Annotated in this window: 52 protein-coding genes; 24 read left to right on the forward strand and 28 right to left on the reverse strand. The window is 74.1% G+C overall.

Annotation, left to right across the window (positions count from 1 at the left end; all coding sequences use genetic code 11):
* Positions 1–99: 99 nt before the first annotated feature.
* The 3 genes from AC0IVP_RS15975 to AC0IVP_RS15985 all read left to right on the forward strand — a co-directional run bounded on the left by AC0IVP_RS15975 (position 100) and on the right by AC0IVP_RS15985 (position 3,643).
* A complete protein-coding gene (locus AC0IVP_RS15975; protein WP_471757777.1) occupies positions 100–1,833 on the forward strand; it encodes a RecQ family ATP-dependent DNA helicase in 1,734 nt (577 codons plus the stop codon).
* Positions 1,834–1,913: 80 nt separating this feature from the next.
* On the forward strand, positions 1,914–2,381 hold the full coding sequence (locus tag AC0IVP_RS15980; RefSeq protein WP_471757779.1) for a DUF4383 domain-containing protein: 468 nt from the start codon (positions 1,914–1,916) through the stop codon (positions 2,379–2,381).
* A gap of 50 nt (positions 2,382–2,431) precedes the next feature.
* The gene (locus tag AC0IVP_RS15985; RefSeq protein ID WP_471757781.1) at positions 2,432–3,643 is read left to right on the forward strand and encodes an acyl-CoA dehydrogenase family protein; all 1,212 of its coding nucleotides are present in this window, start codon (positions 2,432–2,434) and stop codon (positions 3,641–3,643) included.
* Between the two features lie 123 nt (positions 3,644–3,766).
* Here the strand turns inward: AC0IVP_RS15985 and AC0IVP_RS15990 are convergent, their stop codons facing one another.
* The 4 genes from AC0IVP_RS15990 to AC0IVP_RS16005 all read right to left on the reverse strand — a co-directional run bounded on the left by AC0IVP_RS15990 (position 3,767) and on the right by AC0IVP_RS16005 (position 6,691).
* Positions 3,767–3,970, reverse strand: a complete 204-nt coding sequence (locus tag AC0IVP_RS15990) for a hypothetical protein (protein ID WP_056295725.1) — start codon at positions 3,968–3,970, stop codon at positions 3,767–3,769.
* A 91-nt stretch (positions 3,971–4,061) separates the two neighbouring features.
* Positions 4,062–4,262, reverse strand: a complete 201-nt coding sequence (locus AC0IVP_RS15995; protein WP_056295728.1) for a hypothetical protein — start codon at positions 4,260–4,262, stop codon at positions 4,062–4,064.
* A 102-nt stretch (positions 4,263–4,364) separates the two neighbouring features.
* The gene (gene xylA, locus AC0IVP_RS16000; protein ID WP_471757783.1) at positions 4,365–5,513 is read right to left on the reverse strand and encodes a xylose isomerase; all 1,149 of its coding nucleotides are present in this window, start codon (positions 5,511–5,513) and stop codon (positions 4,365–4,367) included.
* Complete coding sequence (locus AC0IVP_RS16005; protein WP_471757785.1) at positions 5,510–6,691, reverse strand: ROK family protein; 1,182 nt, start codon at positions 6,689–6,691, stop codon at positions 5,510–5,512. Before AC0IVP_RS16005 ends, xylA begins: the two co-directional genes overlap by 4 nt.
* Before the next feature lie 90 nt (positions 6,692–6,781).
* On the opposite strand from AC0IVP_RS16005, the gene xylB reads away from it, so the two are divergent.
* Positions 6,782–8,167, forward strand: coding sequence for a xylulokinase (gene xylB / locus AC0IVP_RS16010; protein ID WP_471757787.1), 1,386 nt, complete (start codon positions 6,782–6,784; stop codon positions 8,165–8,167).
* Positions 8,168–8,223: 56 nt separating this feature from the next.
* On the opposite strand, the gene AC0IVP_RS16015 is transcribed toward xylB, so the two are convergent.
* From AC0IVP_RS16015 to AC0IVP_RS16065, 11 genes are all read right to left on the reverse strand, one after another.
* A complete protein-coding gene (locus tag AC0IVP_RS16015) occupies positions 8,224–10,188 on the reverse strand; it encodes a BNR-4 repeat-containing protein (protein WP_471757789.1) in 1,965 nt (654 codons plus the stop codon).
* A gap of 134 nt (positions 10,189–10,322) precedes the next feature.
* Entirely contained in the window at positions 10,323–10,544 is a 222-nt protein-coding gene (locus AC0IVP_RS16020) for a LuxR C-terminal-related transcriptional regulator (protein ID WP_471757791.1), read from the reverse strand.
* A complete protein-coding gene (locus AC0IVP_RS16025; RefSeq protein ID WP_471757793.1) occupies positions 10,537–12,003 on the reverse strand; it encodes a rhamnulokinase in 1,467 nt (488 codons plus the stop codon). Before AC0IVP_RS16025 ends, AC0IVP_RS16020 begins: the two co-directional genes overlap by 8 nt.
* Positions 12,000–13,451 carry an L-fucose/L-arabinose isomerase family protein gene (locus AC0IVP_RS16030; protein ID WP_056295742.1) on the reverse strand — a complete coding sequence of 484 codons (1,452 nt, stop codon included), beginning with the start codon at positions 13,449–13,451 and terminating at the stop codon, positions 12,000–12,002. Before AC0IVP_RS16030 ends, AC0IVP_RS16025 begins: the two co-directional genes overlap by 4 nt.
* Before the next feature lie 29 nt (positions 13,452–13,480).
* Positions 13,481–15,517 (reverse strand): bifunctional aldolase/short-chain dehydrogenase, encoded by a 2,037-nt coding sequence (locus AC0IVP_RS16035; protein ID WP_471757795.1) that lies wholly within the window; start codon positions 15,515–15,517, stop codon positions 13,481–13,483.
* A gap of 49 nt (positions 15,518–15,566) precedes the next feature.
* Positions 15,567–16,736 carry an L-rhamnose isomerase gene (rhaI, locus tag AC0IVP_RS16040; protein WP_471757797.1) on the reverse strand — a complete coding sequence of 390 codons (1,170 nt, stop codon included), beginning with the start codon at positions 16,734–16,736 and terminating at the stop codon, positions 15,567–15,569.
* Positions 16,733–17,107: an L-rhamnose mutarotase gene (locus AC0IVP_RS16045; RefSeq protein WP_056295750.1), complete on the reverse strand. Its 375-nt coding sequence runs from the start codon at positions 17,105–17,107 to the stop codon at positions 16,733–16,735. The genes rhaI and AC0IVP_RS16045 overlap by 4 nt, the downstream gene beginning before the upstream one ends.
* 98 nt (positions 17,108–17,205) lie before the next feature.
* Entirely contained in the window at positions 17,206–18,291 is a 1,086-nt protein-coding gene (locus tag AC0IVP_RS16050; protein ID WP_471757799.1) for a substrate-binding domain-containing protein, read from the reverse strand.
* Between the two features lie 160 nt (positions 18,292–18,451).
* Positions 18,452–19,516 carry an ABC transporter permease gene (locus tag AC0IVP_RS16055; RefSeq protein ID WP_471757801.1) on the reverse strand — a complete coding sequence of 355 codons (1,065 nt, stop codon included), beginning with the start codon at positions 19,514–19,516 and terminating at the stop codon, positions 18,452–18,454.
* Positions 19,509–20,558 (reverse strand): ABC transporter permease, encoded by a 1,050-nt coding sequence (locus AC0IVP_RS16060; RefSeq protein ID WP_471757803.1) that lies wholly within the window; start codon positions 20,556–20,558, stop codon positions 19,509–19,511. Before AC0IVP_RS16060 ends, AC0IVP_RS16055 begins: the two co-directional genes overlap by 8 nt.
* Positions 20,555–22,075: a sugar ABC transporter ATP-binding protein gene (locus tag AC0IVP_RS16065; protein WP_471757805.1), complete on the reverse strand. Its 1,521-nt coding sequence runs from the start codon at positions 22,073–22,075 to the stop codon at positions 20,555–20,557. Before AC0IVP_RS16065 ends, AC0IVP_RS16060 begins: the two co-directional genes overlap by 4 nt.
* Positions 22,076–22,233: 158 nt before the next feature.
* On the opposite strand from AC0IVP_RS16065, the gene AC0IVP_RS16070 reads away from it, so the two are divergent.
* The 7 genes from AC0IVP_RS16070 to AC0IVP_RS16100 are packed head-to-tail and all read left to right on the forward strand — an operon-like array spanning position 22,234 to position 28,388.
* The gene (locus tag AC0IVP_RS16070) at positions 22,234–23,430 is read left to right on the forward strand and encodes a LacI family DNA-binding transcriptional regulator (RefSeq protein WP_471757807.1); all 1,197 of its coding nucleotides are present in this window, start codon (positions 22,234–22,236) and stop codon (positions 23,428–23,430) included.
* The gene (locus AC0IVP_RS16075; protein ID WP_471757809.1) at positions 23,427–24,200 is read left to right on the forward strand and encodes a (Fe-S)-binding protein; all 774 of its coding nucleotides are present in this window, start codon (positions 23,427–23,429) and stop codon (positions 24,198–24,200) included. Before AC0IVP_RS16070 ends, AC0IVP_RS16075 begins: the two co-directional genes overlap by 4 nt.
* Entirely contained in the window at positions 24,197–25,672 is a 1,476-nt protein-coding gene (locus AC0IVP_RS16080) for a LutB/LldF family L-lactate oxidation iron-sulfur protein (RefSeq protein WP_471757811.1), read from the forward strand. Before AC0IVP_RS16075 ends, AC0IVP_RS16080 begins: the two co-directional genes overlap by 4 nt.
* Positions 25,669–26,304 carry a LutC/YkgG family protein gene (locus tag AC0IVP_RS16085; protein ID WP_471757813.1) on the forward strand — a complete coding sequence of 212 codons (636 nt, stop codon included), beginning with the start codon at positions 25,669–25,671 and terminating at the stop codon, positions 26,302–26,304. The genes AC0IVP_RS16080 and AC0IVP_RS16085 overlap by 4 nt, the downstream gene beginning before the upstream one ends.
* A gap of 5 nt (positions 26,305–26,309) precedes the next feature.
* Positions 26,310–27,554 (forward strand): FAD-binding protein, encoded by a 1,245-nt coding sequence (locus tag AC0IVP_RS16090; protein ID WP_471757815.1) that lies wholly within the window; start codon positions 26,310–26,312, stop codon positions 27,552–27,554.
* Between the two features lie 51 nt (positions 27,555–27,605).
* A complete protein-coding gene (locus AC0IVP_RS16095; protein WP_056295771.1) occupies positions 27,606–27,911 on the forward strand; it encodes a PTS lactose transporter subunit IIB in 306 nt (101 codons plus the stop codon).
* Between the two features lie 3 nt (positions 27,912–27,914).
* A complete protein-coding gene (locus AC0IVP_RS16100) occupies positions 27,915–28,388 on the forward strand; it encodes an SRPBCC family protein (protein ID WP_056295774.1) in 474 nt (157 codons plus the stop codon).
* A gap of 7 nt (positions 28,389–28,395) precedes the next feature.
* On the opposite strand, the gene AC0IVP_RS16105 is transcribed toward AC0IVP_RS16100, so the two are convergent.
* Both AC0IVP_RS16105 and AC0IVP_RS16110 read right to left on the reverse strand, forming a co-directional pair.
* Positions 28,396–30,351, reverse strand: coding sequence for an LCP family protein (locus AC0IVP_RS16105; RefSeq protein ID WP_471757817.1), 1,956 nt, complete (start codon positions 30,349–30,351; stop codon positions 28,396–28,398).
* A gap of 112 nt (positions 30,352–30,463) precedes the next feature.
* Positions 30,464–31,063, reverse strand: a complete 600-nt coding sequence (locus tag AC0IVP_RS16110; protein WP_471757819.1) for a GNAT family N-acetyltransferase — start codon at positions 31,061–31,063, stop codon at positions 30,464–30,466.
* A gap of 107 nt (positions 31,064–31,170) precedes the next feature.
* Between AC0IVP_RS16110 and AC0IVP_RS16115 the strand changes: the two genes are divergently transcribed.
* From AC0IVP_RS16115 to AC0IVP_RS16125, 3 genes are all read left to right on the forward strand, one after another.
* Positions 31,171–32,133 carry an acyl-ACP desaturase gene (locus AC0IVP_RS16115; RefSeq protein ID WP_056295782.1) on the forward strand — a complete coding sequence of 321 codons (963 nt, stop codon included), beginning with the start codon at positions 31,171–31,173 and terminating at the stop codon, positions 32,131–32,133.
* 122 nt (positions 32,134–32,255) lie between these two features.
* Entirely contained in the window at positions 32,256–33,053 is a 798-nt protein-coding gene (locus AC0IVP_RS16120; protein ID WP_056295785.1) for an exodeoxyribonuclease III, read from the forward strand.
* Complete coding sequence (locus AC0IVP_RS16125) at positions 33,050–33,760, forward strand: hypothetical protein (protein WP_471757821.1); 711 nt, start codon at positions 33,050–33,052, stop codon at positions 33,758–33,760. The genes AC0IVP_RS16120 and AC0IVP_RS16125 overlap by 4 nt, the downstream gene beginning before the upstream one ends.
* A 5-nt stretch (positions 33,761–33,765) precedes the next feature.
* Here AC0IVP_RS16125 and AC0IVP_RS16130 read toward each other — a convergent pair whose 3' ends face one another.
* Positions 33,766–34,164 carry a hypothetical protein gene (locus AC0IVP_RS16130; protein WP_471757823.1) on the reverse strand — a complete coding sequence of 133 codons (399 nt, stop codon included), beginning with the start codon at positions 34,162–34,164 and terminating at the stop codon, positions 33,766–33,768.
* Positions 34,165–34,240: 76 nt separating this feature from the next.
* Between AC0IVP_RS16130 and AC0IVP_RS16135 the strand changes: the two genes are divergently transcribed.
* The 3 genes from AC0IVP_RS16135 (at position 34,241) to yaaA (ending at position 37,599) form a co-directional block, all read left to right on the forward strand.
* Positions 34,241–35,332, forward strand: coding sequence for a spore photoproduct lyase family protein (locus AC0IVP_RS16135; protein WP_471757825.1), 1,092 nt, complete (start codon positions 34,241–34,243; stop codon positions 35,330–35,332).
* 84 nt (positions 35,333–35,416) lie between these two features.
* Positions 35,417–36,820, forward strand: a complete 1,404-nt coding sequence (locus tag AC0IVP_RS16140; RefSeq protein WP_471757827.1) for an AAA family ATPase — start codon at positions 35,417–35,419, stop codon at positions 36,818–36,820.
* 35 nt (positions 36,821–36,855) lie between these two features.
* A complete protein-coding gene (gene yaaA / locus AC0IVP_RS16145) occupies positions 36,856–37,599 on the forward strand; it encodes a peroxide stress protein YaaA (protein ID WP_471757829.1) in 744 nt (247 codons plus the stop codon).
* A gap of 44 nt (positions 37,600–37,643) precedes the next feature.
* Here yaaA and AC0IVP_RS16150 read toward each other — a convergent pair whose 3' ends face one another.
* Both AC0IVP_RS16150 and AC0IVP_RS16155 read right to left on the reverse strand, forming a co-directional pair.
* Positions 37,644–38,684, reverse strand: coding sequence for an NAD(P)-dependent alcohol dehydrogenase (locus AC0IVP_RS16150; RefSeq protein ID WP_056295801.1), 1,041 nt, complete (start codon positions 38,682–38,684; stop codon positions 37,644–37,646).
* A 118-nt stretch (positions 38,685–38,802) separates the two neighbouring features.
* Positions 38,803–39,300 (reverse strand): GNAT family N-acetyltransferase, encoded by a 498-nt coding sequence (locus AC0IVP_RS16155; RefSeq protein WP_471757831.1) that lies wholly within the window; start codon positions 39,298–39,300, stop codon positions 38,803–38,805.
* A gap of 74 nt (positions 39,301–39,374) precedes the next feature.
* Between AC0IVP_RS16155 and AC0IVP_RS16160 the strand changes: the two genes are divergently transcribed.
* From AC0IVP_RS16160 to AC0IVP_RS16185, 6 genes are all read left to right on the forward strand, one after another.
* Positions 39,375–40,808: an amidase gene (locus AC0IVP_RS16160; RefSeq protein WP_056295808.1), complete on the forward strand. Its 1,434-nt coding sequence runs from the start codon at positions 39,375–39,377 to the stop codon at positions 40,806–40,808.
* A 240-nt stretch (positions 40,809–41,048) separates the two neighbouring features.
* Positions 41,049–42,767: a glycoside hydrolase family 13 protein gene (locus AC0IVP_RS16165; protein WP_471757833.1), complete on the forward strand. Its 1,719-nt coding sequence runs from the start codon at positions 41,049–41,051 to the stop codon at positions 42,765–42,767.
* A gap of 42 nt (positions 42,768–42,809) precedes the next feature.
* On the forward strand, positions 42,810–43,475 hold the full coding sequence (locus AC0IVP_RS16170; RefSeq protein WP_471757835.1) for a hypothetical protein: 666 nt from the start codon (positions 42,810–42,812) through the stop codon (positions 43,473–43,475).
* A gap of 166 nt (positions 43,476–43,641) precedes the next feature.
* Positions 43,642–44,031: a response regulator gene (locus AC0IVP_RS16175; RefSeq protein WP_056296644.1), complete on the forward strand. Its 390-nt coding sequence runs from the start codon at positions 43,642–43,644 to the stop codon at positions 44,029–44,031.
* Entirely contained in the window at positions 44,028–45,806 is a 1,779-nt protein-coding gene (locus tag AC0IVP_RS16180) for a sensor histidine kinase (protein WP_471757837.1), read from the forward strand. Before AC0IVP_RS16175 ends, AC0IVP_RS16180 begins: the two co-directional genes overlap by 4 nt.
* Positions 45,803–46,519 carry a response regulator gene (locus tag AC0IVP_RS16185; RefSeq protein ID WP_471757839.1) on the forward strand — a complete coding sequence of 239 codons (717 nt, stop codon included), beginning with the start codon at positions 45,803–45,805 and terminating at the stop codon, positions 46,517–46,519. The genes AC0IVP_RS16180 and AC0IVP_RS16185 overlap by 4 nt, the downstream gene beginning before the upstream one ends.
* Here AC0IVP_RS16185 and AC0IVP_RS16190 read toward each other — a convergent pair.
* The 5 genes from AC0IVP_RS16190 to AC0IVP_RS16210 form a co-directional block, all read right to left on the reverse strand.
* The gene (locus AC0IVP_RS16190; RefSeq protein WP_056295824.1) at positions 46,501–47,127 is read right to left on the reverse strand and encodes a response regulator; all 627 of its coding nucleotides are present in this window, start codon (positions 47,125–47,127) and stop codon (positions 46,501–46,503) included. The two genes, AC0IVP_RS16185 and AC0IVP_RS16190, sit on opposite strands and share 19 nt — an antisense overlap.
* A complete protein-coding gene (locus tag AC0IVP_RS16195; protein WP_471757841.1) occupies positions 47,121–47,552 on the reverse strand; it encodes a hypothetical protein in 432 nt (143 codons plus the stop codon). Before AC0IVP_RS16195 ends, AC0IVP_RS16190 begins: the two co-directional genes overlap by 7 nt.
* The gene (locus AC0IVP_RS16200; protein WP_471757843.1) at positions 47,549–48,181 is read right to left on the reverse strand and encodes a signal peptidase I; all 633 of its coding nucleotides are present in this window, start codon (positions 48,179–48,181) and stop codon (positions 47,549–47,551) included. The genes AC0IVP_RS16195 and AC0IVP_RS16200 overlap by 4 nt, the downstream gene beginning before the upstream one ends.
* A gap of 69 nt (positions 48,182–48,250) precedes the next feature.
* On the reverse strand, positions 48,251–48,892 hold the full coding sequence (locus AC0IVP_RS16205; protein WP_056295838.1) for a TasA family protein: 642 nt from the start codon (positions 48,890–48,892) through the stop codon (positions 48,251–48,253).
* Between the two features lie 124 nt (positions 48,893–49,016).
* Positions 49,017–50,486 (reverse strand): PucR family transcriptional regulator, encoded by a 1,470-nt coding sequence (locus AC0IVP_RS16210; RefSeq protein WP_471757845.1) that lies wholly within the window; start codon positions 50,484–50,486, stop codon positions 49,017–49,019.
* A gap of 14 nt (positions 50,487–50,500) precedes the next feature.
* Here AC0IVP_RS16210 and AC0IVP_RS16215 point away from each other — a divergent pair, with 14 nt between their 5' ends.
* Positions 50,501–51,496: an isopenicillin N synthase family dioxygenase gene (locus AC0IVP_RS16215; protein WP_056295843.1), complete on the forward strand. Its 996-nt coding sequence runs from the start codon at positions 50,501–50,503 to the stop codon at positions 51,494–51,496.
* 1 nt (position 51,497) lies between these two features.
* Here AC0IVP_RS16215 and AC0IVP_RS16220 read toward each other — a convergent pair whose 3' ends face one another.
* From AC0IVP_RS16220 to AC0IVP_RS16230, 3 genes are all read right to left on the reverse strand, one after another.
* Positions 51,498–51,893: a VOC family protein gene (locus AC0IVP_RS16220; protein WP_056295846.1), complete on the reverse strand. Its 396-nt coding sequence runs from the start codon at positions 51,891–51,893 to the stop codon at positions 51,498–51,500.
* On the reverse strand, positions 51,893–52,954 hold the full coding sequence (locus AC0IVP_RS16225) for a sugar ABC transporter substrate-binding protein (RefSeq protein ID WP_471757849.1): 1,062 nt from the start codon (positions 52,952–52,954) through the stop codon (positions 51,893–51,895). Before AC0IVP_RS16225 ends, AC0IVP_RS16220 begins: the two co-directional genes overlap by 1 nt.
* 82 nt (positions 52,955–53,036) lie before the next feature.
* The coding region (locus AC0IVP_RS16230; protein ID WP_471757847.1) for an ABC transporter permease at positions 53,037–54,146 on the reverse strand (1,110 nt) is incomplete at its 5' end.

Below are 54,146 nucleotides of genomic sequence, written 5' to 3' on the forward strand. Positions count from 1 at the left end.
GAACCGGACGGAGACGGCGGCGGGAGAGCGGGCGGGGCTGCGCGGGGCGCTCACCTGCGGGGGGTTTGACGATCAGCGGAACCGGGGCAGCAGCGCCCCGTGACCGACTCTGCCACCGCAGCCACCAGCGCCAGCGCCGTTTCCGCACGACCCACGGCCGGCGCCACGGCCGCAGTGCGCACCCGCCGCATCCGCCAGGCTGCGCGTGAGCTGCTGGGCACCGGCGGCTTCCGGCCGGGCCAGGAGGAGGCCCTGCAGGCGGTCTGCGCCGGGCGGGACACCCTCGCGGTGCTGCCCAGCGGCGCCGGCAAGTCGCTGGTCTACACGGTGGCCGGGGAGCTGCTGGAGGGCCCGGTGGTCGTCGTCTCCCCGTTGATCGCCCTGCAGCGCGACCAGGTCCAGCGCCTGCACGACCTGGGGCTGACCGCGGCGGTGCTGAACTCCACCGAGTCGGCGACCGACCAGCAGGCCGCCCTGGACGGCCTGGGTGACGGATCGGTCCGTTTCCTCTTCCTGGCCCCCGAGCAACTGGCGAAGGCGCAGGTCACCGCCGCGCTGCGGGCGACCGCCCCCGCCCTGCTCGTCGTCGACGAGGCGCACTGCGTCTCCTCCTGGGGGCACGACTTCCGCCCGGACTACCTGCGCCTGGGTGCCGTCGCCGAGCAGCTGGGCGGCCCGACGGTGCTCGCGCTGACGGCGACCGCCGCTCCCCCGGTCCGCGCCGAGATCGTGGAACGGCTGCGGATGGAGGACCCCGCCGTCGTCGTCGCCGGGTTCGACCGGCCGGAGATCCGGTTCGAGGTCGAGCACCACGCCGACGCCGACGCCAAGACCGTCGCCCTGCTGGACCGCGCCGTCGCCGAGTCCCGGCGCGGGAACGGCATCGTCTACAGCGCCACCCGGCGGGGCACCGAGGAGCTCGCCGACGCCCTCGCCGGCCGCGGACTGCGCACCGGGGCCTACCACGCGGGGCTGGCCAAGAAGGCCCGCACGGAGGTGCAGCGGGCGTTCATGGCCGGTGAGTTCGACGTCGTCGTCGCCACCAGCGCGTTCGGCATGGGCATCGACAAGCCCGACGTCCGCTTCGTCCTGCACGCCGAGCCCGCCGACTCCCTGGACAGCTGGTACCAGGAGATCGGCCGCGCCGGCCGGGACGGCGACCCCGCGGTCGCCGTCCTCTTCTTCCGGCAGGAGGACCTCGGCATCCGCCGCTTCTTCGCCGCCGGGGTGCCCGCCGAGGAGGACCTGCAGCACGTCGCCGGGCTGGTCCGGGCCGGGGACGCCGCGGGCGCGGAGGTCGACGTCCGGGCGCTGCGGGAGGAGACGCACCGCGGCGCCACCCCGCTGACCCGTGACCTCAACCTGCTCGAGCAGGTCGGCGCCGTCACCCTCGCCGACGACGGCACCGTGCTCCCCTCCCCCGACGCCCCCGCGCCCGGCGAGGCGGCCACCGCGGCCCGGCAGCTGGCCGAGCACCACCAGCGCGTCGACGAGAGCCGGGTGGAGATGATGCGGGCCTTCGCCGACACCACCGGGTGCCGCCGGCAGTTCCTGCTCGGCTACTTCGGCGAGGAACTGGACGGCCCGTGCGGCAACTGCGACACCTGCACGGCGGGCAGCGCCCAGCAGGCCGCCGAGCAGCGCGCGCACGACCCGGCCGCCGGCACCTTCCCGGTGGACACCCCGGTCGAGCACGCCGAGTGGGGACCGGGTGTGGTCATGCGGGACGAGGGCGACCGGATCGTCGTCCTGTTCGAGCGGGCCGGGTACCGGACGCTGGCCACCCGCGCCGTCACCGAGCACCACCTGCTGCGGCCCCGCTCGGCGGCCTGACCGTTTCCCGCTCCGGCCAGGACGGGTAGACCCCCGGGACGCCCAGCCCCCGGCGTCGGCACCACCCCCGGGAGAGCCCCGTGACCACACCCCGCAACACCGGCACCCGACCCACCAGCGGCTGGCCCCGCACCCTCGCGCTCGCCGTCGGCGTCGTCTACACCCTGGTCGGCATCGCCGGCTTCTTCGTCACCGGGTTCGACGACTTCTTCGGCATGAGCGGTGACACCCTGCTCGGCTTCATGGTCAACCCGTTCCACAACGTGGTGCACCTGGTCATCGGGCTGGCCGGCATCGCGTTGTCCCGCACCCTGAGCGGGGCCCGGGCCTACGGCTGGTTGCTCGGCCTGGGCTACGGCGCCGTCTTCGTGTACGGCCTCTTCGCCGTCGGCGAGAGCTGGGACCCGCTGAACCTGAACTGGGCCGACAACTGGCTGCACCTGGCCAGTGCCCTGATCGGCTTCGTGATCGCCCTGGGCCCGGTCCGCCGGGTCGACACGGTCGACCACGGCCGGACCGAGTCCCTCGGCCCGAACCGCCGCCGCTGAGCCCCTGACCCGGGGCGGGACACCCGCGACAGCGGGTTACCGTCCCGGGCATGGACTTCGCACTCTCCGCCGCAGCCGAGGACGTCAGTGGCCGGATGTGGGACTTCATGCGCGAGCGTGTGTTCCCCGCCGAGGCCGTCTACCACGCATGGCGGCGGGAGCGTGGCCGCGACGACCACTCCCTGCCGCCGGTCATCGAGGAGCTCAAGGCCGAGGCCCGCTCCCGGGGCCTGTGGAACCTGTTCCACCACGAGCTGGCCGGGCTCTCCAACCTCGAGTACGCCTCCATCGCCGAGATCACCGGCTGGTCGCCGGTCATCGCCCCCGAGGTGGTGAACTGCGGGGCGCCGGACACCGGCAACATGGAGACCCTGATGCTGTTCGGCACCCCCGAGCAGAAGCAGCAGTGGCTCGAGCCGCTGCTGGCAGGGGAGATCCGCTCCGGGTTCGCGATGACCGAGCCCGACGTCGCGTCCTCCGACGCCCGCAACATCCAGACCTCGATCGTCCGCGACGGCGACGAGTACGTCATCAACGGCCGCAAGTGGTGGATCACGGGCTCGGCCGACGAGCGCTGCGCCGTGTTCATCGTGATGGGCAAGACCGACCCCGACGGCCCCGCGCACCAGCAGCAGTCGATGGTGCTGGTCCCCCGCGACACCCCCGGCCTGGAGATCGTCCGACACCTGCCGGTCTTCGGCTACCAGGACCAGCACGGGCACTCCGAGCTGCGCTTCACCGACGTCCGGGTGCCGGTCAGCAACATCCTGGCCGGGGAGGGCGAGGGCTTCATGATCGCCCAGGCCCGCCTGGGCCCGGGCCGGATCCACCACTGCATGCGGGCCATCGGCATGGCCGAGCGCGCCCTGGGCCTGATGGTCGCCCGCGCCCAGGACCGGGTCGCCTTCGGCCGCCCGCTGGCCGAGCAGGGCACCGTCCGGGAGGACATCGCCCGCTCCCGCATCGAGATCGACCAGGCCCGGCTGCTGGTGCTCAAGACCGCCGACCTGATCGACAAGTACGGGGCCAAGGGCGCCCGCACCGAGATCGCCGCCATCAAGGTCGCCGCCCCGCGGGTGTGCCTGGACGTCATCGACCGGGCCATCCAGCTGCACGGCGGCGCCGGCGTCAGCGACGACACCCCGCTGGCCGAGTTCTACGCCCACGCCCGCACGCTGCGGATCGTGGACGGGCCGGACGCCGTCCACATCCGGTCGGTGGCCCGGGAGGAGCTGGCGCGCGAGCGCCCCTACGTCGGCTGACCCCGGCCCGCGCGCCGAGCGTGGATCAGGGGCGTTCACCAGAGTCCGTCCTCCCACACCACATCTCGTGGGGGAGGACGGACTCTGATCAGGGACCCTGATCCACGCTCAGGCGCGCGGGGGTCACATGGCCAGGTTGCCGCCGATGGCGCCGCCGGCGAGGTGGCCGAGCAGGGTCTGCTGGTCCAGGCCGACCGCGGTGAGGGCGTCGGCGTCGCGAGCTGTGTCGATCGTGTCCGGCAGGTCCGCGGCCTCGACCCGCTCGGCGGTGTCGTTGTCGCCCTGCCCGTGCAGCAGCTGGACCAGGTCCTTCTTGGCGAGCTCCACGCGTGTTCTCCCGTCGTCCCCGGGAGCGCCGTCGGCCCCCGCCCGTGCCGACGTGGTGCCCGTCACACCGCGGGGTAAACGGCGTTTCCGCTCAGGCGGTTGAGGACCGCTTCACCAGGAACCCGCCGACGCCGGCGAGCAGCAGCCCCACGACGACCTGCGCGATGCCCACCGTGCCGCGGTCGCTGGAGAACCAGGTGGGGCTGGACAGCAGCAGCACGACGGCGACGCCGAGCACGAACAGCCCGACCAGACGCTCGCGGCGGGCGTTGCGGGTGCGGGGCTCAGCCATGCCTCCCACCCTAGGGACGCCCTCCCCGCCTCGGCATGGGATCCCCCGCATACCGCCTGACGCGTTGGCAGTATGCGAGGGATCCCATGCCAGGGCGAGGGGTCAGCGGACGCCGAGGAGGTGGTCCATGGCGAGCTGGTCCAGGCGCTCGAAGGCCATGCCGCGCTCGGCCATCGCCTGGACGTCGAAGGACTGCTCCCGCACGGTCGCCAGGGTCTCGCCGGCGGCCAGGGTCGGGGTGCGCAGCTCGTCGACGCGGGAGGCGGCCAGCGCCTCCTGCACCTCGGGGTCGGCCCGGAACGCGGCGGCCTTGGCCTTCAGCGCCAGGTAGTTGGCCATGCAGCCGCGGGCGGACTCCCAGACACCGGCGGCGTCCTCGGTGCGCGGGGGCTTGAAGTCGAAGTGCAGGTAGCCGTCGTAGCCGCCCTGCTCCAAGGCGTCGACGGTCCAGAAGGCACCGCGCAGGTTGCCGGCGCCGAAGCGCAGGTCCTGGTCGTAGCGCGGGCCGTGCTGGCCGTTGAGGTCGACGTGGAAGAGCTTGCCGTGCCACATGGCCTGGCTGATGCCGGCGGCGAAGTTCAGCCCGGCCATCTCCTCGTGCCCGACCTCGGGGTTCAGGCCGACCATCTCGGAGTGCTCGAGCTCGTTGATCAGCGCCAGGGCGTGGCCGATCGTGGGGAGCAGGATGTCGCCACGGGGCTCGTTGGGCTTGGGCTCGATCGCGAAGCGCATGTCGTACCCCTGCTCGATCGCGTACGAGCAGAGGGTGTCCATGCCCTCCTTGTAGCGCTCCAGCGCCGCACCGATGTCCTTGGCGGCGCCGGACTCGGCGCCCTCGCGGCCACCCCAGAAGACGTAGGTGGTGGCGCCCAGCTCGGCGGCCAGGTCGATGTTGCGGGCGGCCTTGGCCAGGGCGTAGCGGCGGACGTCGCGGTCGTTGGAGGTGAACGCGCCGTCCTTGAAGACGGCGTGGCCGAAGAGGTTGGTGGTGGCCATCTCCACGCCCATGCCGGTCTCGGTCAGCGCGGTGCGGAAGCGCTCGAGGGTGGCGTCGCGGGTGGCGTCGTCGGGCACCAGGTCGTCGTCGTGGAACGTGACGGCGGCAGCACCGAGCTCGGCGAGCTGGTGGACGGCCTCGACCGGGTCCATCGGCGGGCGGACGGCGCCGCCGAACACGTCGACGCCCTGCCAGCCGACGGTCCAGAGGCCGAAGGAGAAGCGGTCGGCGGGGGTGGGCTTCGGGGTGGTCATGCGGAGGCCTCCAACGGCACGGTGGTGGGGTCGTGGAACACCGGCTGCAGCGCGACGTGCGCGCCGCCCCGGACGGCTGCGGTGAACCCAAGGGTGGACAGGACCACCCGGCGGGGGCCCTCGACCCGCGCGGCGAGCGCGCTGGTCAGGGGGTCGAGCAGGAACTCGCCGACCACGGCGAAGTACCCGCCGAGGACGACGACGGCGGGGTCCAGCAGCGACACCAGGACGGCGGCGCCGACGCCCAGGCCGGTGCCGATGTCGGTGAGCGCGGCCAGCGTGCGGGCGTCGCCGGCGCGGGCCCGGGCGACGACCTCGGCGAGCCGGTCCTCCAGGTCGCGGCCGGGGTCGCGGAGCGGGTCGCCGGGATCGGCGGCGGCGCGCAGCAGGGCGCCGAGGCCGACGACGGTCTCCCAGCAGCCCCGCCGTCCGCAGCCGCAGGGCGCGTCGCCGGGGGTGAGCGCCAGGTGGCCGACCTCGCCGCCGAGCCCGGTGCTGCCGCGCAGCAGCCGCCCGCCGCTCACGACGCCGCCGCCGACACCGACCTCGCCGGTCAGGTAGACCAGGTCGGGGGTGTGCGCGTGCGGGCCGGCCGACCACTCGGCCAGGGCGGAGAGGTCGGCGTCGTTGGCCACGGTGACCGGCAGTCCGGTGCCGGCGAGGCCGGCGGCGACGTCGAGGCCGGGCCAGCCGGGCAGGTTCGGGGCGGTGGCGACGACGGTGCCCTGCACGCTGCCGGGGACGGCGACGGTCAGGCCGACCGGGGTGGCGGCGACGTCGGCCAGCACCGCGCGGACCAGCGTCGTCACGGCGTCCAGCACCTGGCCCGCGGGGGAGCCGGCGACGTCGAGGGCCAGCCGGCGTTCGGCCCGGACCTCACCGCGCAGGTCCAGGACGAGCACGGCCAGGTAGTCGACGTTGACCTCGACGCCGACGCCGCAGACGCCCCGGCCGCCGAGCTCGACGAGGGTGCCCGGGCGGCCGACGGAGCCGGGCCGGTGCAGGGCGCCGTCGGCGACCAGCCCACGGTCGACGAGCTCGCCGACCAGGCTGGAGACGGTGGCCTTGGTGAGCCCGGTGTCCGCGGCCAGGCGGGCCCGGCTGCGCGGGCCGTCGTCCCGGAGGCGGGCCAGGACGGCGGCCAGGTTGGCGCTGCGCACCTGTCCCTGGGTCTGCACGCGCCACCTCCCAGCCGTCTCGTCCCGCCATTCGTTTGGTCGTTGCACTATTGTCTGCGTCACGCTCGCCCGTCAACCCAGGAGGTCCCCGTGCCGCTCGTCGCCGGTGTGGACAGCTCGACCCAGGCCTGCAAGGTCGTCGTCCGGGACGCCGAGAGCGGGGAGCTGGTCCGCGAGGGCCGGGCCCCGCACCCGGCGGGCACCGAGGTCGACCCGGCCGCCTGGGAGGCCGCGCTCACCGAGGCGCTGGCCGGCGCCGGGGGTCTGGACGACGTCGCAGCGCTCGGCGTGGGCGGGCAGCAGCACGGCATGGTCTGCCTGGACGAGGCCGGGGACGTCGTCCGCCCGGCGCTGCTGTGGAACGACGTCCGCTCCGCCGGTGCCGCGGCCGACCTGGTCGCCGAGCTCGGTGGCGGACAGGCCTGGGCGGAGGCCGTCGGCGTCGTCCCGGTGGCGTCCTTCACCGCCTCGAAGCTGCGCTGGCTGGCCGACGCCGAGCCGGCCGACGCCGACCGGACGGCGGCCGTGTGCCTGCCGCACGACTGGCTGACCTGGCGACTGTCGGGCGCAGCCGGACTGGACACCCTCGTGACGGACCGGTCCGACGCGAGCGGCACCGCCTACTGGTCGGCGGCCACGGGGGAGTACCGGACCGACCTGCTGACCCTGGCGCTGCGCGGGCGCACGCCGGTGCTGCCGCGGGTCGCCGGGCCGCACGAGCTGGTCGGCGCCCACGGCTCGGTACAGCTGTCCGCCGGCGCCGGGGACAACGCGGCCGCCGCGCTCGGGCTGGGCGCCCGGCCGGGGGACGTGGTGGTCTCGATCGGCACGTCCGGGGTGGTGTCGGCGGTGTCCGAGGTGGCCGCGGTCGACCCGACCGGCACCGTCGCCGGGTTCGCCGACGCCACCGGCCGGCACCTGCCGCTGGTCTGCACGCTCAACGCCGCCCGGGTGCTGGACTCGGCCGCGGCGATGCTGCGGGTGTCCCTGGACGAGCTGGCCGAGCTGGCGCTGCAGGTCCCGGCGGGGGCCGACGGCCTGGTGCTGGTGCCCTACCTGGAGGGCGAGCGGACCCCGGACCTGCCGCACGCCACCGGCTCGGTGCACGGGCTGACCCTGCGCACCTCGACGGCGGCGCACTGGGCCCGGGCCGCGGTGGAGGGCCTGCTGTGCGGGCTCGCCGACGGCATCGAGGCCCTGGTCGCCCAGGGCGCGGCGGTGGAGCGGGTGCTGCTGGTCGGTGGGGGAGCCCGCTCCCGGGCCGTCCAGGAGATCGCCCCGGCGGTCTTCGGCCGGCCGGTGCTGGTGCCCGAGCCCGGCGAGGCGGTCGCCGACGGTGCTGCCCGGCAGGCCGCCTGGGCGCTGACCGGGAGCCTCCCCGAGTGGGCCGCCGCCGGCACCCGGCTGGTGGAGGCCGACCCGACGCCGTCGGTGCGCGAGCGTTACGCCGAGGTCCGGGACCGCACCGACCGCTGACAGCAGGAGCCCGGTGGTCCTGGGGACCACCGGGCTCCTGTCGTGCTGCCGAGGGCCTAGACGGGGGCCCTGACCGAGACCTCCGCGACCTGCACGTTGCGGGCGGCCGCGGGAGCCCGGCCGTTGTCGTAGGCAGCCGTGACGACCAACCGGAGCTGCCGGGCCAGGACGTCGGGGGTGTCGAAGGTGGCTGCGGCGTTCGGCATCTCATAGGTGCCCAGCGTGGTCCAGGCCCCGTTGACCAGGGCCTCGATCCGCAGGCTCCGGGGGCCGTACCCGACCCGCGGGGTCACCGTCACCGAACCGATCGCCTGGGCGGTGCTGGCGCTCTGGCCGTACGTCACGGTGAGCGTCTCCGGGCGGGTCGGCTGGGGACCCTGACCCTCGGTGGTCCCGCTGCTCACCCAGAAGGTCGACGCCCTGCCGTCGACGGCCAGGGACGCCGGGTAGGCCGGCTGGCTGGTCGATGCGGTGGCAGTGGGGGCCGGGACCAGGCTTCCGGTGTAGTCCACCGGGGCCGGCTGTGGTGTCGTGTCGCGCTGAGCATCGGCACCCGTGGCGCCAGGACCGGTGCGCAGGTCAGTCACCCGGAAACCGCCTCGGATGCCATCGCCGACCTGCAGGTAGGCCATGCTCAGGACGCCGTCGCGCTGCAGCCGGGTCCGGTCGACGACCAGCTCGGCCAGCGGGTCCACGGCGGGGTCGCTGAAGGCCAGCTGCCAGTCCGACCAGGTGCTGGCGGCCGTCGCGGTGACGACCCGCCCGTCGGGCAGGACCACCCACGCCGTGTCCTGGGCGTCGAAGAGCAGCTTCGTCCGACCGGCGCTGTTGCTGTAGAAGGGCAGCTCCATCGACCGCCACGTTCCCTGGGCGTCCCGCCAGTGGTGGAAGGGCTTCGCGTACTGCGCCCGCTGGGAGTAGGTGGAGGTGTGACAGCCGCCGATGGCGGCCAGGTCGGCGTCGTTGAACTGGGAGGTCATCACGTGGACCCGACCCTGGCTGTCGAAGGTCTGCGCCTCCTGGTTGATCAGCCCGCGGTTGATCGAGATCGGGACGACGACGTGTGGGTCACGCACGGAGATCCGGTCGCTGGTCCCGGTCCGGCCGGTGACCCGACCGCTGTCGTCCGTCCAGGTGAGGCCGCCGTCCGAGCTGCGGGCGTACCCCAGGTCGTGGTTGCCCAGGCCGCCGCTGTTGCACCAACCGGCGCGCTCGCGCCACGAGAAGCTGATCTCGAGGTCCCCGGTCACCGGGTTGGTGCCGAAGCCGTGCAGGTAGCTGTACCGGGACGAGCTGCTCCCGTAGGGACCGGTCCACGTCCCGGTGGAGTCGGTGAAGCGCCCCAGGTAGGTCCAGGTCCCGGCCGCGTCGCCGTTGTAGCGGACCAGCGTCTGCTCGCCGGCGTGGGTGATGCCCTCGCGGTAGGTCAGCAACAGCTGCCCGCGGTTGACCTCGAACTGCGGGTAGGTCCACAGGCCGGTGTTGCCCGTCCCACCCGGGTTGGTGAACGGCAGGACCTGGACGACCGCCTCGAACGATCGGGACGTCCAGGCGGCCGTGGCGATGTCCGGCACGGACTTGACGTAGAGCTGGGCGCCCGTGTGGGTGCCCAGGGCGAGGTGGAGTCGCCCGTCGGACGGGGAGACGGCCATCGAGATCGTGTTGTGCGAGTCGTTGGCGGCGAGCCGGCCGTCGAGCTCGAGGCTCTGCCAGGTCCCCCCGGGCAGGGTCCGCCGGGACACCACGACGGTGCCGTCCTCGCGGTACCACGACGTGTACTGCTGGTTGCCGACGGTGAGCAGGACGTCCTGCTGGAAGCTCCCGATGTTGACCGAGCCCTCGTAGGTGACACGGGCGTGCGCCGCAGGGTCCAGCAGCTGGTCCGAGAGGCGCTGAGCTGGTGCCGCCTCGGCGGCGAGCGCGCGGGAGGACGGGGCGAGAGCTGTCTGACCACCGGCGAGCAGAGCCGCCAGGGTGACGAGGAGGACCACGGTGCGGGAGCGCCTCAGGGGGATCGTCATCGTTCCTCCGGTGTGTTGATACGTTTCAGTGCCAATGTGTCCCGGCACACAGCCACCTGACAAGGCGATGGCCGGAAGCGGTCAGTCCTCGCTGCCCGCTGCGCGGGGTGCAGTGCGTCGGGCTCGCACGGGCCTCAGACCAGGTCGTTCCGGACCGCCCAGACCACGGCCTCCACCGGGGTGCGCACCCCGAGGGCGCTGCACACGGACGCCGTCCGGCGCCGCACCGTCCGCGGCGAGGTCACCAGCTCCCGCGCGATCTGCTCCACCAGCAGACCCCGGGCGAGCAGGCTCAGCAGTACGACGTCCTCGCCCGAGATCGGCCCGGCCCGACCCGGTACGGCTGCCTCAGGCACGACCGGTACGGCGCTCGGCGGCGTCCCAGGGGCCAGGGTCGCCGACGGGCTCGTACCGGACGACGTCCTGGGTCACCCGCAGCAGCGCCCGCATCTCGGCGAGACCGCCGGACACCGCGCCGCCGGCTCTGGCCTGGACCAGGACGTTGCCCAGTGCGGCTGCCTCCACCGGACCGGCCACCACCGGCAACCCGCAGGCGTCCGCCGTCAGCTGCATCAGCAGCGCGTTGCGGGCACCACCGCCCACCACGTGGACGACGTCCACGTCGCGGCCGGACAGTTCCACCGCGGCCCGGACGGTGCGCCGGTAGGCCAGCGCCAGGCTGTCCAGGATGCAGCGGACCGTCTCGGCCTGGGACTGCGGCGGCGTCTGGCCGGTCTCCCGGCACAGGTCCGCGATCCGGGACGGCACGTCGCCCGGCGGCAGGAAGCGGGGGTCGTCGCAGTCGATGACCGCGGTGAAAGCCGGCACCCGGGCTGCGGCGTGCAGCAGTTCACCCAGGTCCGCCGGCAGCCCGGCCGCCGCCCACGTGCGCAGTGACTCCGACAGCAGCCACAGGCCCATGACGTTGCGCAGGTAGCGGACCGTGCCGTCCACGCCCAACTCGTTGGTGAACCCGGCGGACCGGCTGGGCTCGGTGAGCACCGGGTCGGGCAGCTCGAGGCCGACCAGCGACCACGTCCCGCAGGAGACGTAGGCGAAGCGCTCGGACTCGGCCGGCACCCCCACCACGGCCGAGGCGGTGTCGTGGGACCCGACGGCGGTCAGCGGCACGGGACCCACCAACCCGGTCTCACCGAGCACCTGGTCGGTGAGCAGGCCGAGCCGGTCGCCCGGCGTGGTCAGCGGCGGGAGGAGGGTCCGGGGCAGGCCGAGCGAGTCGACGACGGTCCAGGACCACTGGCGACTGCGGGCGTCGAGCAGCCCCGTGGTGGAGGCGTTGGTCACCTCCGCGCCCACGGCCCCGGTGAGCCAGTGGCCCAGCAGGTCGGGGACCAGCAACGCCGTGCGGGCGGCCTCCAGCTGAGCACTGCCGCGGAGCGCGGCGAGCTGGAAGACCGTCGTGAAGGGCAGGTGCTGCAGTCCGTTGACCCGGTACAGCTCCGCCACACCGAGCGCAGCGTGCACGGCGGGCACCGCCGTCTCGTGGCGGGCGTCGCGGTAGTGCACCGGGTTGCCCAGCAGCACGCCGTCGGCATCCAGCAGGCCCACGTCGACCGCCCAGCTGTCGATGCCCACACCGTCGACCGGTCCGGTGCGCCCGGCGGCCCGGAGGCCGTCGAGCACCCCGGCGTACAGCGCCAGCACGTCCCAGTACAAGCGCTCGCCGACCGGGACGGGCCGGTTGGCGAAGCGGTTGACCTCGGTGAGCTCGAGCCGCCCGTCCCCGACCAACCCGGTCATCACCCGCCCGCTGGAGGCCCCCAGGTCGACGGCGGCCAGTCTGAGGAGGCTCACCCCAGCCGCACGTGCAGGAAGTCCAGCTCGCACAGCTGGGCCACCCGCTCGAGCTCGGCTGCGCGGTGGCCGACCCCCAGCGCCCAGTGGTGCCCGACGCCCGAGGCACTCCACTCGTCGGTCCACTCGCCGGGGTCGACCCCGAAGTCGACGCGCGAGGTCGTGTTGCCGATGGCCAGCAACGGCCCGTCCACGACGGTCCCCTCGGCTGCGATCAGCCGGAACGAGCCGTCCCGCAGCTGCCCCAGCCCGCACAGCGTCACCGGTCCGTGCTGCACGTCGAACTCGACAGAGACGCCGTAGCCGCGCTTGCCGTGGAAGACGCCCAGGCCGCGCAGCAGCGGGCGGCGGGCGCTGATCGCCAGGTGCGCCGGCCCGTCGTGGCCCATCTCGACCACGCCGGCCCGGAAGTCCAGCGCCTGCAGCTCGGTGAACGACCCACCGCCGCCGAGACGGTCCATGACCAGCATCGCGATGGAGGTGCGCAGCTCGTACTCCCCGACGAGGGGGATGCCGCGGGCGGTGAGGAGGGAGGCGCCCAGGATCATCCCGGCGGCGACCCGCTCGTGGGCCTCACCGTCCAGGCCACGGTGGTAGTAGGCCATCGAGTCCAACGCGAAGTCCTCGACGAGTCGGTCCAGGGCCACCGACACCTGCGCACCCCACCGCAGCTCGGGTTCGGCGACGGACTCGTCCAGGGTGAACACGTCCCGGGCCAGCTGCACGCGGGCGTCGACCTCGGCCTCGGTGACCTTCTCCACCCGCACCCGCAGGTCGTCGATCTCGAGGACCTCGACGTGCCCGCCGAGCTGGGTGGAGATGCTGGTCAGGTCGGTGGAGACGTCCAGCATGCCCGGGTAGAGGTGTCCCATCAGCCCGTGCCTGCCGTGGCGCAGCATCCCGCGGACCCCGGCGGCCTTCACCCAGTGGGCGATACGCCCCCAGGCCCGCTCGTCTTCCACGTAGCCCGACACGGAGCGGAACGGGATGCCGGCGCGACGGAAGGAGTTGGCCATCTCCGGCAGCGGGCAGGCCCCGCAGTAGGCGAGCCACTCCCCGGTGCCGAAGGTCGCGTGGTCCATGACCTCGGTGGGCTGCAGGTTCAGCAGCAGCACCGGCGCGCCCGCCCGCTGGGCGACCGGGACCAGCATCGACGCCGTCATGTAGGTGGTCAAGAACCCCACGATCAGGTCGCAGCCGGCGGCCCGCAGCCGCTCCGCGGCCACGGCCGCCTCCTGGGCATCGGACACGAAGCCGACGTCGACCACCTCGCAGTCCAGGTCCTGCATGCGCTCGGACACCCGGCGCGCACTCGCCTGCAGCTGAGGGAGCAACTGCGGGAACTGCGGCCAGTAGGCGCCGAGCCCGCCGGCCACCAGGCCGACCTTGACGGGGCGGGTGCGCACCCGGGCGAGGCCGGCGTGCACCTGGTCGAGAGGGCTGCTCATCGTGGGGGCTCCAGGGGGGTTCGTGACGGTCAGCGGAGGAAGGCGGCGGCGACGCCGGAGTCGACCGGGACGTGCAGGCCGGTGGTCCGGGTCAGCTCGCCCCCGGTCAGGGCGAAGACGGCGTCGGCGACGTGCTCCGGGAGCACCTCGCGCTTGAGCAGGGTGCGCTGGGCGTAGTAGGCGCCCAGCTCCTCCTCGGGGACGCCGTAGACCGCAGCGCGCTTGGCACCCCAACCTCCGGCGAAGATGCCCGATCCGCGGACGACGCCGTCGGGGTTGATGCCGTTGACCCGGATGCCGTGCTCGCCGAGCTCGGCAGCCAGCAGCCGGACCTGGTGGGCCTGGTCGGCCTTGACCGCGGAGTAGGCGATGTTGTTCGGCCCGGCGAAGACGGAGTTCTTGGAGGAGATGTAGACGACGTCCCCACCCAGGCCCTGCTCGATCATGACCCGGGCGGCCTCGCGGGAGACCAGGAAGCTGCCCTTGGCCATCACGTCGTGCTGCAGGTCCCAGTCCCGCTCGGTGGTCTCCAGCAGCGGCTTGGAGATCGAGAGCCCGGCGTTGTTGACCACCAGGTCGACCCCGCCGAAAGCCAGGGCCGCGGCAGCGAACGCGGCGGCCACGGCCTCACCGTCGGACACGTCCGCGGCCACCCCGACGGCGACGTCGGTCGAGCCGATCCCGGCTGCGGCCTCCTGGGCCTTGGCCAGGTCGAGGTCGGCGACGACGACGCAGGCGCCCTCGGCGGCCAGCCGCTCCGCGATGGCCTTGCCGATGCCCGACGCGGCACCGGTGACCAGGGCGACCCGGGAGGCCAGGGGCTTGGGCTCGGGCATCCGGGCGAGCTTGGCCTCCTCGAGGGACCAGTACTCGATCCGGAACTTCTCGACCTCGTCGATGGGGGCGTAGGTCGAGACGGACTCGGCGCCCCGCATCACGTTGATCGCGTTGACGTAGAACTCCCCGGCCACGCGGGCGGTCTGCTTGTTCGCACCGAAGCTGAACATGCCGACCCCGGGCATCAGCACGACCGCCGGGTCGGCTCCGCGCATGGCCGGGCTGTCGGCCGAGGCGTTGCGCTCGTAGTAGGCGGCGTAGTCCGCGCGGTAGGCCTCGTGCAGCTCCCGCAGCCTGGTGGTGACCTGCTCCAACGGGGCGGTCGGCGGCAGGTCGAGCACCATCGGGGCGACCTTGGTGCGCAGGAAGTGGTCGGGGCAGCTCGTGCCCAGCGAGGCCAGCCGGGGGTGCTCGGCCGAGGCCAGGAAGTCCAGGACGACATCGCTGTCGGTCAGGTGGCCGACCTGCGGCTTGTCGGTGGAGGCCAGCCCGCGCAGCAGCGGGAACACAGCGGCGGCCCGGGCACGGCGCTCGGGCTCGGGCAGCGGCTCGAACTCCGGCAGCCGGGCTCCGAAGGGCTCGGGTCGGCCGTGCTCGGCGAGGAACTCCTCGGCGGTGCGGATGATCTCCAGGCTGTTGGCCTGGCACTGCGCGGAGGTGTCGGCCCAGGCGGTGATCCCGTGCCCACCCAGGACCGCGCCGATGGCCTGCGGGTTGGCCTCCGCCAGCGCGGCGATGTCCAGCCCCAGCTGGAAGCCCGGCCGGCGCCACGGCACCCAGACCACGCGATCGCCGAAGCACCGACGGGTCAGCTCCTCGCCGTCCGCGGCGGTGGCCAGCGCGATGCCGGAGTCGGGGTGCAGGTGGTCCACGTGCGCGGCCCGCACCAGCCCGTGCATGGCGGTGTCGATGGACGGCGCCGCCCCGCCCCGGCCGTGCAGGCAGTAGTCGAACGCGGCGACCATCTCGTCCTCGCGGTCGACACCGGGGTAGACGTCGACCAGTGCCCGGAGCCGGTCCAGCCGCAGGACGGCCAGTCCGGGCTCGGTCAGGGTGCCCAGGTCACCGCCGGAGCCCTTCACCCAGAGCAGCTCGACCGGCTGGCCGGTGACCGGGTCGGTCTCGCTGCCGGCTGCGGAGGTGTTGCCACCGGCGTAGTTGGTGTTGCGGGGGTCGGCCCCCAGCGCGTTGGAGCGCTGGAGCAGCTCGCTGACCACGGGGTTCGTCACGTCGTCGTCCTCAGGTCGGTGGGGTGTGCGGGGCGGTGCCGGACGGCGCTCACGCGCCCCAGGAGGCCTGGGTGCCGCCGACGCGGTCGGCGGCGAGACGGTCCTGGTGGCCAGAGGCTGCGTAGGCGGCGTTGGGGTCGGGGTGCAGGCCGGCGGACTCGCGCAGCTCGGCGAGCAGCGGACGTACGTCGGTGGCGAAGGCGTCGGTGAGCGCGGCGTGCGCCCCGAGGACGTCACCGGCCTGCTGGGCGGCGTGCAGCGCGACCCGGTCGACCAGCAGCGCCTTGGCGGTGGCCTCTTGCACGTTGGTCACCGAACGGATCTGGCCCGGGATCTTGGGCTCGATGTTGTGGCACTGGTCCAACATGAAGTTGACGCCGGACTCCGGGCGCAGCGCGTCGGCCTCGACGATCTCGTTCATGATCCGGAACAGCTGGAAGGGATCAGCCGCTCCGACGATCAGGTCGTCGTCGCCGTAGTTGCGGCTGTTGAAGTCGAAGGCGCCCAGCCGGCCCACCCGCAGCAGCTGCATGACGATGAACTCGATGTTCGTGCTGGGCGCGTGGTGGCCGGTGTCCAGCACGACCTGGGCCTGGTCCCCCAGGGCCAGGCAGTGCACCAGCGAGGTCCCCCAGTCGGGGATGTCCATCGCGTAGAAGTACGGCTCGTAGATCTTGTACTCCACGAGCAGCCGGTGCTCGGGGTCCAGCAGCGCGTAGATCTGCTGCAGGGAGTCGGCGAGGCGGTCCTGGCGCGCGCGCAGGTCGTCCTGACCGGCGTAGTTGGTGCCGTCGGGCAACCAGAGCTTGAGGTCGGTGGAGCCGGTGGCCCGCATGACCTCGACGCACTCGGCGTGGTGGGCGATCGCCCGGTCCCGGACCGTCTTGTCGGCATGGGTCAGCGAGCCCAGGCGGTACTCGTCGTCCTGGAAGAGGTTGGAGTTGATCGCGCCGATCGTGACGCCCTCATCGGCGGCGTGGGCACCCAGCTTCGCGTAGTCCTCGACCCGGTCCCACGGGATGTGCAGCGAGACGCGCGGCGCGGCGCCGGTCAACCGGTGGACGACGGCGGCGTCGGAGATCTTCTCCCACGGGTCGCGGGCGACCCCGGGGGCACCGAAGACCTTGAACCGGGTGCCGGAGTTGCCGAACGCCCACGACGGCAGCTCGATGGTCTGGGCGCGCAGCGCCTCGAGGGCTGCAGTGCGGAGGTCGCTCATCGGTGGTCCTGCTCTCGTACGTGGGATGGGGTGTCAGTGGGTGTGAGCTGGTCCTCCAGGTGGAAGACCTCGGTCAGCAGCAGCAGCCCCTCGTCGGGGCGCCGGCCGGCCAGACCGGTGAAGAAGGGGGCCATCTCCGCCTGCCACCGGGCGTTGACCTCGGTGGCCTCCATGGCGGCCTGCGCGGCATCGAGGTCGTGCGCCTCGACGTAACCGACCAGCAGGCCGTCGGGCCGGGCGAAGAGGGAGTAGTTGTGCCACCCGGACTCGGCGAGGGCGGTCGTCATCTCCGGCCAGACGCTGGCGTGCCGGCGGGTGTACTCCTCCAGCATCTCCGGACGGACCTGGAGGAGGAAGCAGTAGCGGGGCACCGGAGGTCTCCTCGGGCAGTCGGGGCGGGGAGCAGGTGCTGCCCGGGGGTGTACGGGTCGTCGTGGTGACGGCCCGCACACCCCCGGGGTCGCGCGACTCAGAAGTCGAAGTCGGCGATGTTGCTGGCGTCGAACACGGTCGGCGGGCCGAGCACGATCGAGGGCCCGGTCTCACCGGTGGGGGCCAGGACGGTGTACTCGCCCAGCCGGCCGGCCTCGAAGGTCGCGCCCTCGTCCAGGTTCGTGGTGCCCGAGGCGAGCGCAGCCGCGGCGTAGCCGGCCAGGTAGCCCAGGTCGTTCGGGTTCCACAGCTCGAAGCCCTGGACGGTGCCGTTGTCGACGTACTCGCGCATCTGGGAGGGCAGACCCAGCCCGGTCAGAGTGACCCGCGAGGCGACGTCGGGGTTGTTCGACAGGTACTGGGCGGCCGTCGAGATGCCCACGGTGGTCGGCGAGATGATGCCCTGCAGGTCCGGGTAGGCCGAGAGCAGGCCCTGCAGGACGGTGAGCGAGGTGGCCGGGTCGTCGTTGCCGTAGACGGTGTCGACCAGCTCCAGGCCGGGGTAGTTCTCGGCGATGTAGGGCTCCATGGCCGCGATCCACGAGTTCTGGTTCGTGGCCGAGGCGGCCGCCGACAGGATGGCGATCTGGCCGGTGTCGGTGCCCATGTAGTCCACCAGCAGGTCGACCTGGGAGGTGCCGATCTCGGTGGTCTCCGCCTGGTTGATGAACAGGTGGTCGAAGGCGTCGCAGGCGATGTCGGAGTCGAACGCGAGGACGGCGATCCCCGCAGCGTCAGCCTGCTGCAGGGTCGGGCAGAGCGCCTGCGGGTCGTTGGCTGCGATCACGATCGCGTCGGCCTGGGCCTGGATCGCGGCCTGGATCGAGGGGATCTGGGCCGCAGCGGTCGCCTCCGTGCCGCTGCTCACCGTCACCGTGCCACCGAGCTCCTCCAAGGCGGTCTCACCACCGTCGAGGGCCAGGAGGGTGTAGGGGTTCTGGGTGTCCTTCGGGATGAAGTAGACGCTCAGGCCCTCCTCGACGGCGGTGGCCGTGGCGTCGCCACCGGCGGAGGCGCTGCCTCCGCCGTCGTCGCTGGAGCCACAGGCGGCGAGGGTCAGGCCCACGACAGCCGTGCTGACGACGGCGGTCATCCGCCGTCGGTGGGATCGGATCTGCGTCATTGCTGGATTCCTTCCGGGTGGTGCGGGGGAGGGCTCGGCGGCGGGGGACCCGCCGGACGAGGGCCTGACCGGGCCAGGGTCGGTCCGGCGCGCGATGCGGACCGGTTCCGGAGTCGAGGTGGTGCGAGGGGGAGATCGGCGAGACGGACCCGTGGGGCGCTCAGGTCCGGGTGGGTGGGGTACGCACCCGGTCGCGCAGCCGTCGCCAGACGGCCGGGGTGTTGGGGACCAGGACGCTGATCAGCAGCAAGAACCCGGTGACGATGTTCTGCACCTCGGCCTGGACCTGCTGCTGGGTGAGTGCCTGCTGCAGGACTGCCACGATCGCCACCGAGAGCACCACGCCCAGGACCGTGCCGCGCCCACCGAAGATGGACACGCCACCGAACAGGACCACGGCCACCACGGTCAGCTCGAGCCCGAACCCGGCGCTGTAGCTCGCCGAGGAGTTCTTCAGCGCGAACAGGACACCGGCCAGCGAGCACAGCAGACCCGACAGGACGAAGAGACCGAACCGCACCCTGGTCACCCGGATGCCGGCGAACTCGGCGGCCTCGGGCTGCAGGCCGATCGCGTAGAGCGACCGCCCCGACGGCGTGGCGTGCACGAAGGCCGCGGTCGCGACGGCCAGGACGGTGAAGACCGCCAGGGAGTAGGGCACCTGGGTGCCGGGGATCGGGAGCACCCCCAGTGTCGCCACCTCCGACGGGAAGGGCGTGGTGGTCGGGTTGGGCAGGATGATCTGGGCGATGCCCCGGAAGAGGGTCAGCGACCCGATCGTCACGGCGATCGACGGCAGCCCGAGGTAAGCGACGAGGTAGCCGTTCAGCGCCCCGCCCACGAGGCCGGTCAGCAGCGCGGCTGCCACCGCGACACCGAAGGGCGCGCCCGCTTGCCACAGGACGCCCATGACCGCCCCGGACAGGGCCAGCATCGCCGCGACGGACAGGTCGATCTCACCGATCAGCACGATCATCAGCAGCGGCAAGGCCATGATCGCGATCTCGCCGATGTTGAGCCCGGCGAAGAAGAACGTGGTGCCGGTGAAGAAGTTCTCCGAGCCGGTGGACCCCACCACGAGGGTGAGCAGCAGGAGCACCACCAGGGCGCTCTCCCAGCGGATGCCGGCCTTCCACCAGGCCTTCGAGGTGGTGTCCACGCCGGTGTAGCTGGGTGTCGGCTCCTGGGCCCGGGCGGGCTCGGGGCGGACAGCGGTCTCAGACATCGCGGTGGGCTCCTTCCTGGGAGCGCAGTCGCCGGGCGATGCGCAGGGACAGCGAGCGGTCGAAGGCGATGGCGCCCAGCAGCAGCGCCCCGGCGATGGCGTCGGTCCAGAAGCCGGAGACCCGGCTGGCGACGAGCGCCTGGTCGATGGTGTTCAGCAGGAGGGCCGCCAGGGCCGCGCCCACGACCGTGCCGCTGCCCCCGAAGATCGCGACGCCACCGACGACCACCGCAGCGACCACGAGGAACTCGTAACCGCGCCCGGCGGTGACGTCGACCTGGGCGTACAGAGCGACGAAGAGGGCCCCGGTGAGTCCGGCGAGCGCGCCGCTCACCAGGAACGCGGTGAACACCCGCTTCTCCGACGGGATGCCCGCCAGCTCGGCCGCGGCGGGGTTGGACCCGATGGCGTAGAGGTCCCGCGCCGAGCGGAAGGAACGCATGACGTAGGCGGCGATCACCACGACGGCCAGCACGAGGAGGAAGAGGACCGGGATCCCGAGGACCGTCTCGTAGCCGATCCGCTGGAACTCCCGCGGGACGGACTGCGGGTTGATGATGACGCCGTCGACGAGCAACCCGTCCAGGCCGCGGATGAGGTAGAGCCCGGCCAGGGTGACCACGAGGCTGGGCACCCGGAAGACGGTGACGACCATCCCGGTGATCGCACCGAAGACGGCGCCGAGCCCGATGCCGATGAGGAAGCCGAGGAACACCGGCATGTCCGGGTTGTCCCGGAAGCTCATGCCCACCACGTAGGCGGTGATGCCGACGACAGAACCCACCGACAGGTCGACGTTGCGGGTGACGATGACCATCGTCTGACCGACGGCCAGCAGGGCGATCAGCGAGGCACCCAGGAGCAGCTGTTGGACGCTGTTGGCGCTGGCGAAGGCCTCGTTCTTGGCGGTCGCGGCCACGAAGACGACCGCGATGAGGACGGCGATGCCCGTCTCCCTGGCCCGCAGCACCCCGCCCACGCGCTGCTTCAGCGGGGTGCGGGACGACGCAGCCGACCTGGGCGCCGAGGTGGAGGTGGTCATGCGGCAGCTCCAGAGGTCAAACCCGACGCCGCGCGCATGATCGAGTCCTCGGTGGCCTCGGCCCGGGACAGCTCCGCGGTGATCCGGCCCTCGTGCAGGACCAACACCCGGTCGGCCATGCCCAGCACCTCGGGGAGCTCGGAGGAGATCATCAGGACGGCCATGCCGTCGGCGACGAGAGAGTCGATGATGCGGTGGACCTCGGCCTTGGTGCCGACGTCGATGCCGCGGGTGGGTTCGTCGATGATCAGCAGTTGCGGGTCGCGGCTGAGCCACTTGCCCAGCACCACCTTCTGCTGGTTCCCGCCGGACAGCGTGGACGCGGCATTGCCGAGGCGACCGAACTTCAGCTGCAGCCTGCGGGCCCACTCGGCAGCCAACGAGCGCTCGCTGGAGCGTCGCAGCAGACCGCCCGTGGCCAGCCGGTCCAGAGAGGCCAGGGCCATGTTCTGGTCGATGGGCATGTCCATCACGAGACCCTGCTGACGGCGGTCCTCGGGGACCAGGGCGACGCCCGCTGCCATAGCCGCGCGCGGTCGGTGACCGGGCAGCTCCCGACCGAGCACGGTGACCCGCCCCCGCGAGCGCGGGTCGATGCCGAAGACCGCTCGGGCGACTTCGCTGCGACCGGCCCCCACCAGACCGGCCAGGGCCACGATCTCCCCACGCCGGACCTGGAAGGAGATGTCGGAGAAGACGCCGTCCTCACCGATCCCGTCGACGTCGAGCACGACCTCACCCGGGGCGGTCTCGCTCTTGGGGAACAGGGCGTCCAGGTCGCGGCCCACCATCGACCGGATGATCTCGTCGACCGAGACCTCCTCGATCGGGGCGGTCCGCACGAACCGACCGTCCCGCATGATCGTGACCCGCTGGCAGCTGGCGTAGACCTCTTCCAGGCGGTGGCTGATGAACATGACCGCCGCCCCGTCGGCGCGCAGCGTCTCCATGACGCTGAACAGGCGCTGGACCTCGACCCCGGTCAGGGCTGCGGTGGGCTCGTCCATCACCAGCACGCGGGCGTTGAGCGAGAGGGCCTTCGCGATCTCGACGATCTGCTGGTCGGCCACCGACAGACCGCGAGCCGGACGGGCGGGGTCCAGCACGACCCCCAGCCGGGCGAACACCTCACGGGCGGCGGCGTTCATGGCCCTGCGGTCGATCCGGCGACCGGCGACCGTGGGCTGCCGGCCCATGTAGATGTTCTCGGCGACCGTGAGGTCGGGGAAGAGGGTCGGCTCCTGGTAGATGATCGACACGCCGGCGTCGCGGGCGTCGGAGGCACCGTTGAAGACCACCGGCACCCCGCCCACACGCAGCTCACCGGCATCGGCCCGGTGCACCCCGGCCAGGATCTTCACCAAGGTGGACTTGCCGGCGCCGTTCTCGCCCAGGAGGGCGTGGGCCTCGCCGGGGAACAACTCGATCGACCCGTCGACGAGTGCCCGGACCGGGCCGAAGCTCTTCTCGGCGCGCTCCAGGACGAGCAGTGGATCGGCCGTCGCTCGTGGCTCCACGTGTCGCCTCCTCCAGCGGTTGTGAAACGGTTCATCCGTTCTGTGGCGCAGACCATAAGAGTGGCGTGGATCGCGTGTCAAGCACCACGTTGGACTCGTTTAAGCATCGACTGGGCCAGCCGTGATGGGCGGTTGACACGTTTCATCCACATGGCACCATGACCGTGGTCCACGTCACCGCCCGTCCGGCGACCGGCCCCCCGCCCCGTGTCGACCGAGGAGCCACCCTGACCACCAGCATCCGCGACGTCGCCCGACGGGCCGGTGTCTCGCTGGGCACGGTCAGCAACGTCCTCAACCGGCCCGACCAGGTCAGCGCGGCCAGCCGCGAACGGGTGCTCGCGGCGATCGCCGAGCTCGGGTTCGTGCGCAACGAGTCCGCCCGCCAGCTGCGCGCGGGCACCAGCCGGACGATCGGCCTGGTCGTGCTGGACATCGCCAACCCGTTCTTCACCGACGTCGCTCGTGGGGTCGAGGACGTGGCCAACGAGGCCGGCCTGGCGGTCATCCTGTGCAACTCCGACGACCTGCCCGCCAAGGAGGGCGCCTACCTGGACCTGCTGGCCGAACAGCGGGTGCAGGGCGTGCTCATCACCCCGACCGCCGAGCTGTCCCCCCACCTGGCCGCCCTGCGGCGACGGGGGGTGCCGGTGGTGCTGCTGGACCGGCGGGCGCCGGGCCCGGGCCAGTGCGCGGTCACCGTCGACGACGTCCTCGGCGGACGCCTGGCAGCCGACCACCTGCTCGAGCGCGGGCACCGGCGGATCGCCTTCGTCGGCGGCTCGTCGGGTCTGCCGCAGGTCGAGGAGCGGCACGCCGGCGTGGTCGCCGCCGTCCGCGAGGAACTCGGCGGGGAGGACGCGCTGACCGTCTTCTCCCCGGAGAAGCTCACCGTGGCCGCCGGCCGCGAGGCTGCCGCGGAGATCATCGGCATGCCGGCCGCGCGGCGACCCACCGCGGTCGTCTGCGCCAACGACCTGCTGGCACTGGGCATGCTGCAGGAGATGGTCCGGCACGGGGTCCGGGTCCCCGAGGAGTTCGCCATCGTCGGCTACGACGACATCGACTTCGCCGCGGCTGCTGCCGTCCCGCTGACCTCGGTGCGCAAGCCGCGCCAGGAGCTGGGCCGCCGGGCCGCCCTGCTGTTGCTCGACGAGGCCACGCGCGGCCCCGACCACGTGCACGAGCAGCTGGTGTTCGAGCCGGTGCTGGTCGTCCGGGAGTCCTCGATGGTGCGTCGCACGAGGCGCTCGAGCGCTGGTGGCACCACCACCCCCGACACCCGTCGTACTGTGGTCGGACCACACACCACCACCCCGGCCGGCACGAGCCCGGTCACCGAGGAGAGCGCGTGAAGGTCGCCGTCTTCGCCACCTGCCTGGTCGACACCCTGACCCCGCAGGTCGGCATCGCCACCGTGCGGCTGCTCCAGCGGCTGGGGCACGAGGTCGTCGTCCCGCCGGGCCAGAGCTGCTGCGGGCAGATGCACGTCAACACCGGGTACCGCCGGGACGCCGTCTCCATCGTGGCCAACCACGTGCGGGCCTTCGAGGGCAGCGACGTGATCGTGTCGCCGTCCGGGTCGTGCGTGGCCTCGATCCACCACCAGCAGGCCCAGGTCGCCCGCCGGGCCGGGGACACCGCGCTGGCCGAGGCCGCGCAGGAGCTGGCCGGCCGCACGTACGAGCTGTCCCAGTTCCTGGTCGACGTCCTGGGGGTCACCGACGTGGGCGCCAGCTACCCGCACCGGGTCACCTACCACCCGACCTGCCACTCGCTGCGGCTGCTGCGGGTCGGTGACCGGCCGCTGCAGCTGCTGCGCGCCGTCCGCGGCCTCGACCTCGTCGAGCTGCCCGGCGCCGAGCAGTGCTGCGGCTTCGGCGGCACCTTCGCGGTCAAGAACGCTGAGACGTCGACGGCGATGCTCACCGACAAGATGGCCGCGGTGCTCTCCACCCACGCCGAGGTGTGCACCGCCGGGGACGCGTCCTGCCTGCTGCACATCGGCGGCGGCCTGACCCGGCTGACCTCGGGCACCCGCACGGTCCACCTGGCCGAGATCCTGGCCTCGACCGACGGCGCCCGCACCGCCACGCAGGTCACCCAGCCGGCGGTGCTCGCGTGACCGCCGTCCACCTGGGCATGCCCACCCTGCCCACGGCCCCCCGGGGCGTGGGCCACCTGCGCGGCACCCGCTCGTTCCCCGACGAGGCCCGCGACTCCCTGCGCAACGGCCAGCTGCGCGCCAACCTGGGCCACGCCACGACGACGATCCGCGGCAAGCGGGCCGGCGTCGTGGCCGAGCTGCCCGACTGGGAGCAGCTGCGGCAGGCCGGGGCCGCGCTCAAGCGCGCCACCATGGCCCGCCTGGACGACCACCTCGAGGAGCTGGAGCGCCAGGTCACCGCCCGCGGCGGCACCGTGCACTGGGCCCGGGACGCGAACGAGGCCAACCAGATCGTCGTGCGGCTGGCCCGGGAGGCCGGCGCCCGCGAGGTGGTCAAGGTCAAGTCGATGGCCACCCAGGAGATCGGCCTGAACGAGGCCCTGGAGGCCGCCGGGATCGACGCCTTCGAGACCGACCTGGCCGAGCTGATCGTCCAGCTGGGGGAGGACAAGCCCAGCCACATCCTGGTGCCGGCGATCCACAAGAACCGGTCCGAGGTGCGCGAGATCTTCGCCCGCACCATGCCCGACGTCGACCCCGACCTGACCGACGACCCGCGCCAGCTGGCGATGGCCGCCCGCGCGCACCTGCGCGAGCGGTTCCTGCGGGCGACGTTCGCGGTCAGCGGGGCCAACTTCGCCGTCGCCGAGACCGGCACCCTGTCGGTCGTCGAGAGCGAGGGCAACGGCCGGATGTGCCTGACCCTGCCCGACACCCTGGTGACCGTCATGGGCATCGAGAAGCTGGTGCCCACCTGGCGCGACCTCGAGGTGTTCCTGCAGCTGCTGCCCCGCTCGAGCACCGGTGAGCGGATGAACCCCTACACCTCGACCTGGGCCGGGGTCACCCCCGGCGACGGCCCGCAGGACTTCCACCTCGTCCTGCTGGACAACGGCCGGACCGCGGTGCTCGCCGACGAGGTGGGGCGCGAGGCGCTCAACTGCATCCGCTGCTCGGCCTGCCTGAACGTCTGCCCGGTCTACGAGCGCGCCGGTGGGCACGCCTACGGCTCGGTCTACCCGGGCCCGATCGGGGCGATCCTGTCCCCGCAGCTCACCGGGGTCGAGGACAACGCCTCGCTGCCGTACGCCTCCTCGCTGTGCGGGGCCTGCTACGACGTCTGCCCGGTGGCCATCGACATCCCCTCGATCCTGGTGCACCTGCGCGCCGAGCACGTCGAGGCCCAGACCCACCCGACCGCGGAGTCCACCGCGTTCGCCGCGCTGGCCCGGGTGATGTCCCGGCCGCGGCTGTGGCGCGCCGCCCAGCGCGCCGCCGGCCTGGGCCGCTTCCTGTCCCGCGGGAAGCCGGTGCTGCCCCGGCTGCCCGGCCCGGCCGCCGGCTGGACCCGGTCCCGGGACCTGCCGACCCCCCCGGCCGAGACCTTCCAGCAGTGGTGGGCCAAGGAGAACGGTGGTGGTCGCTCGTGAGCGCCCGCGACGACGTGCTGTCCCGCATCCGCAGCGCCCTGGGTCCGGACCGGTCCGTCCCACCCGAGGGGGTCCGGGACTACCGGCTCACCGACGACCGCCCCCTCGACGTGCTGCTCGACGTGCTCGTCGACCGGGTCGAGGACTACCGCGCCACGGTGGCCCGCTGCGGCCAGGACCAGGTGCGGACGACGGTGCAGCGCTTGCTCACCGAGACCCTCGGCGAGCACGACCCGGCCGACGTCGTCGTCGCCCCCGGGCTGCCGGCCCCCTGGCGGCCCGAGGGCAGCACCGAGGACGACGACCGGCCCGCCGTCGAGCTGGCCGCCCGCGCCGCCGCCGTCACCGGGGTGGCCGTGGCGATCGCCGAGACCGGGACGCTGGTCCTGGACGGCTCCCCGACGTCGGGACGGCGCGCGCTGTCCCTGCTGCCGGACTGCCTGGTCTGCGTGGTCACCGCCGACCAGGTGGTCGGCAACGTGCCCGAGGCACTGGCCCGGCTGGACCCGCTGCGCCCGCTGACCATGGTCAGCGGGCCCTCCGCGACCAGCGACATCGAGCTGGAACGGGTCGAGGGTGTCCACGGCCCGCGCACCCTGCTCGTGGTGCTCGTGGCACCGGCGACAGACTGAGCGGCGTGGAGACCGACTGGGCAGGGACGCACACCTTCGAGGCACCCGTGCAGCGGCCGGGGTCGGTCGCGCAGCTGCAGGAGCTGGTCGCCGGCACCCCGGCCGTGCGGGCGCTGGGGACCCGGCACACCTTCAACGGCCTGGCCGACGGTCCCGGCGTGCTGGTGGACCTGACCGCGCTGCCCGACGAGGTCGCCGTGCACGACGACGGCACGGTCACCGTCAGCGCCGGCACCACCTACGGCGCCCTGGGCCGCGAGCTGCACCGGCAGGGCCGGGGGCTGCACAACACCGGGTCGCTGCCGCACATCTCCGTCGGGGGAGCGGTGTCCACGGGCACGCACGGGTCCGGCGACGGGGCCGGCTGCCTGGCCACCGCGGTCCGCGGTCTGGACGTCGTCGCGGCCGACGGCACCCTGAGCCGGGTGGCGGGGGAGGACCTGGAGGCCCGCGCGGTGGCCCTGGGCGCGGGCGGCGTCGTCGTCCGGGTGGTGCTGCAGACCGAGCCGACCTACCTGGTGCGGCAGGACGTGTACCGCGGGCTGTCGCTGACCGCGCTGGTCGAGGACCCGGCCGCGGTGACCGGCGCGGGCACCAGCGTCAGCGTCTTCACCCGCTGGGACGGCGTCGGCGACGTGTGGGTGAAGACCCGGCTGGCCGGCAGCGACCCCGGCACCGTGCCCGGCACCGTGCTGGACGCCGTCCTGGACCCGGAGAGCCGGGACCGGATCACCGACGAGATCGTGGGCAACGTGACCGCCCAGGGCGGGCAGCCCGGCCCGTGGCACGAGCGGCTGCCGCACTTCCGGCACGACGCGACGCCCAGCAACGGCGACGAGGTGCAGAGCGAGTTCTTCGTGGACCGGGCCGACGCCGGGGCCGCGATCGCCGCGGTGGCGGCGGTGGGGGAGCAGCTGCGGCCGCACCTGGTGGTCAGCGAGCTGCGCACGATCGCCGCGGACCGGCTGTGGCTGTCCCCCGCGTACGGGCGGGACTCCCTCGCGCTGCACTTCACCTGGCGCAAGACGCCCGAGGTGGGCAGCGTCGCCGTCCCGCTGGTGGAGCAGGTGCTCGCCCCCTTCGGCGCCCGACCGCACTGGGGCAAGGCCCACGGCGTGCGCGACCTGTCCGGGCTGGTCCCGCGGCTGGCCGACGCACGGGCGCTGCTGGACGGTCTGGACCCCTCCGGCGTCTTCTCCTCGACGCGACTCACCCGCCTGGGGGTCCGGGGGTCGCGGTACTCGTCATGACGACTGGTATTGTGAGCGTTAACACTCTTCTGATCTTGGAGCACCATTCTCATGCCGAGCATCGACGGCTCCGCCGTCCGCAAGCTGGTCATCGCCTGTGACGCGGGGATGGCCAGCAGCGTGCTGATGAGCACCCAGCTCCGCAAGCACCTGGCCCCCCGGGTGCTGGTCACCCACAGCCCGGTCGATGCCCTCCCGGCCGACGCCGACGTCGTGCTCACCCACGACAAGCTGGCCGCCCGCGCCCGGCTGGCCGCCGGCGACCGGCCGGTCGTCGCCTACGACAAGCTCATCGGCGACCCCGCCGTCGCCGACCTGGTCCGCGCCATCCGCGAGGGCGAGCTCATCCAGGCCTGAGTCGTGGCCCAGGTGCAGGCCGAGACCGTCGTCGCCGTCCCCCCGGACGTCGCGTTCGCGGTCTCCCAGACGACCGGGGGCACCCGCTACCGCTGGGACCCGTTCGTCCGCGAGCAGCACTTCCTGGACGGTGCGACGCTGCCGGCGAAGGGCGTCCGCACCGCGACGGTGTCCCGGCACCGGCTGCGGATGGTCAGCCGGTACGTCAGCTGGGCACCGGGCTCGCACGTGGGCATGACGATGACCGAGGGCCCGTGGTTCTTCGAGGTCTTCGCCGGCAGCTGGCGGTTCACCCCGACCGGGGACGGCGGCACCCGGGCGGTGTGGCGCTACGTCTTCCGCTGCCGGCCCCGGTGGGCGGCCGGTCCGATGGAGGCCGTCGGCCAGCTGGTGCTGGGCCGGGACGTCCGGCGCCGGATCGCGGGCTTCGCCCGCGGCTGCGCCGACCCGGTCGTGCTCGCCGCCGTCCGCGGCTGACCGGGCCTCAGCCGCGGGTGGGCGGCTCGCCGGCGTCCAGCGCGGCCTGGGCGGCCGCCGGGTCGTAGGCGCAGGCGTTGCTGACCTCGTCGACCGGGCCCGCGTCGGTGGCCGGGGCCGGTGCGGCCGACGTCGTCGGCGCCGCGCTCGAGCTCGGCGCGGGCGCCGGGGCGGGTGCCGGCGCGGCGCCCAGCGCCTGCTGGACGAGCAGGCGCATCGCGTCGTAGTCCGGGTAGGCCGGGGTGATGACGGTGTCGTCGAAGACCACGCTGCGGATGCCGGCGTCCTTCACCAGGAACGCCAGGTCGACGAACTCCCCGAGCACCGCCTGCGGGACGTCGGTGCTGACGATGTCCGACGTGGTCGCGGCCAGCTGCTGGTACCGGGTCAGCAGGGTGACCGGGTCGGCCGCCGCCACGATCGCGTCCAGCACGCAGCGCTGGCGGTCCATCCGCTGGTAGTCCGAGAGGCCGAAGCGCCCGCGGGCGAAGTCCAGCGCCCGGGGCCCGTCCATCTCCTGGTCGGGGCCGGGGGCGATGTAGGCGTCGGGCAGCACGCCCAGCGAGGGCTCGCCGCCGATCGGCACGTAGTAGTTGACGTTGACCGTGATGCCCCCCAGCGCGTCGACCAGCTGGCTGAAGCCGTCCAGGTTGACCAGCACGTAGTAGTCGATCGTCAGCCCCAGGGCCGCCCCGACCCCGAGCTTGAGCCAGTCGGCGCCCGGGTCGGCGCTGGGCACGCCCAGGGCGTCGGGGTAGAGCGCCGGGCCGTTGCGGTAGACCGCGTTGAGCAGGCTCTCGCTCTCGCTGCCGGCGTCGAACCCGTCGGGGAACAGCTCGGCCAGCGGACTGCCCTCGGGGAAGGGCAGGTCCTCCAGGTTGCGCGGCAGGCTGAACAGCGTCGTCGCACCGGTGGCGGTCTCGATGCTGGCCACGATCACGCTGTCGGTGCGGACGCCCTCCCGGCCGTCGCCGCCGTCACCGCCCAGCAGCAGCACGTTGACCCGCTCCTTGTCCCCGAAGGGGTCCACCGGGTCCGCGGGCGGGACGACCGTCGCGCTCTCCCGGTCGGCGAAGACGGTGTCCACCAGCTCGCGCTGCGCGGTGGCAAGCTGCACCACCGTCACGGCCGGGACGACGACGGCCGCCGACAGCGCCAGCACCAGCACCGCGCCCAGGCCCTTCTGCAGCCGGCTGGTCCGCCGGGGCACCAACAGGCCGTAGCCCGCCCCGACGACCGCGACCCACCCCAGCGCGAGCACACCCACGCCCACGGCGGCGCCCAGCAGCAGGTCCGGGTCGACCGCGGCCCGGACGGCCGTGCGCCGGCCGGCCGTCGCCAGCCAGAGCAGCCCGGCCAGCAGGACGACGAACACGGCCAGGACGACGGCGCCGACCCGCTTGCGCCCGGCGGCCAGCAGTGCGGTCCCCGGCACCAGGGCGCCCAGGGCGGTGAGGCCGGCGGCCCGGCCGAAGGTGGAGGCGCGGCGGGTGCGCTGCCCGGTGCGGTGTGAGGCGACCCCGTCGTCGTCGTGGTCGCTGGACCCGTCGGTGTCGGGGTCGTCGGTGTCGGGGTCGTCGGTGTCGGGGTCGTCGTCCCGGTCGACCGGCGCCTCGGGCCGGGACCCGGCGGGCTCGACGACCCTGGGCACCCGGGCGGTCTCGTCGTCGGCACCGGGGACGTCGGCGCGGCCGCGCTCGCCGCCCCCGCCGGGGGCGCCGTGGGGAGGCTCGGCCGGCTCCGGGTCGTGCGCGGGCAGGCCGGCGGCGGCCCGGGCGCGGGCGGCGGCCTCGGGGTCCAGGGCGCGGCCGCGACGCCCGGCGCGGCCCCCGGTGTCGGGACCGCCGACCGGCGGTGGGGGGCCGGCAGCCGGGGACGGCGGGACGGGCGGCAGCCTGTTCGGGAGGGCGCCGGGGTCGATCCGCGCGGTGCGGTCGTCGGGCACGTCGGGGCGCTCGCTCACGCCCGCACCGCCTCGATCAGCCCGTCGTCCACCCCGCCATGGTCCCACCGGCGGGCCCGCCGAGGGGACCGGCCGGTGCCGGGCGACCCGGACGGGTGGGGTGTCCCCGCGGTCAGTCGCGGACCGTCGCCAGGCCCTCGCTCCGTGCAGCCGACACGGCGGTCGAGCGCAGGGCCTCGACGTCCAACTCGAAGTGCACGGTCTGCAGCTCGGCGCCCGGGACCCGCTCGTCGAGCACCTCGCGGACCGGCAGCGAGCGCCAGAACGCCTCCGCCCCGGCGACCGCGGTGTCGGTGTGCAGGTACACGGTGCGGTGCCCGCCCTCGTCGACGGCCCAGCGCGCGGCGGTCTCGACCAGGGCCCGGGCGGCGCCGCAGCGACGGTGCTCGGCGAGCACCCACACCCGGGCCAGCTGGGCCACCGAGCGGCCCCGGTAGTGGTCGACGAGCACCTGCGGGCTGCGCGGGCCGCCGACCTTGACCGCCGTCGTCCCCAACAGGGTGCCGTCGGCGTCCTCGGCGAGGAACAGCGCCTGTCCGGGCGTCTGCAGGTAGGCCGCCGCCGGGTCGGCCAGGTCGGCGTGCCACTCCGGGCGGAAGCCGTAGCCCAGGTCCTCGGCCAGCACCCGCAGCATGAGCGTGCGGGCGGCCTCGACGTCGGTGGTGCCCGCGCGGCGGACCCGGACCCTGGTGGCGGTGCTTGTTGCGAACATCAGGCAACAGGGTGGCACAGGCGTGGGAACGCCCGCCACGGGGAACCACCCGGGAGCCGGGGCCGCGTAGGTTCACCGGTAGCCGCAAGTCCTCCCGGAGGTGCACCGTGCCCGAGACACCCGCCACGACCGCCCTGCTCACCGAGCTCGAGCCCGTCGTCGAGGAGAACCTCAACCGGCACGAGAAGATGGCCCAGGAGTGGCACCCGCACGACTACGTGCCGTGGTCCCAGGGCCGGGACTTCGCCTTCCTCGGCGGCGAGGACTGGGCACCCGAGCAGTCCAAGCTCGACGAGACGGCCAAGGCCGCGATGATCACCAACCTGCTCACCGAGGACAACCTCCCCAGCTACCACCGGGAGATCGCCACCCGGTTCAGCCGGGACGGCGCCTGGGGCACCTGGGTCGGCCGCTGGACCGCCGAGGAGAACCGGCACGGCATCGCCATCCGCGACTACCTCGTCGTCACCCGCGGCGTCGACCCGGTCGAGCTCGAGCGGGCCCGGATGGACTACATGACCTCGGGCTACGACTCCGGGGACAAGACCCCGCTGGAGGCCGTGGCCTACGTGTCCTTCCAGGAGCTGGCCACCCGGGTGAGCCACCGCAACACCGGCAAGGCCACCGGCGACCCGATCGCCGACCAGATGCTCGCCCGGATCGCCAAGGACGAGAACCTGCACATGGTCTTCTACCGGAACATCGTCGGGGCGGCCCTGGACATCTCCCCGGACGAGACGATGCGGGCCATCGCCGACGAGGTCATCAACTTCGAGATGCCCGGCGCCACCATGGCCGGGTTCCGGAAGAACTCCACGATCATCGCCAAGGCCGGGATCTACGACCTGCGCCTGCACCACGACGACGTCGTCGCACCGATCCTGCGGCACTGGAAGGTCTTCGAGCGCTCCGGCTTCGGCCCCGAGGGCGAGAAGGCCCGCGAGGAGCTGGCCCAGTTCATGGTCGGCCTGGACGCCCAGGCCACCAAGTTCGTGGAGTCCCGGGACCGGATGCGGGCCCGTCTGCAGGCCCGCGCCGACGCCCAGATCGCCCCGCTCGCCCAGGCCTGACCCCGCCCGCCCCGGCAGCGCCCGCCCCGCGCCGCCCCGGCATGGGATCCCCCGCATACCGCTGAGCAGCTCCGCCGTATGCGAGGGATCCCATGCCCAGGAGGGCCCGTACCGTCGACGTCGTGCGCCTGGCGACCTGGAACGTGAACTCGATCCGCACCCGCGTCGACCGGGTGGTGGGCTTCCTCGAGCGCAGTGACGTCGACGTCCTGGCGCTGCAGGAGACCAAGTGCCGGGACGCCCAGTTCCCCACCGAGCGGTTCACCGCGCTGGGCTACGAGGTCGCGCACGTGGGCCTGGACCAGTGGAACGGCGTGGCCCTGCTGTCCCGGGTCGGCCTGGAGGACGTGCAGGTCGGGTTCGAGGGCGTGCCGACCTGGTCGTCGAAGGAGGGCGTCGAGCCGGTGCGCGAGGCCCGGGCGATCGGCGCCACCTGCGGCGGGGTGCGGGTGCTCTCGCTCTACGTGCCCAACGGCCGGCAGCTCGGCGACCCGCACCTGGCCTACAAGCTGGAGTGGCTGGAGGCGTTGCGCGCTGACGCCGCCGGCTGGCTGGCCGCCGACCCGCAGGCCCAGGTCGCCTTGGTCGGTGACTGGAACATCGCCCCTCAGGACGACGACGTGTGGGACATCGGCGTCTTCGCACACTCCACCCACGTCAGCCCGCCCGAGCGCGCGGCGTTCGCCGCCGTCGTGGACGCCGGGTACGCCGACGTCGTCCGGCCGTACACGCCGGGGGAGTTCACCTACTGGGACTACACGCAGCTGCGGTTCCCGCGCCGCGAGGGCATGCGCATCGACTTCGTGCTCGCCTCGCCGGCGCTGGCCGCCCGGGTGACCGGTGCCGAGATCGACCGCCAGGAGCGCAAGGGCAAGGGCGCCAGCGACCACGCCCCGGTCGTCGTCGAGCTCGCCGGGTGAGCGTCACCGCCGCGTTCGAGCTGGCCCGCACCGCGCACACCGGGCAGGTCGACAAGGTCGGGGAGCCCTACGTCGGGCACCCGTTCCGGGTCGCGCTGTCGGTGGTGGGCGACGAGCTGCGCCAGGTCGGCGCCCTGCACGACGTCGTCGAGGACACCCCGCTGACCCTGGCCGACCTCAGCGCCCGCGGGTTCTCCGACGCCGTGGTCGCCGGGGTCGACGCGATGACCAAGCGGCCGGGGGAGACCCTGCGGGCCTCGATGGCCCGGGTGTCGGCCGACCCGCTGGCCCGGGTGGTCAAGCTGGCCGACGTCGCCGACAACGCGAGCCCGGTGCGGCTGGCCCGACTCCCCACCGAGGAGCAGCGCAAGGAGCTCGCGCTGAAGTACACGGCCACCTGCACGCTGCTGGGCGCCGACGTCATGGCGGTCATCGGCACGGTCCCCGCCGAGCGGGCCGTCGCCCTGTCCCGCGAGCTGCCCGAGCGGTTGCTGGGCACCGGGTTCCGGGTCGTCGACCACCTGCGCGGGGAGTGGGTGCGCGTGGTCGGCGACGACGCCGTGCTGGCCGTCGTCGGCACCACGGAGGACGCCCGGCTGTTCGTCGACGACACCCCCACCCCGTGGACGTCGCTGGCGGGGGCGTTCCGTGGCCTGTGGGCGGCCATCCGGCCCGACGAGCCGCTCCCCGAGCACCTGCGGGGCTGACCGCCTCAGGCCGGCGGGACCACCCTCAGGTGGTGCGGTGGGACGACGGCCGGCGGCGCGGTCCGGCGGGACGCGACCCGGGACAGCGCCCGTCGCCACGCGGGTGTCCGGGCGTGCGCCTCCAGCCGGGCCAGCCGCGCCTCCAGCTCCTCGACCCGCCCGGCCGGGCGGAGCGACGGCGGCGGTGCCTGCGCCAGCTGGCCCAGCTGCTCGGACAGCGCCCCGACCAGCTGGGCGGCCTCCTGCGGCGCGAGCTGGACCGTGCCCACGCAGACGCCGGCCCGCCAGACGCTGAGGTTGATCGCGCCGAGCTCGGGGTGCCGGGTGACCCGGACCCCACGGCCCTCGCCGCGCCGGTCCAGCACCCACACGCCCAGCCGTCCGAGGAGGGGGGCCGCCGTCATGCGACGACGGTCCTGCGTCCGTGACCGGGCGTCAACCGGGGAAGCGGACCCCCTGGTGCCGGTGTTGTCACCGGTGATGCCTGCTGCGCTCACCACCCCCGCCCCCACCCGCGTCTGGACCCCGGAGCGCGTCCTGGTCACCCGTTCCGCCGCCGCCCTGCCGTACGGCCGGCAGGTGCTCGAGCGGGTCCGCGCCGCCGGCGTCCCCGACGTCGAGGTGCTGACCGGGGACCGGCTGCCCAACCTGCGCGGGGACGGCGACCGGGCCGCGTTCATGGCCGCCAAGGACACGATGGCCGTGGTGGTGGGCGCACCGTCCAAGCGCCGGCTGCAGCCGATCCCGCCGTCGGCGGACTGGCGGTTCGACCTGGCCGAGGGCTGCCCCGCGCACTGCCAGTACTGCTACCTGGCCGGCTCGCTCACCGGCCCGCCCATCACCCGGGTCTTCGCCGACCTGCCCGACGTGCTGGCCTCGCTGGAGGGGTACGTGGGCCGCGGCGGGGTCACCTCGGGCACCCTCGAGCGCGGCCACGAGGGGACCACCTTCGAGGCGTCCTGCTACACCGACCCGCTGGCGATCGAGCACCTGACCGGCGGCCTGGCCACGGCGGTGGAGTTCTTCGGCACCCACGACTGGCCCGGCCCCGTGCAGCTGCGCGCCACCACCAAGTTCGACGACGTCGAGCCCCTGCTGGACCTGCCGCACCGCGGCCGCACCCGGCTGCGCTTCTCGGTCAACGCGGCCTCGGTCGCCCGCCGCTTCGAGGGCGCCACCTCCCCCGTGCCGGCCCGGGTCGCGGCGCTGGGCCGGGTCGCCGAGGCCGGCTACCCGGTCGGGCTGACGATCGCCCCGATCATGCCCACCGAGGACTGGCGCACCGAGTACGGCCAGCTGCTGGACAGCGTGGCCGCCGTCCTCCCGGACGGGGCCGACCTGACCGTCGAGTGCATCACCCACCGGTTCACCCCGAACTCCAAGGCGACGCTGACCGACTGGTACCCGCGCACCAAGCTGGAGATGGACGAGGACCTGCGCACCCTCAAGCGCGGCAGGTTCGGCGCGGTCAAGCACGTCTACCCGAAGGACGTGATGGCCGAGCTGCGGGGCTGGTTCACCGATGCCGTCGACGCCCGGTTGCCCGGGGCGCGCTTCCTCTACTGGACCTGAGCCCGGATACGGCCCCGGAGCACTCCCGTCCTGAGCTGCAGAAACCGGCAGACGGGAGCTGGCGACGTCGCTGGCCTGGCGCCGGTGACCGACGCACCGCTGCCCGACCGCCCCTTCGACGTCCCCGCCTTCGCGCGACAGTTCCAGGAGTTCCTGACCTGGGTGCACAGCCCGGACAACGGCGTCCGGGGCGACTCGGTGACCGGCCGCCTGCTCGCCCACCTCGGACTGACCGGGGGCGACCAGGAGCGGCCCCCGGTCGTGACCCGGGAGCTGCCGCCCTTCGAGCAGGTGAACCTGCAGATCGCACTGGAGGCCTGGGCCGGCGACCGCACCGCCGAGGTGCTGGGCTGGTCGGTGCCCCTGCACCACCAGAGTCCCGACCTCGGCCAGCTGCTGAGCGGTGAGGGCCTGCCACACCTGCGGCCCACGGCACCCGAGCTCGCCGACCTGCCCTCGGGCCCGGGTCGCACGACCGCCGTCTGGCGGACCGTGGCGCTGCTCGTCGAGGACGACCGCGGCCGCTACGTGCTGACCTCCCGCGGCCCCGAGAGGCACCACGAGCCGACGCTGACCGTCGAGGTGGCCGGGCTGCCCACCGGGTCGGCCCAGCAGGTGCTCGCCGAGCTGGACGCGCTGCGCTCGGCGCACAACGTCTACCGGGGCCAGGTCCTCGAGCTCCAGCAGGGGATGACCGGCATGACGGTCGCCTTCCCCGTGCTGCCGCCCACCCGGCGCTCCGACGTCGTCCTGCCCGAGGCGGTGCTGGCCCGGGTGGAGCGGCACAGCATCGGGATCGCCCAGCAGCGGGAGGCGCTGCGCGCCGCCGGTCAGCACCTCAAGCGCGGCCTGCTGCTGTACGGACCGCCCGGGACCGGCAAGACGCACACCACCCGCTACGTCCTCCAGAACGTCCCCGGTGCGACGGTCCTGCTGCTGTCGGGCCGGTCGCTGCACCTGGTGGGGGCGGTGACCGCGCTGGCCCGGGAGCTGGAGCCCGCCGTCGTCGTCCTGGAGGACGTCGACCTCGTGGCCGAGGACCGCGACCACGGGCACGGGTCGCAGCCGGTGCTCTTCGAGCTCCTGGACGCCATGGACGGGGCGGCCGGCGACGCCGACCTGCTCTTCCTGCTCACCACCAACCGGGCCGAGGCTCTCGAGCACGCGCTCGCCGCCCGTCCGGGCCGGGTGGACGTCGCCGTGGAGATCGGCCTGCCCGACGCCGACGCCCGTCGGCGCCTGCTGGAGGTCTACAGCGCCGGGACCGGGCTGCAGGTGGAGCCCGCCGACGTGGAGGCCGTGGTCGCGGCGACCGCCGGTGTGACGGCGTCCTTCATCAAGGAGCTGGTCCGCCGCACCGTCCTGGAGTCGCTGCTGGAGCACGCCGACGTCGTCGGCGGGGTGCACCTGCGTCGGGCACTCGCGGACCTGCTCGACAGCACGCAGGGGGTCACCCGGGCGCTGCTGGGAGCGCCGTCCGCCGGGTGACCGGGGCCGGGGACCGGCACCTAGGCTGGCTCCCCGTGCTCGTCCTGCTGCCCCCCTCAGAGACCAAGCACGCCGGCGGGGACGGCGCCCCGCTCGACCTGGGCGCGCTCAGCCACCCGGAGCTGGACCCGGTCCGGGAGGAGCTGCTCACCCGGGTCGAGTCGCTGGCCGAGGACGTCGAGGCGTCCCGGGCAGCACTGGGCGTGAGCGCCAGGCAGGACGCCGAGATCGCCCGCAACGCCGCAGTCCGGACGTCGCCGACGATGCCCGCGCTGGACCGGTACACCGGCGTCCTCTACGACGCCCTCGACGTCGCGTCGCTCACCCGCGGTCAGCGCGCGAGGGCCGACCGCCGGCTGGCGGTCGGCTCGGCGCTCCTGGGCCTGGTGCACGGCGGTGAGCCGATCCCGGCCTACCGGCTGTCGGCGGGCTCCCAGCTGCCCGGCTCGCCCACGCTGCGAGCGCTGTGGAAGCCGGTGCTCGGGCCGGTGCTGGCCGGCGTCGACGAACTGGTCGTGGACCTGCGCTCGGGCGGCTACGCCGACCTGGCCCCGGTGGACGGGGCGGTGACGGTGACGGTGCTCAGCGAGCGGGCCGACGGGAAGCGCTCGGTGGTCAGCCACTTCAACAAGGCGCACAAGGGCCGGATCGCCCGGCTGCTGGCACTGACCAGCGCGGAGCCGGACTCCGTCGTCCGGCTGCGGGCACTGTTGCGCCGGGCGGGGTTGCACGTGGAACACGACGGCGGGGACGACCTGGTGCTCGTCGTCCCCGCCTGAGGTGGAGTGCGAGGGCGCAGGATCGCTGCGCCCTCACACTCCGATCAGAGCCGCGCGGTGTCGATGACGAAGCGGTAGCGGACGTCGGAGCCGACGACGCGCTCGTAGGCCTCGTCGATCTGGTCGCCACCGATGACCTCGACCTCGGCGCCCAGGTGGTGCTCGGCGCAGAAGTCCAGCATCTCCTGGGTCTCCCGGATGCCACCGATCTTCGAACCGGCCAGCGATCGGCGGTTCTGGATCAGCGAGAAGGCGGCCTCGGTCATCGGCTGCTCGGGGGCGCCGACCTCGACCAGGGTGCCGTTGACCCGGAGCATGCCCAGGTAGGCGTCCAGGTCCAGGGTGGCCGAGACGGTGTTGATGATCAGGTCGAACTCGCCTGCGAGCGTCTCGAAGGTGCTCTCGTCGCTGGTGGCGTAGTAGTGCTGCGCGCCGAAGCGGAGGCCGTCCTCCTGCTTCTTCAGCGACTGGGACAGCACGGTGACCTCGGCGCCCAGGGCGGCGGCGATCTTGACGCCCATGTGGCCGAGCCCGCCGAGGCCGACGATGGCGACCTTCTTGCCTGGGCCGGCACCCCAGTGCTTGAGCGGGGAGTACAGGGTGATGCCGGCGCACAGCAGCGGGGCGGCCTGCTCCAGCGAGATGCCCTCGGGGATGCCCAGCACGTAGTCCGCGTCCACGACGATCTGCTCGGAGTAGCCGCCGTCGGTGGGCTTGCCGTCCTGCATGCCGCCGTAGGTGCCGGTCTCGCCCTCGAGGCAGTACTGCTCCTCGCCGGCCTTGCAGTTCTCGCACTCACGGCACGAGTCGATGAAGCAGCCGACGCCGACCCGGTCGCCGACGGAGTACTTGGTGACGGCGGAGCCGACCTCGGCGACGGTCCCGGCGATCTCGTGGCCGGGGACCAGCGGGTAGTTGGCGGCACCCCACTCGTCGCGCGCGGTGTGGATGTCGGAGTGGCAGATGCCGGCGTAGGCGATCTCGATGCGGACGTCGTTCGGGCGGACGTCGCGGCGCTCGATGGTGGTGCGCTCGAAGGAGCCGCCGGCGGAGGCGGTGGACCGGGCGGTCACGGTGGTGGGCACGTGGATCTCCTCGGTTCGGAGTACGGGGGGAGCGCCGGGGTCCGTGCGGGACCCGGCAGCGCGCTCCTCTCCTACCCGGGATGCGATCCATTGCACGCGACACATGTGGAGAGCTGCGTCACCGACCGCCGAGGGGCTTCTCGAACCAGGCGATGTCGACGAACCGGCCGAACTTCCGCCCCGCCTCGGTGAACAGCCCGACCCGGTCGAAGCCGAAGGACCGGTGCAGCGCCTCCGACGCGGGGTTCGGCTGGGCCACCACCGCCAGCACCCGGTGCACGTCCTCGTCGGCCAGCAGGGCGAAGAGCTCGGTGTACAGCGCCCGCCCCAGCCCCCGACCGACGGCGTCGGGCGCCAGGTAGACGCTGCTCTCCACGGTCGTCTCGTACGCCGCACGCGGGCGGAACGGGCTGCTGGAGGCGAAGCCGACGACGACGCCGTCCCGTTCGACGACCAGTACCCGGTGCCGGCCGCCGGCGTGCTCGGCCAGCCACTGCAGGCGGTCACCGGCAGTGGGCGGCACCAGGTCGAAGGTGGCCGTGGAGTGCAGCACGTGGTGGTCGTAGACGGCGCTGATCGCTGGGGCGTCTGCCTCGGTGGCGGGTCGGACGGTCACCGGGGGAGTCTGCCGGACCGGTGTTCCCCGAATGTGTCTCACCACTGAGGTACTTCCCGCGCTACGGTCGCCCGGTGACCGACGAGCTGTGCACCCGTCCCGCCACCGAGCTGGCCGCGCTGGTCCGTGACCGGGAGGTCAGCGCGCGCGAGCTGCTGGAGGCGCACCTGGCCCGGATCGACCGCTTCGACGGCCCGGACGGCGTCAACGCGATCATCACCCGCGACGACGACGCCGCCCGCGCCGCCGCTGACGAGGCCGACGCGCAGACCGCCCGCGGCGAGGTGCTCGGCCCGCTGCACGGCGTCCCGGTGGCGCACAAGGACACCCACCAGACCGGCGGCATGCGCACCACGTGGGGCTCCCCGCTGCACCGGGACACCGTGCCGGCGCGCGACGAGCTGGTGGTCGCCCGGCTGCGGGCCGCCGGGGCGATCCGGGTCGGCAAGACCAACGTGCCGGAGTTCGCGGCCGGCTCGCACACCTTCAACACCCTCTTCGGCGCGACCCACAACCCCTACCGGCGCGGGTTGTCGGCGGGTGGCTCCTCCGGCGGTGCGGCCGCGGCGCTGGCCTCGGGCTTCGTGCCGCTGGCCGAGGGCAGCGACATGGGCGGCTCGCTGCGCAACCCGGCCGCCTTCTGCAACGTCGTCGGGCTGCGGCCCACGCCCGGCCGGGTGCCCTCGCACCCCACCGCGATCGGCTGGTCCCAGCTCTCGGTGCAGGGCCCGATGGCCCGCACCGTCGGCGACGTCGCGCTGGGCCTGTCCGTGCTCGCCGGCGCCGACCCCCGGGTGCCGATCTCGCTGACCGACCCGGCCGCGGCCTTCGCCGCCCCGCTGCCCACCGAGCTGCGCGGCCTGCGGATCGCCTGGACGCCGGACCTGGGCGGCCGGGTCCCGGTGGACCCGGCCATCACCGAGGTGCTCATGGCCCAGCTGCAGGTGTTCCGCGACCTCGGCGCCACCGTGGACGAGGACTGCCCCGACCTCACCGGCGCCGACGAGGCCTTCGGGGTGCTCCGCGCCTGGCTGTTCGAGGCCAGCTTCGGCGACGCCGTCCGCCGCGCGCCCGACCAGGTCAAGGACACCATCAAGTGGAACGCCGCGAAGGGCGCCGAGCTCACCGGTGCCGACGTCGGCCGCGCCGAGGTCGCCCACACGGAGCTGTACCAGCGGGTGGTCGAGTTCTTCACCCGCTACGACGTGCTGCTCGCCCCGGTCACCCAGGTGCTGCCCTTCCCGGTCGAGCAGGAGTACCCGACCTCGGTCGCCGGGGTGCAGTTCGAGGACTACCTGGGCTGGATGCGCTCCTGCACGCTCATCAGCGCCACCGGCTGCCCCGCGCTCAGCGTGCCCGGCGGGTTCACCCCCGACGGGCTGCCGGTGGGCCTGCAGGTCATCGCCGCACCGCGGGCCGACCGGCGGGTGCTCGAGGTGGGGCACGCCTTCGAGCAGGCCACCGGCCACGGGCTCCGTCGTCCCGACCTGGCGGTCGTCGGCGGCTGACCGGCGGGGGCGCGCACCCACGGCGGGTCTGCGGGCCCAGGCCGCTGGACGCCCCCCTCGACCGGCGTGGGCGCGCACGCCCGACGAGACTGCGCGTCCACTCCGCTCCGCGCCCCCATCGACCGGCGTGGGCGCGCACCCGCGCCCGGGGGCGCGCCCAGAGCGACCGGGGGCGGCACCGGGCCGCGGCACGCGCGCTCGCCGTGGCACCCGCTGCGGGGTCGGCGGGGGGTCGGCAGGATGGGGGCGGTGACCTCCGCGAACCCGCCCTGGTGGACCTCGGCCGTCGTCTACCAGGTCTACCCCCGCTCCTTCGCCGACTCGAACGGCGACGGCATCGGCGACCTCGAGGGCGTGCGGGGGAAGCTGGACCACCTGGCCGACCTGGGCGTCGACGTCGTCTGGCTGTCGCCGGTCTACCGGTCCCCGCAGGACGACAACGGCTACGACATCAGCGACTACCGGGACATCGACCCCTCGTTCGGCACGCTGGCCGAGTTCGACGCGCTGCTGGCCGACGCGCACGCCCGGGGCATCAAGATCGTGATGGACCTGGTGGTCAACCACACCAGCGACGAGCACCCCTGGTTCGTGGAGTCCCGGTCGAGCACGACCAACCCCAAGCGGGACTGGTACTGGTGGCGCGACGCCCGGGAGGGCATGGCCGCCGGCGCCCCGGGCGCGGAGCCGACCAACTGGCAGTCCTTCTTCTCCGGGCCCACCTGGGAGCTCGACGAGACCACCGGGCAGTACTACCTGCACCTGTTCAGCCGCAAGCAGCCCGACCTGAACTGGGAGAACCCGCAGGTCAGGGAGGCCGTCTACGAGATGATGCGGTGGTGGCTGGACCGCGGGGTGGACGGCTTCCGGATGGACGTCATCAACATGATCAGCAAGCAGCCGGGGCTGCCCGATGGCCCGCCGATCCCCGGCACCCCCTACGGCGACGGCACGGTCGCCACCTTCTTCGGGCCCCGGCTGCACGAGTTCCTGGCCGAGATGCACCAGGAGGTCTTCGCCGGCCGGGACGCCGAGCTGATCACCGTGGGGGAGACCCCCGGCGCCACCGTCGAGCAGGCCCGGCTGATCACCGACCCGGCACGGCGCGAGCTGGACATGGTGTTCCAGTTCGAGCACGTGCAGCTGGACCAGGGCGCCACCAAGTGGGAGCACCGGCCGCTGCGGCTCACCGACCTCAAGGCCTCGCTGGGCCGCTGGCAGGCCGGGCTGGCCGACGTCGGCTGGAACTCCCTGTACTGGGACAACCACGACCAGCCGCGCGCGGTCTCCCGGTTCGGCGACGACTCCCCGGCGCACCGCCGGGACTCGGCGACCTGCCTGGCCACCCTGCTGCACGGCCACCGCGGGACGCCGTACGTCTACCAGGGCGAGGAGCTGGGGATGGCGAACGCCCCGTGGGCCTCGATCCGGGACTTCCGGGACATCGAGTCGCTCAACCACTTCGCCGAGGCCACCGCGGCCGGCGCCGACCCGGAGGAGGTGCTCGCGACGCTGCGCCCGGCCAGCCGGGACAACGCCCGCACCCCGGTGCAGTGGGACGCCTCCGAGCACGCCGGGTTCACCACCGGCACGCCGTGGATCGCGGTCGACCCCGACCACGTCGAGTGGAACGCCGCCGCCCAGCGGGAGGACCCGCACTCGGTGCTGGCCCACCACCGGGCGCTGATCGCCCTGCGCCACGACAGCCGCACCGTCCAGCTCGGCGACTTCACGATGCTGCTGCCCGACCACGAGGACGTGTACGCCTACACCCGCAGCCTGGACGGCGAGACCCTGCTCGTCGTCTGCAACGTCAGCGGCACCCCGCACCCGCTGGCCGACCTGCTGCCGCAGGCGGCCGGCGCCGAGCTGGTGCTGGGCAACCGGGACCACCTGCCCGACCACGACGACGCCGTCCTGGCCCCCTGGGACGCCCGGGTGCTGCGCCTGCCCGACTGACCCGGGCTGCGCGGCCGGCCCGGTTCCGCCACGATGGCCCGCGTGAGCGACCCGGACCGGCCCAGCGCCCCGCAGCAGCCCGCCCAGCCCCACCGGCCGGGACCCCCGCAGCCGTGGACCCAGGCGCCCGGGCAGGCACCGGGACACCAGCCGGGTCAGCAGCCGGGCGGGCAGCCCTGGGGTGGGCCGCCTGGACAGCAGTCGTGGGGCGGGCCTCCGGCGGGCCAGCAGCACTGGGGGGCAGCCCCGGCCCGGCCCGCCACCGGGGGGCTGCCGCTGCTGGTGCTGGCCCTGGTCACCGGGGTCCTGGTGCTGGCCGCGTCGGTGCTGCCGACCTACGACTACGGCACCGACATCGGCTCGTTCAGCCCGCTGCTGCAGCGCTTCGGTGACGAGACGGTCTTCCAGGCGCCCGGACTGGTCTTCCTGCTCGCCGCCGGCGTGCTGGTCACCGGCGGCCTGCTGAGCCGGGTCCGCAGCGCACTGGGCGCCGGGCTGGTGCTGCTGGGTGCCGGGGCGGTCCTGCAGCAGGGGCTCGGGCTGCTGCTGGCCCTGGTGCAGAGCCTGGTCTCCTCCGACTCCTCGTTGCAGCTGCGCATCGGGGGCGTCGTGCTGCTGCTGGCCACCGCGTGCGCCGGTGCCGCCGCGGTGCTCGCGCTGGTCGCCCTCGCCCGGGGTCGCCGCGCGACGGGTCCCGGCAGCTGGTGACGGGGGGTCACCCCCACCCCCGGTCGGTCACCGAACGGAACAGTTCCGGACTCAAATGGGTGGAACACCCCGGAGGGGTGTGACCCGACCGCGGACGGCCCGTTGAGGTGGGAGTACCCGTCCCCGGGTGACCCGGGACGGGACCACCGACCCCGGAGCGTGTGCCGTGCCCAGCTCGCCCCTCACCGTCCTCGTCGTCGACGACGAGCACGACCAGGCCACGCTGCTGTGCCACCACCTGCACCGCGCCGGCTGCCGGACCGAGCGGGCCGCCAGCGCCGAAGTGGCCCTCGCCCGCACGGCGTCGCCCGCGCCGGACCTGGTCGTCGTCGACCTGCTGCTGCCCGGCCTGGACGGCTGGGGCCTGGTCCGCGCGCTGCACGACCGCTGGCCCGGGACCCCGGTCGCCGTCTGCTCCGTGCTGGACCGCCGGGACTACCCCGCCTCGGCCCTCGCCCTCCCCAAGCCCTTCACCGGGGGCGACGTCCGGGCGCTGCTGGCCGGGCTGGCCGCGCCACCCCGGCCGGACCGGCACGCCCGGGCGGTGACCCCGTGAGGCCCGCCGCCGAGTGCGGCTTCCGCCGTCCCGACCTGGCCGGCGTCGCCGAGCGCAGCACCCCGTTCCTCGTGCTGTACGCCCTCAGCCTGCTGCTCCTGCTCACCCCCGAGGTGCAGGTCGGGTCCGGCGCCCTCGTCGTGCTGTCGGTCGGCACCGCGGTGGCCGCCCAGCTGGTGGCCTGGCTGGCCCCCTGGGACCGGTTGCCGACGGTCGTGCAGCTCGCCGTCCCGGTGCTGCAGCTGGCCGCCGTCGGCCCGCTGCGGCAGACCACCGGGGGCGCCGCCTCGCTGTTCACCGCCCTGGTCATCCCGCCGGTCATCGCGATCGCCAGCGACCGGCGCCGGTTGTCGGTGCTCGTCGCGGTGGTCGGGACGGCGGGGGTGCTGCTGCTGCCGGCCGTGCTCACCGGCGCGGTCACCACCGTCGTCGACCTGGTCCGCGCCGTGGTCACCCCGGTCGCGCTCGGCGTGGCCGCGCTGACGGTCAACGAGCTGTCCCGGCGGCTGCGGGCCCGGCTGCAGACCGTCACCGAGCTGCAGGCCGAGCAGACCGCCCTGCTGGCCCAGGCCGAGGCCCGCACCGCCGAGCTGGAACTCCTCAGCCGCCGCCTCGCGGCCACCACCGAGACCATCACCAGCGTCATCGACGCCGTCACCCAGCACGCCGTCATCGGCACCGACCCCGACGGGCTCGTCCGGGTGTGGAACCCCGGCGCCGAGCGGATGCTCGGCCTGCCACGGGCCGACGTCGTCCGGACGCGGTCGGTGCTGGACTTCCTGGAGCCGGCCGAGCTCGACCCCGCCGACCCGGTGGCGACCCTGGTCGCCCGCGCCGGTGACGAGCGGGCCCGGGACGCGACGCTGGTCCGTGCCGACGGGACCCGGCTGACCGCGACCCTGGCCGTCACCCCGCGACACGACAGCGCCGGGGCGCCGGCCGGGTGGAACGTGGTCGCCACCGACGTCAGCGCCGAGCGGTCCGAGGCGCGGCTCAAGGACGAGTTCGTGGGGCTGGTCTCGCACGAGCTGCGCACCCCGCTGAGCTCGATCCTGGGCTACCTGGAGCTGGTCGTGGACGACGAGGACACCCCGCTGGACCCCGGGCACCGGGCGCACCTGCTGATCGTGGAGCGCAACGCCCAGCGCCTGCTGCGGCTGGTCGGGGACCTGCTCCTCACCGCCCAGGTGGAGGCCGGCCGGTTCTCCCTCGACGTGCGCGACGTCGACCTGCGGACGGTGGTGACCGCGGCCCGCGACACGGCCTGCCCCGCGGCGCTGACCGCCGGAGTCGAGCTAGTCGTCGAGCTGCCCGACGAGCCGCTGGTCGTCGCCGGCGACCCGGACCGGCTCGGCCAGGCCGTGGACAACCTGCTGGGCAACGCCGTCAAGTACACCCCCCGCGGTGGCCGGGTGACGGTCGGGCTGCACCGCGGGTGGGCCGACCCGGACGGGCTGGCCGGTGCCCCCGACGACACCTGGCGCCGCGTGCCGGTCGAGGTCGCCCGGATCACCGTGCGGGACACCGGTCTGGGCATCCCCGCCGACGAGCAGGGCGAGCTGTTCAGCCGGTTCTTCCGCTCCTCGAACGCCCGCCGGCAGGGCATCGCCGGGGTCGGCCTCGGGCTCACCGTGACGCAGGCGATCGTCACCGCCCACGCCGGGCGGACCGACCTGCGCAGCAGCTGCGGGGAGGGCACCACCGCCACCGTCAGCCTGCCGCTGGCCGTGCCGGTGCCGGCCGCCCCGGGGACCGTCGGGGCAGGTGCCCGGTGAGCCGGGGCTCGGTCCTCGTCGTGGAGGACACCGAGGAGATCCGGGTGCTGGTGACGACGGTGCTCGAGCGCGCCGGTCTCGGCGTGCGGGCGGTCGGCACGGCCCGGGAGTGCCTGGCCGAGGTGGCCGCCGAGCCGCCGGACGTGATCGTGCTGGACCTGGGGCTGCCCGACGCCGACGGCACCGAGCTGTGCCGGGAGCTGCGCACGCTGACCCAGGCCTACGTGCTGATGCTCACCGCCCGTGCCGACGAGGTCGACGTGCTGGTCGGGCTGGCGGTGGGCGCCGACGGGTACATGGCCAAGCCGTTCTCCCCGCGGGAGCTCACTGCCCGGGTGCAGACCTTCCTGCGCCGTCCGCACGTGGTGGCCGCGGCGGCCCCGGCCCCCGAGCAGGTGACCGCCCGGGTGCCCGCGGCGACCGTGCTGGGCGACCTGGAGGTCGACGAGGGCACCCGCGAGGTGCGGGTCCACGGCGCCGACGTGCCGCTGACCCGCACCGAGTTCGACCTGCTGCACGCCCTGGTCAGCCGGCCCGGGCGGGTGCTGCAGCGCGAGACGCTGCTGCGGGAGGTGTGGCAGAGCGAGTGGGAGGGCAACCTGCGGCTGGTCGAGGCGCACATGTCCAACCTGCGCCGCAAGCTGGTGGCCGCCGGGATGCACCGGCCGGAGATCCGCACCGTGCGCGGGGTCGGCTACCGGCTGGTCAGCTGAGCCAGCGCCGTCCCGTCGACCCGCCCGGCGCGCGCCTCCCGCTCCACCGTCCGGCACAGCACCGCGGTCTCCAGCCGGCCCAGCTGCGCGCTGGCCCCGGCCAGCGCGTGCGCGGCCGCGGCGAGCGCGGCGGTGTCCACCGCCCGGGCCGCCTGCCGCAGGGCACCCAGCCGCTGGGGCAGCGCCCGGGCGTAGAGCGCGTCGAGCACGGCGCGGAGCTCGTCGTCGAGACCGTCGTCGGGCTGGTCGGCCCGCGGCACGTGCCCGCCGGCGATCCTCTGCAGGGCCGCGGCGTCCACCGGCTTGGCCAGCACCGCACGGGCGTCGAGGGCCACCGCCCGCTCGCGGACGGCGGCCGACGGGTCGCTGGTGACCACCAGGGCCGGGGTGTCCCGACCGTCCGCGCGCAGCTGGGCGAGCATCGTCAGCCCGTCACCGTCGGCCATCCACACGTCGGTGACCACCAGGTCGGGGGTGTGCAGGTCGTGCAGCACCCGGGCCTGGACCGGACCGTCGGCGACGAGCACGTGCCACCCGGCTGCCTCCAACGCCGCACGGACGGCGTGCCGGCAGCCGGCGTCGTCGTCCACGACCAGGGCGGTCAGCACCGGAACGTCACCGTCGCCGGCACCGCGGTCCAGCCGTAGTCGGTGCGGGCCACGATGCTGAACGCGTGGGTGGCGGTCTGCAGGGCCGGCTTCGTGGCCGCCCGCTGGGCAGAGGTCCCGGCGAGCGTCACCGGCGCCCGGGCCACGCCGTTGACCGTCTCGGTGACCACGTAGCCGGTGACCCGGGCGGTCGTGCTGGCCGTCCAGCTGATCCGGACCGTGTAGCTGGTGGTCAGGCTCAGCACGCACGCCGTCGACCCGGCGGTCGTGGGTGCGGTCGCCGGGGCGACCGTGGCGGTGCCGACCGTGAGCGGGGCCGCCGCCCGGGCGGTGAACGCGGCCGAGGCGGCGCTGGGCGAGGTCACCAGCACGGCACAGGCCAGCGCGGGGACCACCAGGGCGCGGCGCACCCAGCCCGTCCTCACGCGTCCTGCTCGGCCCGGGTGGGGCGCCAGACCGTGAGCAGCACCCAGGCGGCCGCCAGGGCGGGGGCGCCCCACACCAGTACCTCGGTGAGCACCGGGGTGCGCAGCAGCTGGACGACGTGGCCGACCTCCGGGACCGTCGCCCGGACCTGCCAGGCGGTGTCGCCGGCGGCGAAGGTCGCCGTCCAGGGGTCGGCCGCGTCGTTGGCGTCGCCCTTGGTCTGGACCGTGACGGACCCGTCCGGTCCGACGTCGGCGCTGACCACCCGGTGGGTGACGACGCGGCGGTCACCGACCGGGATGTGGTACGTGAGCACCATGCCGGGCTCGATGTCGGCGACCGGCAGCGCGGTGTCCACGACGACGTCCCCGGGGGCGATGCCCGGCGCCATGCTGGTGGTCAGCATCGTGACCGTGCGGTAGCCGAACACGTGCGGGCCGACGGCCAGCGCGGCGAAGGCGAGCACCGCGACGACCAGCGCCAGGTCGACCAGCCGGCGGGCCACCAGGCGGGCCATCCGGAGCGCCAGGGGCAGCGGGCGGGTCCCGACCCGGCCGCCGGCGCGGTGCGCCCCGGCGTCCACCGGGTGGAGGACACGGGACGGGCGGTGCGGCAGGACGGCGGTCACGGGGTCTCCTCCCGGTGGACGGCGGGGTGGGGGGCGGTGCAGCGGGCGCGGGCGGTGCGCCCGCCCCGGTCAGCGGGCGGTGCCGTTGCGCTGCGTGCCGACGAACTCGAAGGCGATGACCGAGGACTTGGTCTGGAAGGTGTTGTCCGCCGTCTGGGGCAGGGTCAGGGTCACGACCAGGTTCGACGTGCCACCGACCGGCAGCGTGGCGGGCACGGCGACCGCGGTGGCGGCGCCGATGACCGGGCGGGAGGCCAGCACCGCGGTGGTCGTGCCGGTGCAGGTGTAGGTGTAGGCGGGGGCGACGCCGGCCTCGGTCCAGGGCACCGAGCAGGCGTTGACCGACAGCTGCAGGCCGTTGGTCGCATCGGTGTTGAGCAGGCTCGAGGTCGTCGCGGTCGTGTTCAGCACGACCCCGGCCAGCGCCTGGTCACCGGTGTTGGACAACGTGACCGCGCGGCTGATCGTGTCGCCGGGGACGATGTTCGCCGCGGTGGCCGAGAGCCGGTTGGCGGCCGTGCCGGTGGCGCCCAGCGCGATGGTGACGGTGCCGCTGTTCACCGTCTCGCTGGCGCTCGTGCTGCTGGTGAACGTGCCGAAGGTGCCCATGCCGGCGACGGCGGCCGCGACGCCGACGACGCCGAGGGAGACGACGACCTTGCGGCCGGTCGAGTGGACGGTGCGGGCGGCGCGGCGGTGGGTGGTGCTCATGGCGGGTGCTCCAGGGTCTGCTCCGGGGGCCGGTGGTCTCCGGCGTCAGGGAGGACACTGACGAGCGACCCACAAGACGGACCGCTGCGTTCCGCAAGGTCTCCACAAGACACTGGCGCCGCGGTCAGGCCTCCCGGTCGTTGTCCAGCCGGTGCAGGTCCAGGGCGACGAAGACGGCCATCCGCAGCTCGGCGTCCCCGACGAAGTCCCCAATCGAGGCCTGCAGCTTGGCCAGCCGCTGCCGGAACGTGTTGTGGTGCAGGAAGAGCTGCCGGGCGGCCTCCATCGCGTTGCCGTGGGTGGCCCGGAAGGCCCGCAGCACCCGCCGGGCCTCTGCGGCCGCGGGGTCGTCCCCGGCGACGCTGCCCAGCACGTCCCGGGTGAAGGCGCTGCGCTCGTGCGCGGGCAGCTGGACCAGCAGGCGGTGCACCCCGAGCGTGTCGTAGCGGTTCACCCGGTTGACCGCGCCCAGCTGGCGGCCGATCGCGGCGGCCCGCTGGGCCTGCCGGTGAGCACCGGGAAAGCCGCGCACGTCGTCCACGGCGCGGCTGGCGCCGATCACCAGGGGCACGGTGACCCGGCGGTACATCGAGCGCTGCAGGCGCTCGAGGCCGACGTCGTCCCCAACGACGAGGACGACCGCACCCTCGTGGACGACGGTGAGCGCGCGCTCGTCCACCATCCGGACGGCCGGTTCCAGCAGCCGGGCCAGCCGGGTCAGCCCGGCGGTCGCCACGTCCACCCCGAAGGGCGTGACGACGAGGAAGACCGCTGACCGGGCCGGGAAGGCGGCCAGCCGCTTGCTGCGGCGCACCGCCCGCTCCCGGGCCGCCAGGTCCTCCCCGAGCACCGCGCCCAGCAGCTCCTGCACCGGGGTGGCAGCCCGCTCCTCGGCCACCGTCACGCGCATGCCGAGCACCAGCACCGGGGTGACCTGGTCGACCAGCGCGAGCTCGTCGGCGGCCAGCGGGGTGGCCCGCTCGACCCGCCACAGGCCCAGCTGCCGACCGCCGTGCACCAGCGGCACCGGGACGACGTCCAGCCCGTCGTCGGGCTGCCCGTCCTCCGACGTCGGGTGCTGGGCGACCTCCCGGCCCCCGCTGTCGACCAGGGTCACGCGGGCGTCGAGCAGCTCGGCCACCCGACGCACCACCCGGTGGACGTCGACCTCGCCCTCCAGCACCCGGGCGAGGGCGTCGGTGAGGCGGGCGGGCCCCTCCCCGGTCCCCGCCGTCCGCAGCCGGTCCAGGACCACGGCGGGGCTCACGTCCTCGTCCACCCACAGCAGGGCGACGCCGGCCTCCCGCACGAGGTCCACGGCGTCCGCCGGGGGGCGGACCACCCGGCCACCGCCGGGCAGCACGAGGACGCCCGCGGGCGAGCCGCCCAGCAGCGGGGCCAGCAGCGAGCGCAACGGCGGCAGGGCCGACCCGCGCCGGGGCGGGGCCCAGACGGCGATCAGCAGCTCCCCGTCCCGGGCCGGCCCGGTGCGTCCGTCCAGCAGCCGCACCGAGGTCACCACCCGGTCGGCGCCCTCGGGCACCAGCAGCTCGGCGCCGAGGGCGGCGGCGTGGTCCGCGACCGTCAGCGGCACGGCACACTCGCCCCGTGCGCACGATCCCGGTCATCGACCTCGCTCCCGGCCGCGCCGATGCGGCCGACCGGGCCCGCACCGCGGAGCTGCTGGGGCACGCCTGCGACGAGGTCGGCTTCTTCCAGGTCACCGGTCACGGGGTGCCCGCCGAGCTGGTCACCGAGGTCTTCACCGTCACCCGCCAGTTCTTCGCGCTCGCTCCCGATGTGAAGGCCAGGGTCGCGCAGCCGGCCGCCGACCAGGTGCGCGGGTGGTCGGGGGTGGGCAGCGAGGGGATCACGTACTCGCTGGACGAGGAGTCCCCGGCCGACCTCAAGGAGAAGTTCGACATCGGCCCCTGGGGCCTGGACCCCGCCGACCCCTACGTCACCGACCAGGCGGCCGGACCGCACCTGGCACCGAACCTGTGGCCCCGGGAGCTGCCGGGGCTGCGGCCGCTGTGGGAGGACTGGTACGCCGAGCTGGCCCGGGTGGCCGGTGAGCTGATGGTGCTGCTGACCGATGCCCTGGGGCTGCCCCAGGACACCGTGACGTCCCGGACCGACCGTGCGGTGAGCATGCTGCGGGCGCTGTTCTACCCCGACCAGCCCGAGCCGCCGCTGCCCGGTCAGATGCGGGCCGGCATCCACTCCGACTACGGCACGCTGACCGTGGTCAGCGCCGAGGACCGGCCCGGCGGCCTGCAGGTGCTCGACCGCGGCGGGGAGTGGGTGGACGTCCCGGTCATCCCGGGGGCGCTGATGGTGATGGTCGGGGACCTGCTCACCGAGTGGACCGGGGACCGGTGGCCGGCGACCCTGCACCGGGTGGTGAACCCCCGCCGGGACCGGGCGATGGACTCCTCCCGACTGGCCTTCGCGTTCTACCACCACCCGGCCTACGACTCCCTGGTCGACGTGCTGCCCGGGCTCCCCGGGGGCGGCGACCCGCCCCCGGGGACCCCGACCGCCGGGGAGCACCTGCGGGAGAAGTACCTCCGGCAGACCTCCTTCGGCGCGGGCCACCACTGACCTACAGGGGCAGGAAGTTCACCCGCAGCACGTGCCCGTCCGGGTCCCGGACGACGGACTGCCAGGCCCCGTAGTAGGTCTCCGCCGGGCCGGCGAGCACCGTCCCGCCGTGCGCGACCGCCCGCTCGGTGAGCGCGTCGACCGCCGCCCGGTCCTCGGCCTCGAAGGTGAGGAAGGTGTCGACGCCGGTCTCGCCGTCCGGGGGCACCGGCAGGGCCAGCAGCTCGTAGGCGTGCGGCCCGCTGAAGCCCAGCACCGTGCCCTCCACCCACAGCCCCCGGAAGTGCGGGGAGGCCAGGTCGGTGACCTCGTCGAGGTCGAAGACGTCCCGGTAGAACTCCACCGAGGCGTCCGGGTCGGCCACCAGCAGGCTGGCGAAGGAGAGCCGGACGCCCATCAGATCGACGCCTGGTCGGCGAACTGCTCGTACCGGTAGGGGTTGGCCTCGATCGCTGCGGCGGCGTCCTCGGCGGTGACCATCGACTGCTCGACCACGTTGTCGAAGGTGACCTCGCCGCCCTCCAGCGCGGCGCGGACCGCCTGGGCGGCGAGCAGACCGGTCTGGGCGGCCGAGTAGTAGCGGGTGGCCGACAGGTACGGCGTCTCCAGCCAGGTGAACATCTCGTCGTCGGCGTCGCTGGACACGTGGGCGATGCCGGTGAGGCCGTTGGCCTCCAGGTAGGCGGAGATGCCGTTGGACATCGAGGCGGAGTAGGCCACGATCGCCGTCACCCCCGGGTTGGCCTGCAGCCCGGACTCCACGATCGAGGTGGCGGTGTCCCGGGCGAAGAAGCCCTGCTCGCGGACGACGACCTCGAACCCGCTGCCCTCCAGTGCCGCGTCCAGGCCCTCGTCGATGCGCTCGGAGAACCCCTGGCCGACGATGCCCTGGACCACGATGACCGGGCCGGGCGTGGCGTTGGCGATGAGCCACTCGCCGATCATGGTGCCGCCCTCGACGGAGTCCAGGTCGGCGACCCCGGCGTAGTACTCGTCGGCGTCGGACTCCCCGGGCCACAGCGCGTTGCCCACGGGCACGTCCTGCTGGGCGGCCAGCTGGGCCGCGCGGGCGATCGTGGTGGCGTCGGCCGGCAGCACGACCAGCCCGGCGATGCCCTGGCTGAGCAGGTTCTGCACGTTGCCCAGCTCGGTGGAGGAGTCGAAGTCGTTCTGCACGCCGGCGAAGGAGTACTCGGTGCCCTCCAGGGCCTTGAGCACTCCCTCGGCCACGTAGCTGGAGTAGGCGTTGTTGCCGTTCAGGGAGAGCCCGATGGTCTTCCCCGTGCCGACCGCGCCGCCGCCCCCGGACGCGGCCGAGGACCCGGGGTCCCCGCCGCAGGCGGAGACCAGACCGCCGACGGCGAGACCGCCGCCGATCAGCCCGGTCAGGCGGAGGAAGTCGCGGCGGGCAAGCGGGGAGCGGGACAGCAGCGAGGCAGGGGTCGCGGCAGGGGTCATCGTCACGAGGGGGCTCCAGGGAGGACGCAGGGGAGGGGCGGCGAGCGGCCGGGCGACGTCGACCGGGTGGTGTGCGGGCCGGTCAGTCCGGCGGGTCGGCGTCCCGGCGCGAGGGGCGGCGCAGCAGCGGGTCGGTCGAGGCACGGACCGCGGAGCGGACGGCCGAGGCGCGCCCTGCCCCCCGGCCGCGGGCCACCCGGGCGTCGGCCGCGGCGGTGACCGTGACGGCGAGGATGAGGATGCCGCCGGAGACCAGCTCCTGGTAGGCGCCGGGGACCTGGAGGAAGGTCAGCGAGGCGCTGATGACGCCGAAGACCAGGACACCCAGGACGGTGCCGACCATCGTGCCGCGCCCGCCGGACAGCGCTGCTCCGCCGAGCACCGTCACCGCGATGACCGCGAGCTCCAGGCCGGACCCGGCACGCGGGTCGCCCGAGGCGAGCCGGGCCATCAGCACCAGCCCGGCGAACGCGGCCAGCGTGCTGTTGCCGACGAAGAGCAGCACGACGTGCCGGCGCACCGGGATCCCGGCCAGGAACGTGGTCTGCCGGCTGGATCCCAACGCGAACGTCGTCCGGCCGAAGCGGGTCAGGTGCAGCACGACCCCGGCCAGCAGCACGACGACCACCAGGAAGACCACTGGTGCCCGGACGCCGGCCCACTCGCCGAAGCCCCAGCTGTCCAGGCCCGAGGCGACCGGGACCGGGGTGTTGTCGCTGAGCACCAGGGCCAGCGAGGCGAAGACGCTGAGCCCACCCAGGGTCAGGATGAACGGCGGGACGTCGAGGAAGGCGACCACCAGGCCCCAGACCAGACCCACGGTGGCGCCCAGGGCCAGGCCGAACGCGATGACCGCGACGTCGGACCAGCCGGCCGCGAACTGGCGGGCGGCGACGACCCCGACCAGGGAGGCCAGGCTGCCGACGGACAGGTCCATCTGGCCACCGATGAGCAGGAAGGTCTGCCCGGCGGCCAGGATGCCGAGCACGGCCACCTGGGAGAGCACGTTCTGCAGGTTCGCCTCGGACAGGAAGGCCGCGTTCTGGCTGTTCGTGTACAGCGACAGCGCAACCACCACGACCAGCAGCGGGACGACGGTGCGCAGCGCGGCCGTCGTCGTGTGCTGCAGGCGGGGGCGGCCGGCCGGTGCCGGCGGCGGGTCGGCGGCGGGGGACTGCGGAGTGGCCCGGGG

The organism is Klenkia sp. AC732 (genome assembly GCF_979256525.1).

Excerpts from the sequence above, each read along its gene's own strand:
- AC0IVP_RS16165 (WP_471757833.1), top strand. The coding sequence starts at position 41,049 with ATGGGGGCGGTGACCTCCGCGAACCCGCCCTGGTGGACCTCGGCCGTC.
- AC0IVP_RS16050 (WP_471757799.1), bottom strand. The coding sequence starts at position 18,291 with ATGACGCAGATCCGATCCCACCGACGGCGGATGACCGCCGTCGTCAGC.
- AC0IVP_RS16135 (WP_471757825.1), top strand. The coding sequence starts at position 34,241 with ATGCCTGCTGCGCTCACCACCCCCGCCCCCACCCGCGTCTGGACCCCG.
- AC0IVP_RS16055 (WP_471757801.1), bottom strand. The coding sequence starts at position 19,516 with ATGTCTGAGACCGCTGTCCGCCCCGAGCCCGCCCGGGCCCAGGAGCCG.
- AC0IVP_RS16220 (WP_056295846.1), bottom strand. The coding sequence starts at position 51,893 with ATGGGCGTCCGGCTCTCCTTCGCCAGCCTGCTGGTGGCCGACCCGGAC.
- AC0IVP_RS15985 (WP_471757781.1), top strand. The coding sequence starts at position 2,432 with ATGGACTTCGCACTCTCCGCCGCAGCCGAGGACGTCAGTGGCCGGATG.
- AC0IVP_RS16110 (WP_471757819.1), bottom strand. The coding sequence starts at position 31,063 with ATGTTCGCAACAAGCACCGCCACCAGGGTCCGGGTCCGCCGCGCGGGC.
- rhaI (WP_471757797.1), bottom strand. The coding sequence starts at position 16,736 with ATGAGCGACCTCCGCACTGCAGCCCTCGAGGCGCTGCGCGCCCAGACC.
- AC0IVP_RS16015 (WP_471757789.1), bottom strand. The coding sequence starts at position 10,188 with ATGACGATCCCCCTGAGGCGCTCCCGCACCGTGGTCCTCCTCGTCACC.
- AC0IVP_RS16095 (WP_056295771.1), top strand. The coding sequence starts at position 27,606 with ATGCCGAGCATCGACGGCTCCGCCGTCCGCAAGCTGGTCATCGCCTGT.
- AC0IVP_RS16060 (WP_471757803.1), bottom strand. The coding sequence starts at position 20,558 with ATGACCACCTCCACCTCGGCGCCCAGGTCGGCTGCGTCGTCCCGCACC.
- xylA (WP_471757783.1), bottom strand. The coding sequence starts at position 5,513 with ATGACCACCCCGAAGCCCACCCCCGCCGACCGCTTCTCCTTCGGCCTC.
- AC0IVP_RS16030 (WP_056295742.1), bottom strand. The coding sequence starts at position 13,451 with ATGAGCAGCCCTCTCGACCAGGTGCACGCCGGCCTCGCCCGGGTGCGC.
- AC0IVP_RS16070 (WP_471757807.1), top strand. The coding sequence starts at position 22,234 with ATGACCGTGGTCCACGTCACCGCCCGTCCGGCGACCGGCCCCCCGCCC.
- AC0IVP_RS16225 (WP_471757849.1), bottom strand. The coding sequence starts at position 52,954 with ATGACCCCTGCCGCGACCCCTGCCTCGCTGCTGTCCCGCTCCCCGCTT.
- AC0IVP_RS16130 (WP_471757823.1), bottom strand. The coding sequence starts at position 34,164 with ATGACGGCGGCCCCCCTCCTCGGACGGCTGGGCGTGTGGGTGCTGGAC.
- AC0IVP_RS15995 (WP_056295728.1), bottom strand. The coding sequence starts at position 4,262 with ATGGCTGAGCCCCGCACCCGCAACGCCCGCCGCGAGCGTCTGGTCGGG.
- AC0IVP_RS16205 (WP_056295838.1), bottom strand. The coding sequence starts at position 48,892 with ATGAGCACCACCCACCGCCGCGCCGCCCGCACCGTCCACTCGACCGGC.